We start from the raw sequence: 55,265 nt of genomic DNA on the forward strand, positions 1-55,265 counted from the left end.
CGCTGTTCGCGCGATAACGACCACGATCGCCAGCGCGCGGCACGCGCGGACGCCGTCCCGCTTGCTGCACATGCATGCAGCCCATCGCGCGCATGCCACGACGTCCGCCCACCGTCATGCCGCCTCGCGCGCCAGCGCACGCCGCGCGGCCGGCCGCTCGGCCTCGCGCTGCGCGTGCGCGGTCCACGCGGGATGCCGCGCCATGTCGAGCCCGATCGCGACGCCCCAGCGATACAGCACCAGCAGGAACGGATCGACGATCGAATGGCCGCCCGGCTCGGCCCACGTGCGTCCGTCGGCGAGCGCGGCTTCGATCGTGGCGTTCGCCGCATCGATCACGTCACGCCCGTGCGCGCTGATCGCACCGTGCAGCGCCGGATCGCCGATGAAGCGCCCCGCCCGCCACAGCGTGCCGTAGCCGACGCCATGCACCCAGCCGACCAGCCAGGCGAGCCATTCGTGACAGCGCGCCTCGCGCAGCGGATCGTCGAGCGGCAGCAACCGCGCGTCCGGATGACGGCGCGCGAGATACGTGAGGATCGCGGGCGTTTCGGTCAGCACGCGCGGCTCGCCCGGAATCGCGAGCACGGGCACGCGCGCCTTCGGGTTGATCGCGAGATAACGCGCATCGAGGTTCTGCTGCTCGCGCACGGACACGATCTCGATGTCGAACGGCGCGCCGGTTTCCTCGAGCGCGATGTGAGCGGCGAGCGAACATGCGCCCGGAGAAAGATAGAGACGATAGGCGTTCATGATGGCGTTGCCCGGTGGGCACCTGTTGAAGGACGGCACCGAGTGTAGGAACGCATGGACCGCCGCCGCAAACGATGAATTGTCGTGCGCGGGCATTAGTGATACTAATGCGCGATGCGACGCATTCACCTTCCCCCGCTGCAGACGTTGCGTGCGTTCGAAGCCGCCGTGCGGCTGCAGAGCTTCACGCGCGCGGCCGACGAACTCGCGCTCACGCAGGGCGCGGTCAGCCAGCACATCCGCGCGCTCGAAGCGCAGCTCGGCCATCCGCTGTTCACGCGCGAGCGCAGCGGCGCGACGCCGACTCATGCCGCGCATGCGCTCGTGCTGCAGGTGCGCCAGGGCCTGAGTGTGCTCGAACGCGCGTTCGAGCCGGCGCTCGCCGCGCGCAACCGCCCGCGTACCTGCGACGTCACGCTGAACGTGAGCGTGCTGCCGAGCGTCGCCGAGCGCTGGCTCGTGCCGCGCCTGCCGCGCTTCGCGGCCGCGCATCCGCACATCGCGATCGTGCTGCATCCGGACGCGGCGCTCGCGCCGCTGCGCAAGCGCGACCGCATCGACGTCGCGCTGCGCTACGGGCCCGGCAGCTGGCCGGGCGTCGTCGCCGAGAAGCTGATGAACGAGACGGTGTTCCCGGTCGCGAGCCCCGCGTATCGCAATCGCGACGGCATCGCGCCGCGCGCGCCGGCCGATCTCGTGCGCGCGACGCTGCTGCGCCATCCCGCGCAGCCTTGGGAACCGTGGTTCCAGGCCGCGCGGCTCGACCTGACCGAATCCGCACGTGCGCCGCGCTTCACCGACGCGAACGCATTGATCGACGCGACGCTGAAAGGACGCGGCGTCGCGCTTGCGCGCCGCTCGCTGATCGAACCCGAACTCGCGGCCGGCACGCTCGTGCGCGTGTCGACGGTGCGCGTGACCGACGTGTATGCGCACTACGTGGTGTGGCGCCCCAATCATCCGCGCGAAGCGGCGATCCGTACGTGGCTCGACTGGCTGCGCAGCGAAGTGCGGCGCCGGACGCCGCGCCGCTGACACACGGCGCCCGCCTGCGCGGCGAAGCGCGCGAAAGCATTTAGTCGGCTCGACGAAAGCCGTTCGCGATCATGCTCCGGTCGCAAACGATTCACCGAATCGTCGCATCGCACCGGCATACTCGAAAACGTTTCCCGATCCGCCTGCCAGGAGAGAAGTCATGCGTCGCGTTGCCCTCGTCGTCGTTCTATGTGCCGCCACCGTCATCGCCGCCTGCAGCGACGACGCGCCGCACGACGCGCACGCGGCCGACGCCTCCCAACAGGCCGGCGCATCGCCCGGCTCCGCGAGCGCGTTCAACAGCGACGCGGGCGCGCACGCCGCCGCGTCCGATGCCGCGCCGCTCGCGCCGCCCGTCGTCCACTACCCGCCCGACGATGACGACGACACGAAGCCCGCGGCGAACGCGGGCGCGTCCGGCGTCGCCGCATCGTCGGCGCACTGATCCCGCCGTTCCCGTCCCTGCCCCCCGATCGCAGAACCGAGGTGAAATAACATGACGTCATCCAGCCGCCGCCGTTTCCTGCACACCGTCGCACAATCCGCGGGCGCGGCCGTCGCGCTCAACGCGTTCCCCGAGTCGATCCGCCGCGCGCTCGCGATTCCGGCCGCGCGCGGCACCGGCACGATCCGCGATGTCGAGCACATCGTCGTGTTCATGCAGGAAAACCGTTCGTTCGACCATTACTTCGGACACCTGCGCGGCGTGCGCGGCTACAACGACCGCTTCCCGATCCCGCTGCCGAACGGCAAGCCGGTGTGGTACCAGCCGTCGAAGGAAGATCCGGCGAAGCCCGTGCTGCCGTTCCGGCTCGACACGAAGACGACCAGCGCGCAGTGCCTTGGCGCGCTCGACCACTCGTGGGCGAAGACCCACGCGGCGATCGACGGCGGCCGCTACGACCAGTGGCCCGCGAACAAGACCGACATGACGATGGGCTATCACGTGCGCGAGGACATCCCGTTCCACTACGCGCTCGCCGATGCGTTCACCGTGTGCGACAACTACTTCTGCTCGCTGCCGGGGCCGACGCACCCGAACCGCTCGTACCTGATGACGGGCACGGTCGACCCGACCGGCAAGTTCGGCGGCCCGCTGCTCGACAACGCCGACTACGTCGACGGCGACCTGCCGCCCGCGTACCAGCTGCTGTCGTGGACGACCTTCCCCGAACGGCTCGAGGCGCGCGGCGTGTCGTGGCAGATCTACCAGCAGGGGCTCACGTGGGCCGATCCGTACAACGGCAACTACGGCACGAACATCCTGCAGAACTTCACGAACTTCATCAACGCGAAGCCGGGCTCGTCGCTGTACCAGCGCGCGCAGACGGTGCGCACGCTCGACAACCTGAAGGACGACGTGATCAACGACCGCCTGCCGCAGGTGTCGTGGCTGCTGCCGCCCGCCGTGTTCTCCGAGCACCCGAAATACACGCCGGCATACGGCGCGAACTACACGTCGCAGATCCTCGACGCGCTCACGGCGAATCCGGACGTGTGGGCGAAGACGGTGCTGTTCATCATGTACGACGAGAACGACGGCTTCTTCGATCACGTCGTGCCGCCGCAGCCGCCGACGTCGGCCGCGCAGGGCGCATCGACCGTGACCACCGACGGCGAGCTGCACACGGTCGTGAATCCCGGCCGCGGCGGCAGCTACACGGCCGACGGCCTGCCGTACGGCCTCGGGCCGCGCGTGCCGATGACGGTCGTGTCGCCGTGGTCGAAGGGCGGCTTCGTATGCTCGCAGGTGTTCGACCACACGTCGGTGATCCGCTTCATCGGCGAGCGCTTCGGCGTCGACGAACCGAACATCACGCCGTGGCGCCGGACCGTCTGCGGCGACCTCACCGCCGCGTTCGACTTCCGTTCGTCCGACGCATCGTTCCCGACGCTGCCCGACACGAGCCAGTACCGCTCGATCGCCGACCAGCAATGCACGTCGCAACCCGCGCCGACCGTGCCCGCGACGCCGTCGCCGATCGATCCGCAGGAACCCGGCGTGCGGCCCGCGCGCGCGCTGCCGTACGAACTGCACGTGAACGCGAGCCTCTACGGCGGCAACACGCTGCGCATCGAGTTCGCGAACCGCGGCAACCAGGGCGCGCACTTCCAGGTGTACGCGACGAACCGCACCGACGGCCCGTGGCGCTACACGGTCGGCGCGCGCCGCGTGCTGCACGCGGACTTCGACCTGACGGAGACGAACGGCGCGTATGCGTTCTCGGTGTACGGGCCGAACGGCTTCGTGCGGATGTTCGCGGGCAACGTGTCGGCCGCGACGGCGCGCCGCCGCAACCATGCGCAGCCGGAAGTGAAGGCCGGCTACGACATCGCGAACGGCAACCTGTACCTGAAGCTGCGCAACCATGGCGCGGGCCACGTGACGCTGACGCTGGCCGACAACGCATACGGCACGCCCGCGCGCCAGGTGACGCTGCACGGCGGCGACGAACACGTCGAGCAATGGGCGCTCGCGTCGAGCCATCACTGGTATGACGTGACGGTGAGCGACGGCGCGAACGGCACGTTCTCGCGCCGCTTCGCGGGCCACGTCGAAAACGGCCGGCCGAGCTACTCGGATCCGGCCGCGGTGCGGCCCGTTTCCGCGTCGTAAGCGCGGCGCGCACGCGCAAAGCGGCCCTCGCCGCGCAGCGCGTGCGCGTGAGTGTCAGATCGCGTGCGCGAGCGCGCGGTCGACGAGCGCGGCGTCGAAGCCGTCGTCCGCGTCGCGAAAGCGCAGCGGCGCCGCGCAGTGCACCAGCGTGTCGATGAAGTACTTCGCGCGCGGCCATGGCCCGAAGCCGGCCGCGGTGTTGATGTGTCCCGCGTCGCCGAGATTGACGAATGCGCTGCCGAGCCGCCGCGCGAGCGTGCGTGCATCGGCGAGCGGCATCCACGGATCGGTCTCGCTGCCGATCACGATCGACGGCACCGCGAGCCGGCGCGCGTCGAACGGCCCGGCAAAGGTGAATTTCTTCGGGCTGGCCGGTGCGACGAGCAGCACGCCCGCGACGTCGGCCGCCTGCGGCCATTGCGCGAGCGCATGCGCGGCCGCGAGGCAGCCGAAGCTGTGCGCGGCCAGCACGAACGGGCCGCGCTCGCGGTCGAGCAGCGCGCGCACGGATTGCGCCCAGCGCGCGAGATCGGGGGCATCCCAGTCGGCCTGTTCGACCCGCAGCGAGCGCGGGAACTGCCGCTCCAGCCAGGTCTGCCAGTGGGCGCCTTCGCTGCCGTGCAGGCCCGGAACGGTCACGAGCCGCGGCGGCCACGCCGATTTGCTGCATGCGCGCATGATTGCCCTCGCTTGCTTTGCTTGAAGACGGGATTCGATTGTGGCGTGCCGCGCGCGGCGGCCGAACCAATATTTTGTGCTTTGCTTTTGCGCGGGACGGCCGCGCGGCGCGGGCCGGCCGCCTCGCGGCGGCGCAACGCGCCATGAAACCGTAGAATGTGGGCTTCCCGCTTGCCTTGCATCGGATCGAACCGGGCGCCGCCGCGCCGGTTCCGATCGACAGGAGACGCCCGATGTCCGCTACGCCCGCCGGCGCGCTGCGCCCGTTCCATCTCGCCTTTCCCGTGTCGAGCCTCGCCGGCGCGCGCGCGTTCTACGGCGGCCTGCTCGGCTGCCCCGAAGGCCGCAGCTCGGAACACTGGGTCGACTTCGATTTCTTCGGGCACCAGCTCGTCGCGCACCTCGCGCCGGACGAAACCGGCAAGAGCGCGGTGAACCCGGTCGACGGCGACGACGTGCCCGTGCGCCATTTCGGCGTCGTGCTGTCGATGGATGAATGGCATGCGCTCGCCGACAAGCTCAAGGCCGCGCACACGCGCTTCGTGATCGAGCCGCACATCCGCTTCAAGGGCGAGGTCGGCGAGCAGGCGACGATGTTCTTCCTCGATCCGTGCGGCAACGCGCTGGAGTTCAAGGCGTTCGCCGACATCGGCCAGCTGTTCGCGAAGTAGGCGCATGAAGATCCTGTTCTACTCGCCGCATCAGGAAGCCGACGCATGGCGCGACGCGATCGCGCGGGCGCTGCCCGAGGCCGAGCTGCGCGCGTGGCAGCCGGGCGACGCGGGCGCCGCCGACTACGCGCTCGTCTGGCGCGCGCCGCGCGAGCTGTTCGCGCCCCGCGACGGCCTGCGCGCGATCTTCAATCTCGGCGCGGGCGTCGACGCGCTGCTCGCGCTCGACCGCGCGCATCCCGGCACGCTGCCGCGCGACGTGCCGCTGGTGCGCCTCGAGGATTCGGGCATGGCGCGGCAGATGATCGAATACGTGACGCATGCGGTGCTGCGCTACCTGCGCCGCTTCGACGAATACGACGCGCTGCAGCGCGAACGCCGCTGGCAGGTGCTCGAGCCGCATCCGCGCGCGGGTTTCACCGTCGCAGTGCTCGGTCTCGGCGTGCTCGGCGCGCAAGTCGCGCAGGCGCTCGCGGCGCTCGGCCTGCCGGTGCGCGGCTACAGCCGCAGCCCGAAACGGCTCGACGGTGTTGAGACCTTCGCGGGCGACGGCGCGTTCGACGCGTGCATCGACGGCGCGAAGGTGCTCGTGAACCTGCTGCCGAGCACGCGCGATACCGACGGAATCCTGTCGGCACGGACCTTCGCGAGGCTGGCGCCGGGCGCGTACCTGGTGAACGTCGCACGCGGCGCACATCTCGTCGAGGCCGACCTGCTCGACGCGCTCGCGAGCGGCCGGATCGCCGCCGCGACGCTCGACGTGTTCCAGCACGAGCCGCTGCCCGTCGATCATCCGTTCTGGCATGCGCCGCGCATCACGATCACGCCGCACAGCTCGGCCGAGACGCTGCGCGACGAAGCCGTCGAGCAGATCGCCGGCAAGATCCGCGCGCTCGAGCGCGGCGAGCGCGTCGGCGGCATCGTCGACTACGCGCGCGGCTACTGAATTCCGCCTATACGAAACTGGAGACAACCATGACGTTCCCCACCGCCGTCAAGATCGTCGAAGTCGGCCCGCGCGACGGGCTGCAGAACGAAAAGACCTTCGTGCCGACCGACGTGAAGATCGCGCTCGTCGACCGGCTGTCGCGCGCCGGCTTCCGCAATATCGAAGCGGCGTCGTTCGTGTCGCCGAAATGGGTGCCGCAGATGGCCGACGGCGCCGACGTGATGGCCGGCATCGAGCGGCGCGCGGGCACCGTGTATTCGGTGCTCACGCCGAACCTGAAGGGCTTCGAGAACGCGCTCGCCGCGCGTGCCGACGAAGTGGTGATCTTCGGCGCGGCGAGCGAGGCGTTCTCGCAGCGGAACATCAACTGCAGCATCGCCGAGAGCATCGCGCGCTTCGAGCCGGTCGCGAAGGCCGCGAAGGATGCCGGCCTGCGGCTGCGCGGCAGCGTGTCGTGCACGCTCGGCTGCCCGTACCAGGGCGAGGTGCCGGTCGCCTCGGTCGTCGACGTCGTCGAACGCTTCGCCGCGCTCGGCTGCGACGAGATCGACATCGCCGACACGATCGGCGTCGGCACGCCGAAGCGCACGCGCGAAGTGCTGTCGGCCGTCACGCGGGTGTTTCCGCGCGAGCGGCTGTCGGGCCACTTCCACGACACCTACGGCCAGGCGCTCGCGAACATCTACGCGGCGCTGTTCGAAGGAATCGAGATCTTTCACGCGTCGGTCGCCGGCCTCGGCGGCTGCCCGTATGCGAAGGGCGCGACCGGCAACGTCGCGACCGAGGACGTGCTGTACCTGATGCAGGGCCTCGGCATCGACACCGGCATCGACCTCGCGCAGGTGGTCGCCGCCGGCGACTTCATCTCCCATGCGATCGGCCGCGCGAACGTGTCGCGCGCCGGTCGCGCGCTGCTCGCCAAGGCGCAGAGCGCGGCCGACACGCCGAGCTGCGTCTGACCCCGACATTGACGGATTCTCCATGACGACACCCGCTTCATTCGACTCTCTCCCCGATTCCGCGCGACGCGTCGCGCTGCTGCTGCGCGAACGCGGGCACGCGAAAGGGATCGTGATGCTCGCCGAAACCGGCAAGACTTCCGCCGAGGCCGCGGCCGGGCTCGGCTGCGAGGTCGCGCAGATCGCGAAGTCGATCCTGTTTCGCCGCGAATCGGACGGCCTGCCGGTGCTCGTCGTCGCGAGCGGCGCGAACCGTGTCGACGAGAAGAAGGTCGCCGCGCAAGTTGGCGCGGTCGGCCGCGCCGACGCGAAGTTCGTGCGCGACAACACCGGCTACGCGATCGGCGGCGTCTGCCCGATCGGCCATCTCGTCGAACCGGTCACGCTGATCGACGCCGACCTGCTCGAACTGGACAGCCTGTGGGCGGCCGCCGGCCATCCGCACGCGGTGTTCAACCTGTCGCCGCAGGAACTCATCTCGCTGACCGGCGCGCCGGTCGCCGACGTCGCGCTGCGCAACGACGCATGAGCGACGTGCCGGTACCGGTCGGGACGGTCGCGTCGCCGTGCACCGACGTATGCAGGATCGACCCGCGCACCGACTGGTGCGCGGGCTGCCTGCGCACGCGCGACGAGATCAAGGGATGGCGCGCGTCGGACGACGACGCGAGGCGCGCGTTGCTCGCACGGCTTGACGCGCGGCGGCGCCTGCTCGCGCGGAGCGGCGCATAAAAAAATGCCGTTCGGCCTGCTTGGCGAACGGCATGAGATCGGAATCCTGTGAACGTGATCAACGTCACAGCCCGCATCATACGAGCGACGCTGCAGCGTCGCATCGGGTGTTTCCCTACAACTTCTTACAGCGGTTTGCGCACGCAACCTTCGTTCCCGGACGCGGCGCCGGCGGGTGTCGGCAACCTGCCGTAGCCACAAGCCGAAACGCACGACCGTTTCAGTTGCCGACCGCCGCGCGACGCGCGGGCACGATGCGCCAGCCGAGGTTCACGCCGGCCGCCGCGAGCAGGATCAGCAGCGCGCCGAGCACCTGCGTCCACGCGAGCGTCTGCCCGAACGCGATGCGATCCACGATGATCGCGACGACCGGATAGACGAACGACAGCGCGCCCGTCATCGCGACCGGCAGCTTCTGGATCGCACCGTACAGCAGCACATACATCACGCCGGTGTTCACGACGCCGAGCACGACGAGATCGACCCACTGCGCGGCCGTCGCGGGCAACGTGTCGAAGTGCGCGAACGGCGCGAGCAGCACGATGCCGAGGCCGGCCTGCAGCAGCGCGAGCAGGTGCGGCGGCGTGCCCTTCAGATGCTTCGTGACGATCGACGACACCGCGTACAGGAACGCCGCGCCGAGCGACAGCGCGACGCCTTCGAGATATTCGCCGGGCACCGCGAGCACGGCCGGCTCGACGCGCACCACGCATACGAGCCCGATGAAGGCGAGCGCGAGCCACGCGATCGTCGACGCGCTGATCCGTTCGCGGAACACGATCGCGCCGAGCGCGACGAGCATGAACGGCTGCGTGTTGTAGACGGCGGTCGCCATCGAGATCGACGCGCGCGAATACGCGGCGAACAGCAGCAGCCAGTTCGCGACGATCGCGACGCTGCCGAGCGCCGCGAGCACGAGCATGCGCGGCGAGAACAGCGCGCGGCGCAGGAAGCCGAGAGCCGCGCAGACGATCGCGAGCGTCGCGGCGCCGAACAGGCAGCGGAAGAACACGACGTTGGTGAGCGGTTGCTGCGACGACATCACGAGCCAGCCGATCGTGCCGGACATCATCATCGCGACGACCATCTCGGCGGCACCGCGGCGGATTTCGTTCGAGGCCATCATGGACTCCGTTTGACGAGAGGGGATGACTTCGATTCTAGGAACTTGCTTTCCGCGCATCCACGACTAAACTGAAGCGAAAACACCGATTCACCTTCGAAAGCAAAGCGATCATGTCGAAACGCCTTTCCCCGCCCGCCGTCGCGTCGCTGGACGCGACCGACCGCGCGATCCTCGCGGCGCTCGCCGAGGATGCGCGCATCGCCACCAGCGAACTTGCGCGCCAGATCGGGCTGTCGGCGCCCGCGACCGCCGACCGCGTGCGACGGCTCGAAGCGCAGGGCGTGATCGCGGGTTTCACCGTCGAGCTCGACCCGCGCGCGCTCGGCTACACGCTGCAGGCGATCGTGCGCGTGAAGCCGCTGCCGGGGCAGCTGCATCTCGTCGAGGAAGTGTTGCGGCGGATTCCGGAATTCGTCGAATGCGACAAGGTGACCGGCGAGGACTGCTTCATCTGCCGGCTCTATCTGCGCACGATCGAGCACCTCGACGACATCCTGTCGAAGGTGACGGAGCGCGCCGAAACGAGCACGGCGATCGTGAAATCGACGCCGGTGCCGCGCCGCCTGCCGCCGCTCGTCGACGACGATGCCGCCACGCGCCGCTGATCGTCGCCACGCGGCAAGCACCGCGCTGGCCGCGGCGGGTGGCGTCGCTCACGCGGCCGCGTCGCGCGCCTCGAAGAACGCCAGCAGCTCGTCGATCAGTGCGACGGGCGCCTCCTCCGGAATGTAGTGCCCGCAATCGAGCGCGCGGCCGCTGACGTCGCGCGCGACGCGCCGCCATTCGTCGAGCGGATCGAAGCAGCGCCCGACGATCCCGTTTTCGCCCCACAGCACGCGCAGCGGGCACGCGACCTTGTTGCCGCGCTCAAGATCCGCGCGGTCGTGCTCGAGATCGATCGTCGCCGACGCGCGGTAGTCCTCGCACATCGCATGCACCGCGCCCGGCTGCGCGAGCGCGGCGCGATACGCGGCGAGCGCCTCCGGCGCGAACGGCGCGAGCCCGGCGGACCGGTTGCCCATCACGCGCTCGATGTACGCGTCGGTGCGGCCTTCGATCAGCGTTTCGGGCAGCGGCGCCGGCTGGATCAGGAAGAACCAGTGGAAATACGCAGTCGCGAACGCGCGGTCGGTCTGTTCGTACATCGCGAGCGTCGGCGCGATGTCGAGCAGCATCATCCGTTCGACGGCCGCCGGATGATCGAGCGCGAGCCGGTGCGCGACGCGCGCGCCGCGATCGTGCGCGCAGACGTGGAATTGCTCGAAGCCGAAATGCCGCATCACGGAGACCTGGTCGGCCGCCATCGCGCGTTTCGAATACGGCGCATGCCGCGCGTCGCTCGGCGGCTTGCCCGACGCGCCGTAGCCGCGCAGGTCGGTCGCGATCACCGTGAAGTGATTCGCCAGCGTCGCGGCGACGCGATGCCAGATCATGTGGGTTTGCGGATGGCCGTGCAGCAACAGAAGCGGCGGCCCCGCGCCTCCTTTGACACCGAAGATGTCGGTGTCCTGCACCGTCACGCGAAACGGTGCAAACGCCTCAAACGACATGGTTTGTTTCTCATTGGTTTGTTATGGCGGGTATTGTAGGAGCGCCCGGCCGACTGCTGCGCGCGGCAGATGCCCGAATGCGTAGAAAGAGAACACTCACTCGATTGTCGCCATGCCGCGTCGTTTGCTAAGCTCGCGTAGAATCGCACGACCGTTCGTATTAATATGAGCGCATCGCCGCACCGCTACACTCGAAGCACCGTTCGACCGCCAAGCATTGATGCCGGCATCGGCGCGACAGCACCGCATCCGGCCGCCCCTCGAGACTGGAGACATCACATGGCATTGCCCGCCGTCCTGCAGAACCTGACGCTGCCCGTCATCGCGTCGCCGATGTTCATCGTCAGCTACCCCGAACTCGTGCTCGCACAGTGCAAGGCGGGTATCGTCGGATCATTTCCCGCGCTCAACGCCCGTCCGGCCGAACTGCTCGACGAGTGGCTCACGCAGATCCAGTCCGAGCTCGCAGACCACAAGGCGAAGCACCCGGATGCGGTGATCGGCCCGATCGCGGTCAACCAGATCGTCCACCAGTCGAACGTACGGCTCGAGCACGACGTGCGCGTGTGCGTCGACCACAAGGTGCCGATCTTCATCACGAGCCTGCGCGCGCCGGCGCGCGAAATCGTCGACGCCGTGCACAGTTATGGCGGCATCGTGCTGCACGACGTGATCAACCTGCGCCACGCGCAGAAGGCGCTCGAAGCCGGCGTCGACGGGCTGATCCTCGTCGCGGCCGGTGCCGGCGGCCACGCGGGCACGACGTCGCCGTTCGCGCTCGTCGGCGAAGTGCGCAAGATGTTCGACGGGCCGATCGTGCTGTCGGGCTCGATCGCGAACGGCGGCTCGATCCTCGCCGCGCAGGCGATGGGCGCCGACCTCGCGTACATGGGCACGCGCTTCATCGCGACGCAGGAAGCGCACGCGGTCGAGGACTACAAGCGCGCGATCGTCAACGCGAAATCGTCCGACATCATCTACACGAACCTCTTCACCGGCGTGCACGGCAACTACATTCGCGAGAGCATCGAGAAGGCCGGCCTCGATCCGGACGCGCTGCCGGAATCGGACAAGTCGAAGATGAATTTCGGCGGCGACAAGGCGAAGGCGTGGAAGGACATCTGGGGTGCCGGCCAGGGCGTCGGCCTGATGGACGACCTGCCGAGCGTCGGCGCGCTCGTCGAGCGGCTGAAGCGCGAGTACGACGACGCGAAGGCACGGCTCGGCATCGCACGCTGACGCGGGCGGCGGATTGCGCCGCCGCCGCCGCGCATGACGTCGGGCAAAAACAAAAAAGCGCGAACCGCAACGGCTCGCGCTTTTTTTTTCATGTCCGCCGCGCAGGCGGTAGACGGCGGTCAGCCTGCGCGCTTGATCCGCGTGATCGGCAGCACGCGCAGGCGCGCCTCGATCGACGGGCACAGCGACTGCCCTTCGAAGCGTGCGGCGAGGAAGTCGACGAACGAGCGCACCTTCGCGGACACGTGGCGGCGGCTCGCATACACCGCGTAGATCGGCGCCTCGTGCGGCGGCACCGAGTCGAGCAGCACCGGCACGAGACGGCCGGATTCGATGTCGTCGCCGATCACCTCGGTGCCGAGCAGCGCGATGCCCGCGCCGGCGAGCACCGCCGCGCGCAGCCCCTCGAGATGGTTCACGATCAGGTTGCCGTTCAGGTTCACGCGCGACGCGGCGGCCGCGTCGATCACCAGCGAATCGAGCATCGTCGAATTCGAATCGCGGCGCAGGTAATTGTGATGCGCGAGATCGGCAATCGTCTGAGGCGTGCCGTGCTTCTCCAGATATTCGGGCGACGCGACCAGCAGGATATGTGCGGTGGCGATCTGCCGCGCGACCAGCGACGACGATTTCAGCCCGTTCGGCGCCGCGCGCACCGCGACGTCGTAGCCTTCCTCGATCAGGTCGACCACGCGATCGGACAGCGTCATGTCGACGGTCACGTCCGGGAACCGGCCCGCATAATCGGTGACGGCCTGCATCACGTGCCGCAATCCGAACGCGGACAGCGACGTCACGCGCAGGCGGCCCTGCGGCACGACGCTCGCGGCGCCGACCGCCTGTCCGGCTTCGTCGAGTTCCGACAGCGCCTGCACGAGGCGCTCATAGTATTCGCGTCCCGCCTCGGTCGGCGCGACACGTCGTGTCGTGCGATGCAGCAGCCGCGCGCCGAGCTGCTGCTCGAGATGCATCACGTGCTTGCTCGCCATCGCGGCCGACATCTGCATGCGCTCGGCCGCGCCGACGAAGCTGCCCACTTCGACGACGTAGCGAAACACATTCATGCTGACGAGGGTATCCATCGAACTAGCTCGCAATTCCTGGTAATCATGCAATTACGAGATAGGGTAACAAAGGCAAGGAAACAAGAAGGTCAACAAAGGCAAAACGGCGCCGCGGGAAGCGGCGCCGTTTCGGGGGCGGAAGACCGGCAGGCGGGACGCGCGCTGCGTGTGCGCGTCCGGCAAACGAATCGTCAGAACTTCGCGCGGATGCCCGCGCCGAACGTGTTGCCGCTCGACAGGCCGCTGATGTGGTCGTTCATGTAGGCAGCGTAGACGTCCGTGCGCTTGGACAGCGGATAGTCGTAGCCGACGGCCCAGGTCTGGCGCGTCTGGTCGAGGCCGCCGCCGTCGCGCGAGTACGCATACGACGCCATCGCATTGCCGACGCCGAGCGGCACCGACACGCCGCCCTGCGCGGTGTTCACGTGCCAGCTGCCGGCAACCTGGTCGTTCTTCGTATACATGTACTGGCCGAACAGCTTCACGTACTTCAGGTCGTAGGTCGCGCCGACCAGCCCGATGCCCTGGCTCTTCATGCCGGTCACGAGCGAGCTCAGGTCCTGCGGGCCGTTGTTGAAGTTCACGTACTGGTACACGGCGGTCGCCGCGAACGGGCCGTTCGCGTAGTTGAACTGCGCGCTCCATTTCTTCGAGCGGTTGTCGCCGGCCGTGTTGCCGAGCGCGTACATCGCCCCGAAATTCAGGCCACCGAACGAAGGCGACGTGTAGGACAGCGCGTTGTTCCAGCCCGAATCGCCGACCGCGCCCTGGTCGCTCGGATAGGTCGGGAACGTGCCGAGGCCGAGGAACACGTGGTACACCATCGGCGAGAAGGTGTACGAATCGTAGAACGGGTTGAACAGGATCGTCGACAGGAACAGGTGCGTCGTCAGGCGGCCTGCCGTCACCGTGCCGTACGGCGAGCTGACGCCGACGTATGCGTTGCGCGCGAAGAACGTGTCGCCCTGGAAGCGGCCGAACTGGCCGTTCTGCGCACGGAAGAAGCTCTCCAGCGTGAAGATCGCCTTGTAGCCGTTGCCGAGATCCTCTGCGCCGTGCAGGCCCCAGTACGACGTCGACATCCCGCCCCCCGACACGTTCCATGCGCGATCGCCGCCCGGGAACTTGGTTGCGCCGACCCATTCGTCGACCTGACCGTAGAGCGAGACGCTCGACTGCGCGTGGACGGGTGCGGTTGCGGCCACGCAGGCGGCCGCGGCGATCAGCTTGACGGACGTGCGCGACGCACGGCGAGCGAATGCTTTCATGGGATCTCCAGGTTTTGTCGAATGTCGATAAGTGGCGCGAGCGTTGTTTTTTGGAGCCGATTGCTTGCGTCGTTCGGGGCGCAGCCATCTTTACGGATCGTGCGTCCGGTCAAAATTGCGCACACTTATTGCGGGTATAGCAGCGGCATTAACTTCGCGGAATCGGCACATGGCCAGGCGCGCCGCAGCGGCCGCGCGCGGAGCGGGCACGCGACGGGACGGCCGCGGGGCGCGCGCGTGCCGGGCGCGAAAGATAGCGCAATGCGGCGGGAAAATCAGCGGAAATATGCGCGCGACTGTGGCGAATTCGCATCACCGCCGGCGGGGGGACGAACGCGCGGGGCGCTCAGTTTCGGTAGAACGGGGAGAAAAACGGCGAGTGCGAAGGTTCTTCCTGCGCGCGGGGGGGCGGCATCGGACGGCCGCCGCGCTCTTCGTTGTAGCGCGCGACGTCGGCGCGGATCGAGCCGGCGCGCAGCGGCACGTTGCCGCCGCCCTGCGGGCGCGGCATCTGGCGGGAGTCGGCGCTGATCGGACGATACGGGCTTTGCGCGGCGTAATGGCCGTAGGACGGCGTCGGCCGCAGCCCCCAGCGGGAACCGTAACCGCTCACGCCGCCGGCACGCGCGCCGCCCGGCGGCAGCGCCCGGCGCCATACCGGCGCGTTGCCGGCCGGCTGGCCGAAAGCGCGCATGTCGCCGCCACCGAAACCGTGACCGAAGCCGTGACCGCCGCCGAACGCCTGACCGCCGTGCGGCGGTTGCGCGAGCGCGAGCGGCATCAGCAGTGCGCCGAGCACGCCTGCCACCCATCGTCCGACCTTCCGTTTCACCCGTTCCGTCATCATTCAGTGCCTGTTACCGCTCGCCGCCGGTCGTTTCCGGCCGACGCAAGCCTTTCAGCAGTAATTTATGAGCGGCCCGAAACGGTGTCGAGCCAAAAAGTGTTAGGTCGCGGGCATCGGTGTAACACCATGTTACTGCTAGGTTTTTTCACTTCAGGGCGCAATCGCGGCAGAACATTCTTCTGCCGTTTTGCGCATCGGCCGCCCCTCTCTGGCGCGCGCCGCCCTATGCCGTCGATTCATCAATCGATTCACACAATGAATTTGTGTATTGAATAACCAACCGGGACAATATCGGCTTCGCGCGCGCGACATGCGCGCCTGCCGTTTCCGAATCGAGTTCCCGATGGCCCGTCCCCGTTTTCTTCCCGACAACTTCACGCTCGCGCTGGTCGGCACCGTCGTGCTCGCGAGCCTGCTGCCGTGCCGCGGCCCGGCCGCCCACGCGTTCAACTGGGCGACCAATATCGCGGTCGGCCTGCTGTTCTTCCTGCACGGCGCGAAGCTGTCGCGCGAAGCCGTCGTCGCGGGCGCGACCCACTGGCGGCTGCACGCGGTCGTGCTGCTCAGCACGTTCGCGCTGTTCCCGCTGCTCGGCCTCGCGCTGAAACCCGTGCTACAGCCGCTCGTCACGCCGGCGCTCTACGCCGGCGTGCTGTTTCTGTGCACGCTGCCGTCGACGGTCCAGTCGTCGATCGCGTTCACCTCGATCGCGAAGGGCAACGTGCCGGCCGCCGTGTGCGCGGCATCCGCGTCGAGCCTGCTCGGAATCTTCGTGACGCCGGCGCTCGTCGGGCTAATGATCACGTCGCAGTCGGCCGCGGCCGCGTCGCCGTGGAGCACCGTCGGGAGCATCGTGATGCAGCTGCTCGTGCCGTTCGTCGCCGGCCAGCTGCTGCGGCCCGTGATCGGCGGCTGGATCGAACGCAATCGCGGCGTGCTGCGTTTCGTCGACCAGGGCTCGATCCTGCTCGTCGTCTACGTCGCGTTCAGCGAGGCCGTGAATCAGGGGCTCTGGCACCAGATGCCGGCGCGTGCGCTCGGCGGCCTGCTGGTCGTCAACGTCGTGCTGCTCGCGATCGCGCTGGTGCTGACCACGTTCGTCAGCAAGCGGCTCGGCTTCAACCGCGCCGACCAGATCACGATCATCTTCTGCGGCTCGAAGAAGAGCCTCGCGGCCGGCGTGCCGATGGCGAAGGTGATCTTCTCCGCGCAGGCGGTCGGCGCGATCGTGCTGCCGCTGATGCTGTTCCACCAGATCCAGCTGATGGCGTGCGCGGCACTCGCGCAGCGCTGGGGCGCGCGCGACATGCGCGGCGAGCGTGACGGCGACGAGGGCGCGGCCGGTGCCGCACGCGAACGCGGCGCGCTGAGCGCGGGCAAACGCTGACGCGGGAGGCTGCGTGGCCGGCATGGCTGGCCGCGCGGGTGGATTCGCCTCTTTCTCGTTACGCCTTTCGCTTTCCGCTTTCCGCTTTCCGCTTTCCGCTTTCCGCCTTCCGCCTTCCGCCTTCCGCCTTCCGCTTTTCGCTTCCCGCTTCGTCCGCTTTCTTCGCCGCACCACCGCCCGCCCAAAGCGACGCATGCACCATCGACGCGCATCGCGTCACGAAATCTTCATTCAATTCTCCGCGCGCGCTGCCGTTAAAGTCGGGCGTCCCGTCGCCTCGGCCGCCCTCGCCCATGTCCGCGCCTCATCCCGCCCCGTCCACCGTCTCAACCACGCGCCTGATCGCGGAGCGTGCGCTCGCGGCCGTGTTCCAGCCGATCGTCGACCTCGGGTCGGGCACGGTCGTCGGCTACGAAGGCCTGATCCGCGGCCCGCGCGGCACCGACCTCGAGACGCCGGCCGCGCTGTTCGCGCAGGCCGCCCGCGACGGCGCGACCGTCGCGCTCGAACAGGCGGCCGCCCTCACCTGCCTCGACGCGTTCGCGGCGCTCGGCTGCGACGGCAAGCTGTTCCTCAACTTCAGCGCGAACACGATCCTGCAACTCGCGCGCGAACGCGCGCGCGCGCGGCAACTGCTCGGCCGCGCGCGGGTCGGCGCGGAGCGCATCGTGATCGAGCTGACCGAGCAGACCGCGATGCCGGACGTCGCGCACATCGGGCCGGCGGTCGCATCGCTGCGCGACGCCGGCATCCAGTTCGCGCTCGACGACTACGGCACCGCGAACGCGAGCATGAACCTGTGGCTGCGCCTGCACCCGGACGTCGTGAAGATCGATCGCTTCTTCATCCACGACATCGCGCGCGATCCGCTCAAGTTCGAGGCGGTCCGGGCGATGCAGCACTTCGCGCACGCGAGCGGCGCGAAGCTGATCGCGGAAGGGATCGAGAACGAGTGCGACCTGATCGTCGTGCGGGACATGGGCATCTGCTGCGTGCAGGGCTTCCTGCTCGGCCGGCCGGATGCGCGACCGTCGCGGGTCGTCGCGCCGGCCGCGCGCGACGCGATCCGCGCACCGCACATCGCGGTGTTCCCCGGTGCGACCCGCGCCGTGCGGCCCGCAAGCACGATCGCGGCGAAGATGCTCGTCCCCGCGCCGGCGTTGCCGCGCGACGCGACCAGCAACGACGTGCTCGACCTGTTCAACCGGATGCCCGGCCTGCACGCGGTCGCGCTCGTCGAACGCGGGCAGCCGGTCGCGCTCGTGAACCGGCGCGGCTTCATCGACCGCTTCACGCTGCCTTACCACCGCGAGGTGTTCGGAAAGAAGCCGTGCCTGCAGTTCGCGAACGACGCGCCGCTGATGATCGACAACGCGACGACGGTCGAGCAGCTCGCGATGCTGCTCGCGAGCCACGACCAGCGCTATCTCGCGGACGGCTTCGTGATCACCGAGCACGGCCGCTACGTCGGGCTCGGCACCGGCGAGAGCCTCGTGCGCGCGGTGACCGAGATGCGCATCGAGGCCGCGCGCTATGCGAATCCGCTGACCTTCCTGCCCGGCAACATCCCGATCAGCGCGCACATCGAGCGCCTGCTGGCGCGCGACGCCGGCTTCCACGCGTGCTACGTCGACCTGAACCAGTTCAAGCCGTTCAACGACCAGTACGGCTACTGGCAGGGCGACGAAGTGCTGAAGTTCGCGGCGACGGTGCTGGCCGGCGTGTGCGATCCGCAGCGCGACTTTCTCGGGCACGTCGGCGGCGACGATTTCCTCGTGCTGTTCCAGCGCGACGACTGGCACGCGCGGGCGGCCGACGCGATCGCGCGCTTCAACGACGGCGCGCAGCGTTTCTACACGCAGGCCGACCGGCTGGCGGGCGGGCTGCGCGGCGAGGACCGCCACGGCAACCCCGCATTCTTCGGTTTCGTCACGATGGCGATCGGCGCGGTCGGCGTGCCGGCCGGCGCGAACGGCGCGATGCGCTACGGCAGCGACGAGATCGCGTCGGTCGCGGCGCTCGCGAAGCGGCGCGCGAAACAGCAGCCGGGCGGGCTCGCGGTCGTCGATCTCGATGCCGGCCGCGCGGCGCTGCGCGATCGCGGCGGGCCGCCGCAGGCGGCGGCGGGCTGAACCGGCGGGCGGTTGCCGGATGCAAGCGGGCTGCCGGCCGGCAAGGACGGCGACGACGGTGCCTCGCGCGCGCCCGATTGCCGGCAACGGCTTGCCGTCCGCCTCGCCCGCCCCTCGCGGACCGGGCCTCCGAACGCGTGCGCCCCTCCAGCACCGCCCCTTTCCGTGCGATCGCCTTGCCTTTTCCGCGTTTTGTTTAGTATTTTTAGTAACGTCGTTTTCGCAGATTAGCGCGTAAAAACCCGTTATTTCCGGGTATTCCCCGGTTATCCGGCCCGAATTTGGCTCGGCGTTTTACTATACAATCGCCGTCACCCTAAACAAACCGGACCCGAACGATGGGCACCACCATTCGCGACGTAGCGCGGGCGGCAGAGGTCTCGATCGGCACCGTCTCCCGCGCGCTGAAAAACCAGCCGGGCCTGTCGGAAGCCACGCGGGCGCGCATCGTCGAGATCGCGCAGCAGCTCGGCTACGACCCGGCCCAGTTGCGCCCGCGCATCCGCCGGCTCACCTTCCTGCTGCACCGCCAGCACAACCGCTTTCCCGCCAGCCCGTTCTTCTCGCACGTGCTGCACGGCGTCGAGGACGCGTGCCGCGAGCGCGGCATCGTGCCGACGCTGCTCACGGTCGGCCCCAACGACGACGTGCTGCGCCAGATGCGCCCGCATGCGCCCGACGCGATCGCGGTGGCCGGCTTCATCGAGCCCGAGACGATCGAGGCGCTCGCCGCGACCGGCCGGCCGCTCGTGCTGATCGACCTGTGGGCGCCCGGCCTGCGCTCGGTGAACATCGACAACGCGACGGGCGCGGCGCTCGCGATGCGCCACCTGCTCGCCACCGGCCGCTCGCGGATCGCGTTCATCGGCGGCTCGGCCGCGCACTTCAGCATCGCGCAGCGCGCGATCGGCTATCGCCGCGCGTTCTTCGAGGCCGGGCGGCTGTTCGATCCCGCGTACGAAGTGACGATCGACGCCGGGCTCGACCCCGACACCGGCGCCGCGCGCGCGATGCAGCAACTGCTCGACGCGCCCGGCCCGCGCCCGGACGCCGTGTTCGCGTACAACGACGCCGCCGCGCTGGCCGCGCAGCGCGTGTGCATCGCGCGCGGCGTGCGGATTCCGGAAGACATCGCGATCGTCGGCTTCGACGACATCCCGGCCGCCGCGCACGCGAATCCGCCGCTCACGACGCTCGCCGTCGACAAGGAAGCGCTCGGCCGCCGCGGCGTCGAACTGCTGCTCGCCGAATCGCCCGAGCGCACCGAGATCTCCCTGCCCGTCGAACTGATCGTACGGGCCAGCAGCCAGCCCGCCGGCTCACCGGCACTCGATACCGCCACGGTCACCGAATCATGAACATGCCCCCGGTCCAATCCAGCACGGCCGCGCCGGCCGCCCACGCGCAAACGGCACCGTTCGTCGCGAGCTTCCGCGATCCGTCGTTCCTGCTGTCGCACATCGAGGACACGCTGCGCTTCTACGCGCAGAACGCGTTCGACCCGACGGGCGGCTTCTACCATTACTTCCGCGACGACGGCAGCATCTACAACCGCACGTCGCGGCACCTGGTCAGCAGTTGCCGGTTCGTCTTCAACTACGCGATGGCGTACCGGCATTTCGGCGATCCGCGCCACCTCGACTACGCCCGCCACGGGCTGCGCTTCCTGCGCGACGCGCACTGGGACGAAGCGCTGCAGGGCTACGACTGGGAACTCGACTGGCGCGACGGCGCGAAACGCGCGACGCTCGACGGCACGCGCCACTGCTACGGGCTCGCGTTCGTGCTGCTGGCCGCCGCGCACGCGACGATGGCCGGCATCGACGAAGCGCGCGCGCTGATCGCGTCGACCTACGAGCTCGCCGAGCACCGCTTCTGGGACGCGGCCGCCGGCCTCTACGCGGACGACGCGACGCCGAACTGGAACGTGTCGTCGTACCGCGGCCAGAACGCGAACATGCACATGACGGAAGCGCTGCTCGCGGCGTACGAGGCGACCGGCCATCTCACCTATCTCGATCGCGCGGAAAAACTCGCGACCCACATCACGCAGCGCCAGGCTTCGCTGTCGGGCGGCCTCGTGTGGGAGCACTACCATGCGGACTGGTCGGTCGACTGGGACTACAACAAGGAAGACAGCTCGAACATCTTCCGTCCGTGGGGCTTCCAGCCCGGGCACCAGACCGAATGGGCGAAGCTGCTGCTGATCCTGGAGCGGCACCGCCCGCTCGACTGGCTCGTGCCGCGCGCGGCCGAGCTGTTCGACGCGGCGCTCACGCATGCGTGGGACGCCGATCACGGCGGCCTCTGCTACGGCTTCGGCCCCGACTTCACGATCTGCGACCACAACAAGTATTTCTGGGTGCAGGCGGAAACCTTCGCGGCGGCCGCGATGCTCGGCGCGCGCACCGGCAGCGAGCGCTTCTGGGACTGGTACGACGAGATCTGGCGCTACAGCTGGGCGCATTTCGTCGATCACCGCTACGGCGCGTGGTACCGGATCCTCACCTGCGACAACCGCAAGTACAGCGACGAGAAAAGCCCGGCCGGCAAGACCGACTATCACACGATGGGCGCATGCTACGACGTGCTCGCGACCCTCGCGCGCGCGGCGCGCAGCGAGCCGACGCAATGAGCGGCGGCACCTTTCCGGCCTTCGTGTCGGCGGGCGACATCCTGACCGACATGGTGCGCGCGGGCGACGCGCAGTGGACCTCGGTGCCGGGCGGCGCCGGCTGGAACGTCGCGCGCGCGGTCGCGCGGCTCGGCGTGCCGAGCGCGCTCGCGGGCGCGATCGGCGAAGACTGCTTCTCCGACGTGCTGTGGCGCACCAGCGAGGCGGCCGGGCTCGACCTGCGCTTCCTGCAGCGCGTGCCGCGTGCGCCGCTGCTCGCGATCGTCCATGAGACGCGGCCGCCCGCGTACTTCTTCATCGGCGAAGCGAGCGCGGATCTCGCGTTCGACCCGGCGCGGCTGCCGGCCGGCTGGGCCGCACACGTGAAGTGGGCGCACTTCGGTTGCATCAGCCTCGTGCGCGAACCGCTCGCGGGCACGCTCGTCGCGCTCGCGGCGGAGCTGCACGCGCGCGGCGTGAAGATCAGCTTCGATCCGAACTACCGGAACCTGATGACGGCCGCGTACCGGCCGACGCTCGAGAAGATGGCCGCGCTCGCCGACCTGATCAAGGTGTCCGACGAGGATCTGCGCCACCTGTTCGGCGGCGACGGCCCGGATGAGGTCGCCGCGGTGCGCGCGCTGAATCCGCGCGCGGCGGTGCTCGTCACGCGCGGGGCGCAGCCGGCGACGCTTTACGCGGACGGCGACGTGCTCGAAGCCAGTCCGCCGCGCGTCGAGGTGGTCGACACCGTCGGCGCAGGCGACGCGTCGATCGGCGGCATGCTGTTCAGCCTGATGGCCGCGCCGCAGCGGACGTGGCGCGAGCATCTCGCGTTCGCGCTCGCGGCGGGCGCCGCCGCGTGCCGGCATACGGGCGCGCATGCGCCGACGCTCGACGAGGTCGTCGCGCTGCTCGAACGGTGACGGGACGATGACGGCGCGCTGATCGGTCGCCGATTAGCGGCGCTGTACATGCTGCGCCGCAGTGCTACGATGAAGTGTCCTATTGCGGGAGAGGCACGATGGACACGAACACGTTCACGAAAGGCATCTACACGGCCAAGGCGCACACGCAGCACGCCGCCAACGGACAGTTCCAGGGTTACGTGATCCTCGCCCGGGACGACGGCGACGAAACGGAAAACATGCGCTACGACGTCCACACGACGAGTCCGAGCGAGGAAGAGGCGTTCAACGAAGCGAAGGCGCTCGCGCACCGGATCCTCGGCGAAATCGAGCTGTGACGCGCGTACCGTGATGCGCCGAACCCTCACACGTGCGCCGCGGCGCGGTCACGGCGCGCCGCCGCGTTCGGCGCGGCTCAGAGCAGCCGCGCCACCATCGACACCAGCATCGTCAGCACCAGCGTCGACATGAACGGGAACGGGTAGCGCCGCCCGCCGAGCGTCAGCGTGACGTCGCCCGGCATCCGCCCGATGCCGACCTTGCCGAGCCACGGCCAGCAGCGCGTCAGGATCATCACCGCGACGAACGACGCCATCAGCCAGTGCAGCATCCCGAACTCCCCGTCAGAGCGCGTGCGAGCGGTCGCCGCGCGCGAATGCGTCGAGCGTGCCGTCGATCCCGCGCGAGAACGCGATCACCTTGAACAGCTCGCCCATCTCGGCTTCCGAGATCAGCTTCTGCACCGCGTTCGCGGCCGGCAGGAACTGGTGGATGTCGGACGGATCGATCGCGGCCAGCGCGTCGGTGATGCCCGCGTTCAACAGGAAACGCGCCTGCGACGTGTAGCCGAGGAGGTCCGCGCCGGTCGCGACGCCCGCGTCGTAGATGCCGGTGAATTCGACGTGCGCGGTGATGTCCTGCAGCCCCGGGTACAGGAACGCGTCGTCATGCGCGTGGTGGCGGTAGTGGCACATCAGCGTGCCGCGGTCGCGCTGCGGATGGTAGTACTCGTGCGCGGGGAACCCGTAGTCGACCAGCAGCACCGCGCCGCGCCCGAGCATCGTGCATACGGTACGCGTGAACGCCAGCGCGGCTTCGTGCGTCTCGGTCACGTAGCCGTCGTCGACGTCGAGCGTCGCGAGCACCGGCGGCAGGCCGGCCGCACCGGCGGGCCGGTCGTCGAACACGAACGCGTGCCGCGCGTCGAGCGCGACGCCGCGCTCGAGCCACGCGCCGCCCGCCTTCGCGAAGAGGCGCACCGGCATCGCATCGAGCACCTCGTTGCCGACCACGACACCGTCGAAGCGCTCGGGCAGCGCGTCGAGCCAGCGCACCTTCCCGGCGAGCGCCGGCGCGACCGCCGCGATCGTGTCGCGCTGCCGTTCGCGCAGTTCGCCGGACAAGTCGACGATCAGGTATTCGTCGAGTTCGACGCCGAGCGCATCGAGCGCCGCGAGCAGCCCGGCCGCGAGCTTGCCCGTGCCAGCACCGAACTCCATCACGCGGCGCGTGCCGCTTGCCGTCAGCGCTTGCCCGACGGGATTCGCGAGCGTCTGCGCGAACAGCGGCGACAGCTCGGGGGCCGTCACGAAGTCGCTGCCGTCGTCGGCGCGGCGGCCGAACTTGCGCGCGCCGCCGCTGTAATAGCCGAGGCCGGGCGCATACAGCGCGCGCTCCATGAAGCGGTCGAACGGCAGCCAGCCGCCGGCCGCCGCGATCTCGTCGCGCAGTTGCGCGGCAAGGGTTTCGGACTGCGCGAGCGCGTCAGGGCCGGGAGCAGGTAAACTAGCGGGTTCGTGAGCTTTCGGGTTCATCCCGGCATTGTAAATGACCGTTTCAGCCGATACGTCGACCCCGCGCATCGCGCTCGTCGCCGGCGCGCTGGGCAGCGCGGCCGACGCCGCGTCGCTCGGTCGTGCGCTCGCGACCGGATTCGCGCAGCGCGGCTGGGACGTCGCGCTGCAGCGCAGCCCCGGCGCGCCGCGCGCGGCCGCCGACGCGCTCGTCGCCGAAGTCGCCGCCCACGGCCGCCGTGCAGCCGTGCTCGACGCCGATCTGGCCCTGGAAACCGACGCGGCCGCGCTCGTCGCCGCGTGCGGCGCGGCGCTCGGCCGGCCCGCCTGCGCGGTGTTCGTGAGTGCCTGCGCCGGCACCGACGACGCGCACACCGTGGACGGCGCATCGCTCGCCGCTGCGCTCGCGCGCAACGTGACGGCGCCGCTCGCGCTGGCCCGGGCGCTTGCCGACGCGACGCCCGACGCCGCGCGCGACGACGAATCGCTGCGCGCGTGCGCGATCCACGTGCTGGATCAGGCCCTGTTTCACTCGGCGCCGGCGCAACTGTCGCATGCGCTGATGCAGGCCGCGCTGAACCGCGCGACCGCCGCGCTGGCGCTGGCCCTCGCGCCGAAGGTGCGCGTCGCGGCGCTCGTGCGCGGCCATGCGCCGCACGCGAACGACATCGCGGCGGCGGCCTGCTATCTCGCGAGCGCGCCCGGCGTCACGGGCGCGACGCTGACCGTCGACGGCGGCGAGCACCTGGTGCCGCACGCCGCCGGCCCGAATGAATGAACTGCGCGGATCGCGCGGCCTGATCGCCGCCGCCCGCGCCGCTTTGCGTGCGCGCACGCCAATTTGACTGGGACGACCATGTTTTCCGCTCTCCTGCACCCCCGCCTCGCGGACTGCCGCAGGCTCTACCTGCGCGACTACGAGGTGCACATCAACATCGGGGCCTTCGAACACGAGAAGCGCGGCGAGCAGCGCGTCGTCATCAACGTCGACCTGTTCGTGCCGCTCGCGCTGTCCACCCCCGTCGACGACCGGCTGCATGAAGTCGTCGACTACGACCTGATGAAGCAGAGCGTCGCGCAGTGCGTGGCGCGCGGCCACATCCACCTGCAGGAAACGCTGTGCGACGCGATCGCCGCGAACCTGCTGGCGCACGACGCCGTGCGCGCGGTACGCGTCTGTACCGAGAAACCGGACGCCTATCCGGACTGCGACGCCGTCGGCGTCGAAGTCTTTCGCATCAAGGACGAGGAGCGCGCATGAACGCCCCCCACATGAACGACACGGCGGCCGATGGCGCCGCCATCGAAGCCACCGCCGCCGACACCGGCCGCCGCGCGCTGACGCGCCGCGAGCAGAAGGAAGCGTACGAGAACAACAAGCTGTTCAAGCGGATCGTGCGCCAGGTCGGCCAGGCGATCGGCGACTACAACATGATCGAGCAGGGCGACAAGGTGATGGCGTGCCTGTCGGGCGGCAAGGACAGCTACGCGATGCTCGACGTGCTGCTGCGCCTGCGCGAGCGCGCGCCGATCGACTTCGACATCGTCGCGGTCAACCTCGACCAGAAGCAGCCGGGCTTCCCCGAGCACGTGCTGCCCGAGTACCTGACGCAGGTCGGCGTGCCGTTCCACATCGAGAACCAGGACACCTACAGCATCGTCAAGCGGCTCGTGCCCGAAGGCAAGACGACCTGTTCGCTGTGCTCGCGGCTGCGCCGCGGGATCCTGTACCGCGTGGCCGGCGAGCTTGGCGCGACCAAGATCGCGCTCGGCCACCACCGCGACGACATCCTGCAGACGCTGCTGCTCAACATGTTCTACGGCGGCAAGCTGAAGGGCATGCCGCCGAAGCTGCAGTCGGACGACGGCAGGAACGTCGTGATCCGCCCGCTCGCGTACGTGAAGGAAACCGATCTCGAGAAATTCGCCGAGTTGCGCGAATTCCCGATCATCCCGTGCAACCTGTGCGGCAGCCAGCCGAACCTGAAGCGCGCGGAAATGAAGGCGCTGATCCGCGAATGGGACAAGCGCTTCCCGGGCCGCGTCGACAACATGTTCAGCGCGCTCGCGAACGTCGTGCCGTCGCACCTGATGGATACGACCCAGTTCCCGTTCGCGTCGCTGCGCGCGACCGGCGAGGCCGATCCGCAGGGCGACATCGCGTTCGACGAGGAGCCGTGCGCGTCCGGCGACGAGACCGCCGCGCCGGGCTCGGCGAAACCGATCTCGATCGTCCAGTTCGACGACCTGTAAGCAGGGCCTGAACACCCGCCGGAACCGGGGCCGCGGCCGCGTTCCGGCGCTGTCGCCCCGCCGCGACAGGCCCGGAACGACGGGGGCCGCATGCTAAAATGGACGGCTTCGAACTCCTCTGACAAGCTGGCGCCATGAATATCGTGATTTTGGCGGCAGGCACCGGCAAGCGCATGCGTTCCGCGCTGCCGAAAGTGCTCCATCCCCTGGCCGGCAGGCCGCTTCTCTCCCACGTCATCGCCACCGCGCGCACGCTGCAGCCGTCGCGGCTCGTCGTCGTCGTCGGTCACGGCGCCGAGCATGTCCAGGCCGCTGTCGCCGCGCCCGACGTCCAGTTCGCGGTGCAGGCCGAGCAGCTCGGCACCGGCCACGCGGTACGCCAGGCGCTGCCGCTGCTCGATCCCGCGCAGCCGACGCTGGTGCTGTACGGCGACGTGCCGCTCACCCGCGCGTCGACGCTGCGGCGTCTCGTCGACGCCGCGCGCGACGGCCGCTACGGAATTCTGACCGTCACGCTCGACGACCCGACCGGCTACGGCCGCATCGTGCGCGACGCGTCCGGCTTCGTCACGCGCATCGTCGAGCAGAAGGACGCGTCGCCCGAGCAGTTGAGGATCGCCGAGATCAACACCGGCATCATCGTCACGCCCACGGCGCAGCTGTCGATGTGGCTCGGCGCGCTGAAGAACGAGAACGCACAGGGCGAGTACTACCTGACCGACGTCGTCGAGCTCGCGATCGAGGCCGGCTTCGAGATCGTCACGGCGCAGCCCGACGAGGAATGGGAAACGCTCGGCGTGAACAGCAAGGCGCAGCTCGCGGAGCTCGAGCGCATCCATCAGCGCAACGTCGCCGATGCGCTGCTCGTCGACGGCGTCACGCTCGCCGATCCGGCGCGGCTCGATGTGCGCGGCACGCTGCGCTGCGGCCGCGACGTGTCGATCGACGTGAACTGCGTGTTCGAAGGCAACGTGACGCTCGCCGACAACGTGACGATCGGCGCGAACTGCGTGATCCGCAACGCGTCGATCGGCGCGGGTACGCGCATCGACGCGTTCACGCACATCGACGGCGCCGAGCTCGGCGCGAACACCGTGATCGGCCCGTACGCGCGGCTGCGTCCGGGCGCGCAGCTCGCCGACGAAGCGCACGTCGGCAACTTCGTCGAGGTGAAGAACGCGGTGATCGGCCACGGCTCGAAGGCGAACCACCTCACCTACATCGGCGACGCCGACATCGGCGCGCGCGTGAACATCGGCGCGGGCACGATCACCTGCAACTACGACGGCGCGAACAAGTTCCGCACCGTGATCGAGGACGACGTGTTCGTCGGCTCCGACACGCAGCTCGTCGCGCCGGTGCGCGTCGGCCGCGGCGTGACGATCGCGGCCGGCACGACGATCTGGAAGGACGTCGCCGAAGGCGTCCTCGCATTGAACGAGAAGACGCAGACCGCGAAGAGCGGCTACGTCCGCCCGGTCAAGAAGAAGAGCTGAACCTTTAGCGGGCGCCCGGACGGCGCCCGCGTCGACTTACAGGATTGACCATTCATGTGCGGCATTGTCGGCGCAGTTGCGCAGCGTAATATCGTTCCGGTGCTGATCGAAGGATTGCGGCGCCTCGAATACCGTGGCTACGATTCGTGCGGCGTCGCCGTGCTCGAGCCGGGCGCGCCGAAGCGCGCGCGCAGCGTCGCGCGCGTCGCCGATCTCGACGCGCAGGTGCAGGAATCGCATCTCGAAGGCACGACCGGCGTCGCGCACACGCGCTGGGCGACGCACGGCGCGCCCGTCACGCACAACGCACACCCGATCTTCTCGTCGAACGCGCTCGCGCTGGTGCACAACGGCATCATCGAGAACTTCGAGACGCTGCGCGAAGCGCTGCGCGCGAAGGGCTACGAGTTCGTGTCGCAGACCGACACCGAAGTCATCGCGCACCTCGTGCACAGCCTGTATCGCGGCGACCTGTTCGCGGCCGTGCGCGAAGCCGTGCAGCAGCTGCACGGCGCGTATGCGATCGCGGTGACGCACAAGGACCAGCCGCACACCGTCGTCGGTGCGCGCCAGGGTTCGCCGCTCGTCGTCGGCCACGGCGACGGCGAGAACTTCCTCGCATCCGACGCACTGGCGCTGGCCGGCAGCACCGACCGCTTCACGTTCCTCGAGGAAGGCGACGTGTGCGAACTGTCGCTCGACGGCGTGAAGATCGTCGACCGCCACGGCGCGCTCGCGCAGCGCGAGATCCGCGTCGTCAGCGCATACGGCGGCGCGGTCGAGCTGGGCCCGTACCGCCACTTCATGCAGAAGGAAATCTTCGAGCAGCCGCGCGCGATCGGCGACACGGTGCCGCAAACCGAAGCGTTCGACGCGACGCTGTTCGGCGAGGCGGCCCCCGCCGCGTTCGCGAACATCGACAGCCTGCTGATCCTCGCGTGCGGCACGAGCTACTACTCGGGCCTCACCGCGAAGTACTGGCTCGAATCGATCGCGAAGATCCCGACCCAGGTCGAGATCGCGAGCGAATACCGCTACCGCGAGTCGGTGCCGAACCCGCGCCAGCTCGTGCTGGTGATTTCGCAGTCGGGCGAGACGGCCGACACGCTCGCCGCGCTCAAGCACGCGCAGTCGCTCGGCCACACGCATACGCTCGCGGTGTGCAACGTCGCGACGAGCGCGATGGTGCGCCTCACCGAGATGCAGTTCCTGACGCACGCGGGCACCGAGATCGGCGTCGCGTCGACCAAGGCGTTCACGACGCAGCTCGTCGCGCTGTTCGTGCTGGCCGCGACGCTCGGCAAGCTGCGCGGGCACGTCGACGCCGCGCAGGAAGCGCAATTCCTGAAGGAGCTGCGCCACCTGCCGGCCGCGCTGAACAGCGTGCTCGCGCTCGAGCCGCAGATCATCGCGTGGTCGGACGAATTCGCACGCAAGGAAAACGCGCTGTTCCTCGGCCGCGGGCTGCACTACCCGATCGCGCTCGAAGGCGCGCTGAAGCTGAAGGAAATCTCGTACATCCACGCCGAGGCCTATCCGGCCGGCGAACTGAAGCACGGGCCGCTCGCGCTCGTCACCGAAGCGATGCCGGTCGTGACGGTCGCGCCGAACGACACGCTGCTCGAGAAGCTGAAGTCGAACATGCAGGAAGTGCGCGCACGCGGCGGCGAGCTGTACGTGTTCGCGGATGCCGACACGCAGATCGTCAACGACGACGGCCTGCACGTGATCCGGATGCCGGAACACTACGGGCAGCTGTCGCCGATCCTGCACGTCGTGCCGCTGCAGCTGCTCGCGTATCACACCGCATGCGCGCGCGGCACCGACGTCGACAAGCCGCGCAACCTCGCGAAGTCGGTGACGGTGGAATGACGCGTGCCTCCCGCGAGGGAGGCCAGTGGCCCGTCAGGGCTGAGTATCCGCGTGAAGCAGGCCATTCGGCCAGGTCGAGATATATACCACTTGGTGGTATATAATCCTGTGCTAATTTGACTGGCTCGACATGTCTGCTTCCGTACGACGCGTGTTCAAGACGAAGTGGTTTCACAAGGCAGCAGGAAAAGCGGGAATCGCCGATGGCGAACTGTGCCGCGCAGTGCGACAGCTGGCGCGGGGCCAGGGCGTCGATCTTGGAGGCAACGTCTGGAAGAAGCGTCTGGACGGGAATCGTCAGCGCGGCATCGTGCTGGGCAAGGTCGGGCATACGTGGGTGTTCGTGTTCCTGTTCGCCAAGTGCGACCGTGACAACATCGACGCTCACGAACTGCGCGCCTTCAAAAAGCTCGCAGCGGATGTCGGTCGACGCACCGACGTCGACATCGCGACACTGGTCGCACTGAACGAGTGGGTGGAGATTTGCAATGGCTAAGAGCCGATTCAAGAGCGACGCGACGGAGGCGGTCCACAGCGCTGCGTCGGGTCTCTATCGCGCACGGCAGATCGACAAGAAGACAATGCGCGAATACGACGTCCTTTGCATCGAAGCGGCGCCGAAGTTCGATCCGGAAGCGATCGCACGCATCCGTAAGTCGGTCAATGTCAGCCAGAGCGTGTTCGCGCTCTACCTGAACACGACGACGTCGACGATTCGCCAATGGGAACAGGGCGACAAGCGGCCGAGCGGTATCGCCGCGCGCATGTTGCAGATCGTCGAGAAACACGGGCTCGAGGTATTTTCGTGAAACGTGCTCCCCGAGCACGGATGAGCGGCCGCCTTCTCACCGGGCACCGCAACGCGACGCGAGCCGCACGCAAGATGACGGAGAGACCATGGTAAGACTGTTTGGATGCGGATTGCTGGCGCTGAGCTTCGCGTCGACGGGCTGGGCGGCCGAGCACTACGTCGAAGTCTGGAACCCGCCCGAGGCGCGGTTGCAGGCGGCGCGTACGCCGGATGCCCGTACGCCGGCAGCGCGCCCGGGTGCCGACGCGCACGCGGGCGGCAAGACCGTGGAAAAGCACGCGAGCGTGCAGCCGAAGGCTGCGGTCAAGCTGCACAAGCGCCGCGTCGCACAAGCCGTGAAAACCGTGCCGCATCGACCGACCGCCGCGACGGTCGAAACACCGGCCGCACCGCGCCCGGTCGCGCAGCCCGCGCCGGGCCGGCTCACGGTGATGCAGCCGGCCATGCCCGATACGCCGCACGCACTCAAGTTCTCGGACATCCCGCGGCAATACACGCCGGACGGCAATGTGCTGCGTGTCGGCACGGGCAGCCGTTCCGCGGAGGTGACGCGATAATGGAAGCGCAGACCTATCACGGCTACCAGATCTGGGGCCATTCGATCCTGCAACAGGATGAAATCCTGCAGCCCGAACGCTTCGCGGCGAGCGGCACGATCACGCAGAACAATCGGCTCGTCGAAGCGTCGGGCGTGCTCGGCGTGTTCGACACCGAGGACGAAGCGCGCGAAGCGGGGCTCGAATGGGCCCGCGCATGGATCGACAACCATCGCTGAACGGGCCGCGCGGCCGCGCGCGCGCCGTCATCAACGCAAGAAAAAAGGGGCGTCCATGACGCCCCTTTCTGCATTCGGCCCCGGCCCGCTCACGCAACGGGCCGCGGCGGCGGCACCACCGTCCGCGGCCGGCCGACCAGCCGCGCCAGCACGACGATCGCGACCAGCGTGACGACGTACGCCGCGATCTGGATCCCCGCCGGACGCGCGGTGTAGCCGATCAGCGTATGCAGCGCCTTGCCGACGATGCTCGATTCCTTGAGCAGCCACGAGGTATCCCAGACCGCATCGCCCCACGACGGCACGAGGCCGGCGGCGAGCAGGAAGCCGACGCACTGGCTCGCCATCCCCGCCGCGAGCAGCACGATCAGCGCGTTGGTGACGGAGAACAGGCGCTTGAGCGGAATCTGCAGCAGGCCCGCATACATCGCGTAACCGAGCCCGGCGCCGCCCAGCACGCCGAGCAGCCCGCCGACGATCATCTGCGGCGTCTGTCCCGGATCGCCCGCCGCGATGCCGTACAGGAACAGCACTGCCTCGGAGCCCTCGCGCAGCACCGCGACACCGACGACGATCGCGAGCCCCGTCAGCGGCCGGCTGCCGGCCGCGACGGCCCGGCCGACCTCGCCCATGTGCAGCGCCATCTCGCGGCCGTGGCGGCTCATCCAGATGCAGTGCCACGCCAGCATCAGCGTCGCGACGAACATCACGCCGGCGTTGAAGACTTCCTGCCCCATGCCGGAGGCCAACTGCGAAATCACGTCGGCGAACGCGGCGATCAGGCCGGCGCCGATCACGCCGCCGACGAGCCCGCCGCCGACCCACCAGCCGCGCCTCGGCACGCCCTTCGTCGCGGCCATCACGATCGAAACCACCAGCGCGGCCTCGAGCACTTCACGAAAGACGATCAGGGCGGTAGACAGCATGGCGATATCCGCTTATTTGACGGTCAGGTGCGTTTTCGACTGCGCTTCGTGATACTCGTCGTGGAACTCGTAGGTGCCGGCCTTCAGCGGCCCGATCAGGATCTCGATCGACTTGCCGGCCGGCACGACCTTCTCTGCCTTGAAATCGTCGCTTTCGAATTCCGCGGGCGTCGCGTCGAGGTTCTTCACGACGAACTTCACCTTCTTGCCGGCCGGAATCGTCACGCCGTCGGGCGAAAACTTGTGGTCCTTCAGGGTCAGGTTGACGACGTCGTCGGCAGCGAATGCGGACGTTGCCGATGCGCCCAGCAGGGCCAGTGCGAAACCGAAAGCGAAGCGATTCATACGGGTAACGAAATGAAATATCGAGGGGAACCGATAGTAAGATCGATTCGCATTTCCCTCTTCAAGTACCCTTACTGACGGCATGGACATCGTGCATCACCGACATGACATGCACCTTGTCGCGCAAGGCTCCGCCAGATTTCGCCGACAATACCCGAGCGTCAATCGGGAAAAATTCGGACTGACGCACGCGGGCGAATTGCGATTCGTCTGACTTCAGTTTTACAAATTGCTTATGCGGCGCCGAACGCATCGAAGGGGCTTGACCTTCCCACCATGGCAAGCTTCATGCTGCTCATGTTTCTCAATCGCCCATCCACCCAGGAGAACACGATGGAATTCGAAGTCCAGGACATGACCTGCGGCGGCTGCGCCAACGCCATCACGCGCGCCGTGACGGCAGCGGACCCCGCCGCGAAGCTCGACATCGACGTGGCCGCGAAGACGGTCAAGGTCGAGTCGGCACAAGGCGCCGAACGCGTGCAGTCGATCATCGAAGCCGCGGGCTTCCACCCGGCACTGCGCTCGGCCTGACGCGCGCGGGCGCGGCGCCCGTCGGCACCGCGCCCCGCACACCGGCCGCGTCAGCGCAGCCGGATCAGCGTCGACTTCAGCTCGGTGTATTTCTCGAGCGCGTGCAGCGACTTGTCGCGGCCATTGCCCGACTGCTTGTAGCCGCCGAACGGGAAATTCATGTCGCCGCCTTCGTCGTAGCAGTTCACCCACACCGTGCCCGCCCGCAGCCGGCGCGACACGTCGTGCGCGGTCGTGAGATTGGACGTCCACACCGCCGCCGCCAGGCCGTACTCGGTATCGTTCGCGATCCGCACGGCCTCGTCGACATCGTCGAACACGATCACCGACAGCACCGGGCCGAAGATCTCCTCGCGCGCGATCTTCGCGTCGGGCTTCACCTCGAACACCGTCGGCTCCACGTAGAAGCCGCCCGTCTCCTCCTTCACGCGCGCACCGCCCGTGACGAGCGTGCCCTCCTTGCGCCCGGCATCGATGTAGCCGAGCACGCGTTCGAGCTGGATCCCGTCGACGATCGCGCCCATCGATACCGACGGATCGAGCGGGTTGCCCGGCACGTACGCGCGCGCGGCCGCGACCAGCTTCTCGATGAACGCGTCCTTGATGTCGCGATGCACGAGCAGGCGCGAGCCGGCCGTGCACATCTCACCCATGTTGTAGAAGATCGCGCCGGCCGCGGCCTGCGCGGCGCGGTCGAGGTCCGGACAATCCGGCAGCACGATGTTGGGCGACTTGCCGCCGAGTTCGAGCCACGCGCGCTTCAGGTTCGACTGCGCGGCGTACTGCATGATCAGCTTGCCGACCGCGGTGGAGCCGGTGAACGCGATGCAGTCGACATCGCGATGCAGCGCGAGCAGCTTGCCCGGTTCACCCGCGCCCGGCACGACGTTGAACACGCCGGCCGGGATGCCGGCTTCGTATGCGAGCTGCGCGACGCGGATCGCGGTCAGCGGCGATTTCTCCGACGGCTTCAGCACGACGCTGTTACCGGCCGCGAGCGCCGGGCCGAACTTCCATGCGGCCATCAGGATCGGGAAGTTCCACGGCACGACGGCCGCCACCACGCCGACCGGCTCGCGCGTGACGAGACCGACGAGATGATGGTCGGCCGGCGCGACTTCGCCGCCGACCTTGTCGATCGCTTCGGCGAACCACTCGACGCAATACGCGGCGCCCGGCACGTCGACCGTCGTGGTGTCGCCGATCGGCTTGCCCGCATCGAGCGTCTCGAGCAGCGACAGTTCGTCGAGATGCTCGCGCATCAGCGCGGCCCACCGCAGCAGCACGGCCTTGCGCGCGCGCGGGTTCAGTCCGGCCCATACGCCGGCGTCGAACGCGCGGCGCGCGGCCGCGACGGCGGCGTTCACGTCGGCCTCGCCGCAATCGGCCACCTTCGCGAGCACGCGGCCGTCGATCGGGCTCACGCAGTCGAACGTCCTGCCGCCGTGCGCGTCGCGCGACGCGCCGTCGATGAATGCGCGCCCGTCGATCGTGAGCGACGCCGCCTTGTCCTGCCAGTCAGCCAAAGTCAACTTGTTCATCAGGATGCCTCAATTGTCGTGGCATTCGCGCTGCGGCACGCCGCGCAACGGCAACACTGCCGGCGGCGAATGCGGTGATGCGCGGTCAGAAGGTGGCCGGCGAATTCGCCGACACGACCTCGCAGAGCTGTTCCGCGCTGGGATTGCGAAAACGGTGCGGCAAACGGCTTTCGAAGTAGTAGCCGTCTCCGGGGTCGAGCAGCCACGTCGCGCCGTCGACGGTGAGCTCGAGCCGGCCCGACACGACCACGCCGCCCTCGTGCCCCGCGTGCACGAGCATCTCGGGCCCCGTGTCGGCGAGCGGCTGGTAGATCTCGCGCATGATGCACATGTTGCGGTCCTTCACGCCCGCGCCGACGAGATGAAACGCGAGCGCGTCGTTGCCGAGGTTCGGCATCTCGTCTCGGCGCGATACGACCGAGCGCGATTCGACGAGTTCGAACGTGAAGAACTCCGCGAGACTCATCGGAATGCATTCGAGCAGTTTCTTCAGCGAGCCGACCGACGGGCTCACACGCCCCTGTTCGATCAGCGAGATCGTGCCGTTGGTCACGCCGGCCCGCTTCGCGAGTTCGCGCTGCGACAGGCCATGCTTGTTGCGCACGAAACGCAGGCGCTCGGCGACTTCGGTGGACATCGATTCGGTTTCGGACACGATAGGAGTGCGGTGAAAAAGTGAAACGATGCGTTGAACGGCATTACGCAGCCGTTGAATATTCTAATCACTTTATGCCGCGCATCAGCGGGGAAAACCCTGAAAGGCGTTCGAAATAATGAACACCCCGCGAATCATTCCGTTTGCGAATCTTTTGTTCGGAGTGCCTCGGGAAAGCCCTGACATGAGACCGTCAAAAAACATTTGACGCCGTTTTTGGCTCGTATATGCTGGCTCTCAGGTCAGCGTCATTGGCCATTCATCGGCACCGAAAAACGTTACTGCAACGTAAAAATTGATGCCCTTCGATGTAAATGACGCAGGCCCGACACCTCGATTATTTTAAACGCCTCGTGCGCTGAAACGATCAGGTGTTCAATACTTTCAACAAACCAGTCGAGTGTAATCGTGAGAGTCCGTGGCCCTCTGGTGAGGTGGGATCGAGGCGATGTGCGAAGTTTGCGCAGCGCTGCTCCCGCTTCCGATGGCAGTTGCGGCTGGCATAGTCCTCGCCTGCTGCATCTGTCGATCTACACCATCCTGTCCCGTCGTTCCGTTCGCCGTCACAACGCCGTTTCCGCACGCGCGTTCGTGGCCGTCGATACCGACGAAGTCGCGTCGCTGCTGCCATAGCGCCTCTCCTCCTTTTCTCGTCGTTCGTTTCAAATGCCTGCTCGTTAGCCGCGTCGTCTGCGCGGTGACGGAACGCGTTCGCGCATCCATTGCCGCGTCGCGCAGCACAACGAAACGAACGACGGCCTGACCGTCGCGCGCAGCGCGGATCGCCATGCGAACCCGTTGCGCCCATTCACCAGCGGCCTTGCGCATTTCGCCAGGCTGCGGGGTCGTGTCGCGCCTGCATTTCACGATTTTCCCGCGCAACGCACGTCATGGCCCTACGGACAACTGATTGACGTCATGGAAAGGAAACCCCTCGTCGGCATCACCGCCGACCTCACGCAAATCGGCGCACATGCGTCGCACACGGTCGGCGACAAGTACGTCGCGGCGATCGTCGACGGCGCGCACGCGCTCGCGATGGTGCTGCCCGCGCTCGGCGATCGCCAGTCGACCGACGACGTGCTCTCCACGGTCGACGGCCTGTTGTTTACCGGCAGCTATTCGAACGTCGAGCCGCACCTGTACGGCGGCGAGCCGAGCGCACCTGGCACGAAGCACGATCCCGCACGCGACGCGACGACGCTGCCGCTGCTGCGCGCGGCGATCGTCGCGGGCGTGCCCGTGCTGGCCGTATGCCGCGGCTTCCAGGAGCTGAACGTCGTCTGCGGCGGCACGCTGCATCAGCGCGTGCACGAAGTGCCCGGCCTCGCCGATCACCGCGAGGACGACGACGCGCCGATGGACACGCAATACGGCCCCGCGCACGTCGTGCGCCTGACGCCCGGCGGCGTGCTGCACACGCTCGCCGGCGGCCGCGACGACGTGCACGTGAACTCGCTGCACAAGCAGGGCATCGCGCAGCTCGGTTCCGGCCTCGCCGTCGAAGCCGTCGCGCCGGACGGCCTGATCGAGGCCGTCAGCGTCGTCGATGCACCGGCCTTCGCCCTCGCCGTGCAATGGCACCCGGAATGGCGGCATGCGCACGACCCGCTGTCGAGCGCGATCTTCCGCGCCTTCGGCGACGCCTGCCGCGCGCACCGCAACGCCCGCACGCGCGCCGCGGCCGCCGCCGCGCTCGCTTGAGCGCGCCGACCCACATAACGAGAACAGACATGCAAGACATCGAAGACTTTCTGAAGCAACACCGGATCACCGAGATCGAAGCGATCATTCCCGACATGGCCGGCATCGCGCGCGGCAAGATCACGCCGCGCAACAAGTTCACTTCCGGCGAATCGATGCGGCTGCCGCAGGCCGTGATGGTGCAGACCGTCACCGGCGAGTATCCGGAAGACGGCTCGCTGACCGGCGTGACCGATCCCGACATGGTGTGCGTGCCCGACACGTCGACCATTCGCCTGATCCCGTGGGCCGTCGATCCGACCGCGCAGGTGATCCACGACTGCGTGCACTTCGACGGCTCGCCGGTCGAGATTTCGCCGCGCTACGTGCTGCGCCGCGTGCTCGACCTGTACAAGGCGAAGGGCTGGAAGCCGGTCGTCGCGCCGGAGCTCGAGTTCTACCTGGTCGACATGAACAAGGACCCGGACCTGCCGCTGCGTCCGCCGGTCGGCCGCACGGGCCGCCCCGAAACGGGCCGCCAGTCGTATTCGATCGAGGCGGTCAACGAGTTCGATCCGCTGTTCGAGGACATCTACGAATACTGCGAAGCGCAGAACCTCGACATCGACACGCTGATCCACGAAGTCGGCGCCGCGCAGATGGAAATCAACTTCATGCACGGCGACGCGCTGTCGCTCGCCGACCAGGTGTTCCTGTTCAAGCGCACGGTGCGCGAGGCCGCGCTGCGTCACAACATGTACGCGACGTTCATGGCGAAGCCGATGGAAAACGAGCCGGGTTCGGCGATGCACGTGCATCAGAGCATCGTCGACGAGGAAACGGGCCGGAACCTGTTCACGTCGCCGGAAACCGGCGGCGCGACGTCGATGTTCTACAACTACCTCGCGGGGCTGCAGAAATACACGCCCGCGCTGATGCCGATCTTCGCGCCGTACATCAACTCGTACCGCCGGCTGTCGCGCTTCATGGCCGCGCCGATCAACGTGCAATGGGGCTACGACAACCGCACGGTCGGCTTCCGCATCCCGCACTCGGGCCCGGCCGCGCGCCGCATCGAGAACCGGATTCCGGGCGTCGACTGCAACCCGTACCTCGCGCTCGCGGCGACGCTCGCGGCCGGCTATCTCGGCATGACGCAGCGGCTGGAGCCGACCGAACCGCTCGTCAGCGACGGCTACGAACTGCCGTACCAACTGCCACGCAACCTCGAGGAAGGGCTCACGCTGATGGCCGCGTGCGAGCCGCTCGGCGAGATTCTCGGCCACAAGTTCCTGAAGGCGTATTTCGCGCTGAAGGAAACCGAATACGAAGCGTTCTTCCGCGTGATCAGCTCGTGGGAACGCCGCCATCTGCTGCTGCACGTCTGAGCGTGCACACGACCGAATACGGAATCACGGAGGAAACATGACTTACCGCAACGAATCTGCCTGGATCCAGCCGGCCGCGCCGGCCACCGCACCGCGCACGACGCAGGCGCGCTCGACCGCCGAATACCGCGCGCTCGACGCCGCGCACCACATCCACCCGTTCTCCGACATGGGCGCGCTCAACCGCGCAGGCAGCCGCGTGATCGTGAAGGCCGACGGCGTCTACCTGTGGGACTCGGACGGCAACAAGGTCATCGACGGCATGGCCGGCCTCTGGTGCGTGAACGTCGGCTACGGCCGCAAGGAACTCGCCGACGCCGCGTATCGCCAGCTTCAGGAACTGCCGTTCTACAACACGTTCTTCAAGACGACGCACCCGCCGGTGATCGAACTGTCGGCGATGCTCGCCGAAGTCACGCCCGACGGCTTCAACCACTTCTTCTATTGCAACAGCGGCTCGGAAGGCAACGACACCGTACTGCGCCTCGTGCACCAGTACTGGCGTGTGCAGGGCAAGCCGCAGAAGAAGGTCGTGATCTCGCGCAAGAACGGCTATCACGGCTCGACGATCGCGGGTGGCACGCTCGGCGGGATGGGCTACATGCACGAGCAGATGCCGTCGAAGGTCGAGAACATCGTGCACATCGACCAGCCGTATTTCTTCGGCGAAGCCGCGACTGGCGAAACGCCCGAAGCATTCGGTCTGGCCCGCGCGCAGCAGCTCGAGGCGAAGATCCTCGAACTCGGCGCGGAGAACGTCGCCGCGTTCATCGGCGAGCCGTTCCAGGGCGCCGGCGGCGTGATCTTCCCGCCGTCGACCTACTGGCCGGAAATCCAGCGGATCTGCCGCAAGTACGACATCCTGCTCGTTGCCGACGAAGTGATCGGCGGCTTCGGCCGCACCGGCGAATGGTTCGCGCATCAGCACTTCGGCTTCGAGCCGGACCTGATCACGATGGCCAAGGGCCTGACGTCGGGTTACGTGCCGATGGGCGCGGTGGGCATCCACGAACGCATCGCGCGGCCGATCATCGACAACGGCGAATTCAATCACGGCCTCACGTACTCGGGCCATCCGGTCGCGGCGGCGGTGGCGGTCGCGAACCTGAAGCTGCTGCGCGACGAAGGGATCGTCGAGCGCGTGAAGCACGACACCGGCCCGTACTTCCAGGCGCTGATGCGCGAAACCTTCGCGCGTCATCCGATCGTCGGCGAAGTGCACGGCCACGGGATGGTCGCGAGCCTGCAGCTCGCCGAGTCGCCGGCCGAACGCCGCCGCTTCGCGAACGGCGGTGACGTCGGCACGATCTGCCGCGACTTCTGCTTCAACGGAAACCTGATCATGCGAGCGACCGGCGACCGGATGCTGCTGTCGCCGCCGCTCGTGATCTCGCGTCAGGAAATCGATGAACTCGTATCGAAGGCGAAGAAGGCCGTCGATGCGACCGCCCAGCAACTGGGCCTTTCGTAACGACTTTGCCTACAGGCGTGCGGCGGGCGCCGCACGCCGCCATAACCCAGGGGAATTCCACCATGCGTGCCTGCTTTCTTCGCCAAGCCTGTTCCGTCGCGGCTCTTGCCGCCGCGGCCGCGTTCACGTCGGTCGCCAGCCCGTCGGCGCGTGCCGACGAGCTGAACGTCTACAACTGGTCCGACTACATCGCACCCGACACGATCCCGAATTTCCAGAAGCAGACGGGCATCCACGTCAAGTACGACAACTACGACAGCGACGACACGCTGCAGGCGAAGCTGCTGGCGGGCAGTTCGGGCTACGACATCGTCGTGCCGACCTCGAACTACATGGCCAAGCAGATCCAGGCCGGTGTGTACCAGAAGCTCGACAAATCGAAGATCCCGAACCTCGCCAACCTCGACCCGCTGCTGATGAAGATGATCTCGGATGCCGACCCGGGCAACCAGTACGGCGTCCCCTGGGCCTACGGCACGGACGGCATCGGCTACAACGCGCAGGCGGTGAAGAAAGCGCTCGGCGACAAGGCGCCCGTCGACAGCTGGGCGCTGGTGTTCGACCCGGCCAACATGGAAAAGCTGAAAAGCTGCGGCGTGTCGTTCCTCGACCAGGCCGTCGACGTGTTCGCCGCGACGCTGCAATACATGGGCAAGGATCCGAACAGCAAGAACCCCGGCGACTATCAGGCTGCCTTCGAAGTCCTGAAGAAAGTCCGCCCGTACATCACCCAGTTCAACTCGTCCGGCTACATCAACGATCTCGCGAACAACGACGTGTGCGTCGCGCTCGGCTGGTCGGGCGACATCGGCATCGCGCACCGCCGCTCGTCGGAGGCGAAGCGCTCGTACGACATCAAGTTCGCGAATCCGAAGGAAGGCGGCCTGCTGTGGTTCGACGTGATGGTGATCCCGAAGGATGCGCCGCACCCCGAGGCCGCGCTCAAGTGGATCAACTACGTGTCCGACGCGAAGGTCAACGCCGCGATCACCAACACGGTGTTCTACCCGACCGCTAACAAGGCCGCGCACCAGTTCGTGACGCCGGCCGTCGCGCAGGATCCGACCGTCTATCCGCCCGAAGACGTGCTGAAGAAGATGGTGCTGATGAAGCCGATGCCGGCCGACATCCTGCGCCTCGAGAACCGTCTGTGGGCGCAGCTGAAAACCGGCCACTGATCGCCAAGCATCACGGCGGCGCAGGCATCGCTCCACGCCTGCACGCCTGAGATACGCGGACAGCCGTCCGCCAGCGCGCACCGCGCGCACTGTTCCATCCGGCATGAGCCGTTGTCCGCGAGTCGCGTTGCGCGCCTCGCGCGGGGACGCTCACGCCCGCAATCCGTGAAGAACGAATGGTGACTCCCATGCAATCGATACCCTCTTCCGCTGCTGCACGACAGACTCAACCGGCCGCCACGGCCCGTACCAAGAACGACGCCTTCGTGCGCATCGAAAACGTCGTGAAGAAGTTCGGCGACAGCACGGCCGTCGACAACGTCAACCTGACGATCGCGAAGAACGAATTGTTCGCACTGCTCGGCAGCTCGGGCTGCGGCAAGTCGACGCTCTTGCGCATGCTCGCCGGGCTGGAAACGGCCACCTCCGGCAAGATCTTCGTCGACGGCGAGGACCTCGCGTCGCTGCCGCCGTACCGCCGGCCGGTGAACATGATGTTCCAGTCGTACGCGCTGTTTCCGCACATGTCGGTCGAGTCGAACGTCGCGTTCGGCCTGAAGCAGGAAGGCACGCCGAAGAACGAAATCAAGGAACGCGTGGCCGACGCGCTCGCGCTCGTGCAGATGAGCAAGTACGCGAAGCGCAAGCCGCATCAACTGTCGGGCGGCCAACAGCAGCGCGTCGCGCTCGCCCGCTCGCTGGTGAAGCGCCCGAAGCTGCTGCTGCTCGACGAGCCGATGTCCGCGCTCGACAAGAAGATCCGCCAGAAGACCCAGCTCGAACTCGTGAATATCATCGAGAAGGTCGACGTGACCTGCGTGATGGTCACGCACGACCAGGAAGAAGCGATGACGATGGCGAGCCGCCTCGCGGTGATGAGCGAAGGCAAGATCGTGCAGATCGGCACGCCCGGCGAAGTGTACGAATACCCGAACAGCCGCTTCTCGGCCGAGTTCATCGGCTCGACGAACCTGTTCGAAGGACGCGTGGTCGAGGACGAACCCGATCACATCTTCGTCGAGAGCGACGATCTCGAAGCACGCATGTACGTGAGCCACGGCGTGACCGGCCCGCTCGGCATGCCGGTCGGCATCTCGGTGCGCCCGGAACGCGTGCACGTGTCCCGCGAAAAACCAGGCTCGCATCACAACTGGGCGCGCGGTGTGGTGACCGACATCGCGTACATGGGTGCGTACTCGCTGTATCACGTGCGTCTGCCGAGCGGCAAGACGGTCGTGTCGAACCTGTCGAGCTCGCACCTGATGCACGACAGCGCGCCGGCGTGGAACGACGACGTGTTCGTGTCGTGGTCGCCGGCCAGCGGCGTCGTGCTGACGCAGTGAGGGCGACATGATGAGAACTTCCGCTTCCACGCCGTCCGCGCCGGTCCAGACCGGCGCCACCGCTGCCACACATGCCGCCAAACGCCGCAGCCGCTTCGCCGCGCTGTCGCGCTTCCTGCCGTCGGGCCGCGGCATCGCGATCGGCGTGCCGTTCCTGTGGCTCACGATCTTCTTCGCGCTGCCGTTCGTGCTGGTGTTCAAGATCAGCTTCGCCGACCAGGTGATGGGCATCCCGCCGTACACGTCGCTCGTCGAGATCAAGGACGGCGTCGTGCACTTCGCGCTGCAGCTGTCGCACTACGCGTTCCTGCTGCAGGACGACCTGTACATCGCGACCTACCTCAGCTCGCTGAAGATGGCCGCCGTGTCGACGGTGCTGTGTCTGCTGATCGGTTACCCGATGGCGTACTACATCGCGCGCTCGGAACCGGGCCGGCGCAACGTGCTGATGATGGCCGTGATGCTGCCGTTCTGGACGTCGTTCCTGATTCGCGTGTACGCATGGATCGGCATCCTGAAGGATGACGGTCTCCTGAACCACACGCTGATCGCACTGGGCATCATCCACACGCCGCTGCGCCTCTACCACAGCGACGCGGGCGTCTACATCGGGATGGTCTATTCGTACCTGCCGTTCATGGTGATGCCGCTGTATGCGCACCTCGTGAAGATGGATCTCACGCTGCTCGAGGCCGCGTACGACCTGGGCGCCAAGCCGTGGGTCGCGTTCACGCGCATCACGCTGCCGCTGTCGAAGAACGGGATCATCGCCGGCAGCCTGCTGGTGTTCATTCCGGCGGTCGGCGAATACGTGATTCCGGAACTGCTCGGCGGCGCCGACACGCTGATGATCGGCCGCGTGATGTGGGACGAGTTCTTCAACAACATGGATTGGCCGATGGCGTCCGCGGTGACGGTCGCGATGGTGCTGCTGTTGCTGGTGCCGATGGCGCTGTTCCAGTACTACCAGGTCAAGGAACTGGAGGAAGCGAAATGATCAAGCCGAGCAAACCGCTGTCGACGGGCGTTCTCGCCTTCGGCTTCCTGTTCCTGTACATCCCGATCATCAGCCTGGTCGTGTACTCGTTCAACGAGTCGAAGCTGGTGACGGTGTGGTCGGGCTTCTCGCTGAAGTGGTACGCGGCGCTGTGGCAGGACGACGAGCTGCTCACGGCCGCGTGGCTGTCGCTGAAGATCGGCCTGTTGACGGCCACCGCGTCGGTCGCGATCGGCACGTGGGCGGGCTTCGTGCTCGCGCGCTTCGGCCGCTTCAAGGGCTTCACGCTGTACACGGGGATGATCAACGCGCCGCTGGTGATTCCGGAGGTGATCCAGGGGATCTCGCTGCTGCTGCTGTTCGTGGCGCTGGAGCAGATGTTCGGCTGGCCGAAGGGTCGCGGGATGGTGACGATCTGGATCGGCCACGTGATGCTGTGCGTGTCGTACGTGGCGATCATCGTGCAGTCGCGCGTCAAGGAGATGAACAAGTCGCTGGAGGAAGCCGCGCTCGATCTGGGCGCGACGCCGCTGAAGGTGTTCTTCGTGGTGACGCTGCCGCTGATCTCGCAGGCGCTGCTGTCGGGCTGGCTGCTGTCGTTCACGCTGTCGATCGACGATCTGGTGCTGTCGGCGTTCCTGTCGGGGCCGGGCTCGACGACGCTGCCGCTGGTGGTGTTCTCGCGCGTGCGACTCGGGCTGAACCCGGAGATGAACGCGCTGGCGACGCTGTTCATCACGGCGGTGACGATCGGCGTGATCGTCGTGAACCAGATGATGATCGCGCGCGAACGGCGCCGGGTGGCCGACTTGAAGGCGGCGTTCGCGGCGGCCTGACTTCCCTCTTCCTTTCCATCGATAACAAGACCCGCGCGCCGCACGATGCGGCGCGCGAACCGATCACACATTGACAGGCCCACGACAAGGAGAATCCGCAATGAAGAAGAAACTGATCTGCCTGCTGGTGGCCGGCGCGTTGCCGGGCATCGCGCTGGCCGACTCGACCTCCGCCGAAATCAAGGCACTGCAGGCGCAGGTCGCCGCGCTGCAGAAACAGATGAAGGCCATGCAGGCGCAGCTCGCCGCGAAGCCGGGCGGCGCATCTGTCGCGCAGGCCGGCGCGACGGCCTCGGCCAAGCCGGCAATGGTGGCCGCCGATCCGTCCTCGCCGGACTACGGCCGTGCCCAGGCCACGCTGACCAACGACGAAGTCAGCGAGATGAAGCAGCAGATCGCGAACCAGCAGCTGAAGGTCGACTCGCTGACGGACGCGGCCAACACCGGGCCGCTCGCGGGCCTGTCGGTCACCGGCTACATCGACCCGACCTACATCTACAACCGCGCGGCCGGCACGTCGTCGTTCCTGTTCGCGAACCACGAGAACGCGTACAACTACTTCAACAGCACGTTCGGCGATCTCTACCTCGACATCAAGAAGACCTTCGGCGTCGGCCCGATGGCGCCGTCGGCGGAGATCACGCTGATGCCGAACCGCGGCAACGGCATCACGCTGCTGCAGAACTCGCGCGGCTCGATCACCGACAACCTGCTGAACACGGCGGTCGTCAACGTGCCGATCACCGCGTCGACGACGCTCGTCGCCGGTTTGATCCCGAGCTTCGGCGGCTACGAGGTGCAGCAGTCGAACCAGATGCTCACGCTCACGCACAACCTGCTGTACGATTTCTCGGATCCGGGCAGCTACGTCGGCGTCGGCGCGAACTACACGAAGGGCAACTGGGCGTGGAAGTTCTTCCTCGGCAACGAGCAGTACCGCACGTACGGCTCGGTCACGCAGACGGGCACCAATGCGCTCGGCGACCCGATCAGCACGAGCAACAAGGTGCCGACCTTCACCGCGCGCGCGGACTACACGTGGTCGAGCGCGCTCGATATCGGCGGATCGTTCAACATCGGACGGCAGACGCTGGCGAGCGCGATCGACGATCAGGGCGTCGTGCACTACGGCCCGGGCGGCGCGGCACCGAGCGCCTATGGTTCGTTCTTCTTCGGCGAACTCGACGCGACCTACACGCTCGCCGATGTTCAGTACAACGCCGAAATCGACTACGGCCGGCAGCAGCATGCGGCGTTCAACGGCGGGCTCGCGCAGTGGTACGGTCTGTCGCTGCTCGCGCACCGCAAGTTCAACGCGCCGGTGGTCGGCCGCATGGGCGTGACGCTGCGCTACGACCTGCTCGCCAACACGAAGAACGGCGGCGGCGGTGGCGGCATCGCGCTGAACGGCAACGGGATGGATCCGAACAACGGCTTCGGCGTCGACGCGGACTGCCTCGCAATGTCGAAGGCCGGCGGCGGCCTCGGCTTCGAGTGCAAGGGCGCAATCCGTCAGGACGTCGCGCTCGACCTGCTGTTCTATCCGACCCAGCAGATCACCGTGAAGGTCGAATACCGGCACGACTGGGCGAACAACAAGGTGTTCCTGCGCAACGACGGTTCGTACGGCAAGTCCAACGACCTGCTCGCGACGCAGTTCATCTATTCGTTCTGATGCGGGCCACGCGGGACGCCGTGCCGCGTGCATGGCGTCCCGCGTCGTTTCAACCGGCCGGATCGCGGTGCATCGCGCACCGGCGCCGGCCGTCCTCGAGGGAGTCGGTTTGATGACGCAGTCTTTCACCCGCCGCGCCGACGCGCTCGCGCGCGACTCGTACTACGAAGCGACCGCCACGCGCCCCGTGGTCGACGATCCCGTTCTGGAGGACGCGATCGACGTCGACGTGTGCGTGATCGGCGCGGGCTTCGCGGGCTTGTCGACGGCGCTCGATTGCCGCGCGCGCGGGCTGTCGGTCGCCGTGATCGATGCGCACCGGCCGGGCTGGGGCGCGTCCGGCCGCAACGGCGGCCAGGCAATCACGGGCTTCGCGAAAGACGAGGTGATCGAGCGGCAGCTCGGCGCCGCCGGTGCGCGTGCCGCGTGGTCGCTGTCGCTCGACGGCGTCGCGCTGATCGCCGAGCGCATCGCGCGCCACGGCATCGACTGCGACTTCACGCGCGGCTACCTGACGGTCGCGACGAAGCCGCGCCGCATCGACGACCTGCGCGCGTGGATGGATGCCGCGACGTCGCGCTGGGGCCATCCGTCGCTGTCGTGGCTCGACACCGGTGCGATCCGTGCGCGCATCGCATCGTCCCGCTATCTGGCGGGCGTCTACGATCCGCTGTCGGGTCACCTGCATCCGCTCAAGTATTGCCTCGGCCTCGCCGACGCCGCGCGCCGCGAAGGCGTCGCGCTCCATGCGCACACGCCCGCGCTCGACGTCGTGCGCGGCGCGCGGCCGGTCGTACGCACGCCGTCGGGCGAAGTGCGCTGCCGCTTCGTCGTGTCGTGCTGCAACGCAGGCCCCGGCGGCATCCTGCCGGCCGCCACCGCCGCGCGCATCGCGCCGATCGCGTCGTACATCATCGCGACCGAACCGCTCGGCCGCGCGCGCGCCGACGCGCTGATCGCGCAGCGCGAAGCCGTGTGCGACAACAACTTCTTCCTCGACTATTTCCGGCTGTCCGCCGACCATCGCATGCTGTTCGGCGGCCGCGCGAACTCCGCGGGCGCGTCGCCCGACACGCTCGCCGAAACGATCCGTCAGCGCATGGTCGGCGTGTTTCCGCAACTCGCCGACGTGCGCGTCGACCACGCGTGGGGCGGCTTCGTCGACGTCACGCGCAACCGCGCGCCGGACTTCGGCGCGCTCGATCCGAACTTCTTCTACGTCCAGGGCTTCAGCGGGCACGGCGTCGCGCTGACCGGCATCGCCGGACGCGCGATCGCCGGCGCGATCGCGGGCGACACGCGCGCGTTCGACCTGTTCGCGCAGCTGCGCCACCGGCGCTTTCCCGGCGGCGACGCGTGGCGGCAGCCCGCGCTCGAACTCGGGATGCTGTACCACCGCGTGCGCGAGCTGTTCTGAGCCCCCTTCATTCGCTTTCCTGATCATGCAGACATTCGCCAACCAGCCGCACGTCGCGTCGTACTACGCGGCGACCGCCAACGATACGACCCGCCATGCGCCGCTCGCCGGCACGACCGACGCCGACGTGTGCGTGATCGGTGCGGGCCTCACCGGTTTGTCCGCCGCGCTCAACCTCGCCGAGCGCGGTCATTCGGTGACCGTGCTCGAAGCGTCGCGGGTCGGATGGGCCGCGAGCGGGCGCAACGGCGGCCAGCTGATCGGCGGCTTCGCATGCGACATCGACACGTTCGGCAACTTCATGCCGGAAGGCGACGTGAAGCGGATCTGGGACATGGGGCTCGAAACGCTGTCGCTCGTGAAGTCGCGCATCGCGCGGCACGACATCGACTGCTCGCTCGTGCCCGGCTATCTGACCGCCGCGAACACCGAACGCGACGCCGATGCGCTGAAGCGCTGGCGCGACGAGGCCGCGAAACGCTTCGGCTACGACCGCTTCCATTTCGTCGAAGCGGACGAGCTTGGCGACTACGTGCAGTCGGCGCGCTATCGCGGCGGCCTGTACGACCCCGACAGCGGCCACCTGCATCCGCTGAACTACACGCTCGGGCTCGCGCGTGCGGCGACGGACGCCGGCGTGCGGATCCACGAGGACAGTTGCGTCACGCGCGTGCGCGACGTGTCGGGCGGCCACCTCGTCGAAACCGGCCAGGGGCAGGTGCGCGCGCGCTTCGTCGTGCTCGCGTGCAATACGTACGTCGGCACGCTCGCGCCCGCGCTGTCGAAGAAGATCATGCCGGTCGGCACCTACGTGATCGCCACCGAGCCGCTCGGCGAAGCGCGCGCCGCCGCGCTGATGCCCGCGCGCGCGGCGATCTGCGACAGCCGCTTCGTGCTCGACTATTTCCGGCCGGCGCCCGACACGCGGCTCGTGTGGGGCGGCAAGGTCAGCTATTCGACCCGGGAGCCGCGCGATCTCGCGGCGGCGATGCGCGCGGACATGCTGAAGACGTTCCCGCAGCTCGCGGACGTCAAGGTCGACTACGCATGGGGCGGCTTCGTCGACATCACGATGAACCGCGCGCCGCACTTCGGGCGCGTCGCGCCGACGATGTATTTCGCGCAGGGCTTCTCGGGGCACGGCGTGAACACGACCGCGCTCGCGGGCAAGCTGATCGCCGAGGCGATCGACGGCCAGGCGAGCCGCTTCGACCTGTTCGGCAAGATCCGGCATCGCGACTTCCCCGGTGGCGCGACGCTGCGCACGCCGGCGCTGGTGCTCGCGATGAGCTGGTACCGGCTGCTCGACGCATTCGGCATGCATTGAGCGTGCCGCATCGGTGCGAAACGAAAAACGGCCGCGCAACACGCGCGGCCGTGCAATCGAATCGCATGACATCGGTGCGTCGGGCACGTAACGTCCCCACGCACCGCGTATGACATTCGCCGATCAGTCCGTCCCGTACTTCGGCGAATGCGGACCGTACAGCAGCCCGTTGGGCGGACCGGCCGACAGCAGCCGCGTGCTGGTGAACGCGGCGACGTCATGGCTCTGGTCCATCAGCGTGTTCGCGATCTGCTTGACCGCTGCCACCACCAGCATGCCGATCAGGCCGCCGCCGCCGTTGTTGCCGCCTTCGTCGCTGCTCGCGCTCGCCCGGCCCTGCCACAGCACGTCGCCGGTACGCAGGTCGACGAGCTTCGCCGAGGCCGACACGACCGTTGCGCTCGCAAGGATCCGGTAGACGGTGCCGTACTGCGACACCTTCGAATACAGCGCGGCATCCGCACCGAAGATCTCGCGCAGCTTCGCGGGCGGCGTCTGCTGGATCTCGGCCGCGTTGGTCAGGCCGTTCTGCTTGAACGTCTCGTCCATCACGGCGACCGGCACCACGTAATAGCCGGATTCGGCGAGCGGCAGCGTCATCTGCGACAGCATCCCGTAGGTCGCCGCCACGTCGGACGTTTCGTTGATGGGCGGCAGGACGAGGATCGAGCGCGGCTGGCTCTTCTTGAACGCCGTGTAGTCGGGTCGTTTCACCGGCTGCGCGCACGCGCTCAGCAGCGCGACGATCGACAGCACGGACATCAGCTTGAATGAGAGTGTCTTGAACATGGCGGGCGCGTTACGGTTTGGCGGTGGTCGAGGCGGTATCCTTCTGGCCGGCGATCGCCTGGGCGGCCGGCTTCTGAACCGCTGCCTTCGACGCGTCGGTCTTTTTCTTCATCAGAAAATCCATGAAGGTCGACGATTCCGGGAACGACTGCTTCTCGGCCTGTAGTTCCTGCTCGGCCTGCTGCTCGTTGCCGACGCTCGCGTACAGCATCCCCAGATGCGCATGGAAGCCCGGCGGCGGCATCTTGCCCTTCGCGCGAATCTCCTGCAGCGCCTTTTCGAGCGCGTCGATCTGCTCCTGCGGCGACTTCTGCCCCTTGAAATATTCGTACACCTGCGGCTGATAGCCGTTCCACTGATAAAGCGGCGGCGTGGAGCTCGCGCAGCCGGCGAGCAGCAAGGCGGCGGCCGTTGCCGGCAGCCAGTTACCCCGTTTCATGGTCTGTTCTCTTTTGATGTCGTTGTCGATCGGTCCAGCGCGGCGCCGGCCCCGGCGCGCGCTGCTGCAATGGCTGGGACGCTTATTGCGGCGCCTTCAGCGTGCCGGCGTCGACCTGGTCGACGAGATGATTCACGGCTTCCTGGATCGCAAGGTCCAGCACCTTGCCGTTGAGCGTCGAGTCGTAACCGGCCGTGCCGCCGAAGCCGATCACTTCCCGGTTCGACAGGCTGAACTCGCCCGCGCCCTGGCTCGACGCGACGACTTCCGACGTCGTCGTGTCGACGATGTTCAGGTTGACCTTCGCATACGCGACCTGCGTCTTGCCGCGGCCGAGGATGCCGAACAACTGGTGATCGCCGACGTCCTTGCGGCCGAACTCGGTCACGTCGCCGGTCACGACGTAGTTCGCGCCCTTCACGGCCTGCGCCTTCTTCATGAAGCCGGCTTCCTGCTTGATCTCGTCGAGGTTCTCGCGATCGAGCACGTTGAAGCGGCGGCTCTGCTGCAGGCGCGTGACGAGGATCGTCTTCGCCTGTCCGCCGAGGCGGTCGATGCCGTCCGAGAAGATGCCGCGCATGTAGCTCGAGCGGTTGTCGAACTTGCCGACCGCGATCGCGACGGGCTTGCCCGCATACGGCTTCTGCGCGCTGCTCACGGCCGGCACGTCGAGCGTGCGCGACGATTCGGTCGCGCAGCCGGACAGCGCCGCGACGAGCGCCGCCGCCACGAGAACGGTGCGTCGTGTCTGAATGTTCACTGCTGGTCTCCTTGCGTGAAAAGATTGCCCGGAACGGGCGTGCCGGCTCGTTGACGAGCCAGCGGTCGATGCGGTGATCGAAACGGTTGGGGCACGCATCGGCGTGCGCGACTTCATCGCCCGGATGGCGATGGAGATGGAGATGGCGGCATGCGAAGGGAAGGTGCGCGCAACGGACGTGCTGCGGCAAGATGCGAACGCGCGGCGCATGGATCGACCACCCCGCTTGCGCCGGCTACCCCGTGATTCTGTCTACTGCGCTGTTGATCGCGCATGATCGGCCCCGAATATGATTTTGGCCGATGATACCAAGCCTGATTATCGAGACGGCATTTCCCTGGAAGAATTGACGTTCTTTACGAATCGTCGCGGATCCGTGGCGCGTCACACGCCGGCCGAGCGCGCGGGACGCCCGCGCCGGCCCGCAAGCCGGCGCGCCGATTGCGGTCAGTCGGCCACTTTCTGTCGCATCGTCACGAATTCCTCGGCCGCGGTCGGGTGAATGCCGATCGTGTCGTCGAACTGCGCCTTCGTCGCGCCCGCGCGGATCGCGATCGCGATGCCCTGGATGATCTCGCCCGCATCGCGGCCGACCATGTGCGCGCCGATCACGCGCTGGCTGTCGCGCGCGACCACGAGCTTCATCAGCGTGCGCTCGTCGCGGCCGGACAGCGTATGGCGCAACGCCTTGAACGACGTGCGGTAGATGTCGATCTCGTCGTGCAGGCGACGCGCATCGGCCTCGGTCAGGCCGACCGTCGCGATCTCGGGCTGGCTGAACACGGCCGACGGCACGTAATCGTGATCGACCGCGACGCGCGTGCCGCCGAACAGCGTCCGCGCGAGCAGGCCGCCGTCGCGGGTCGCCACCGGGGTGAGTTGCGGCCGCGACGTGACGTCGCCGATCGCATGGATCGACGGCACCGACGTCGCCGAATACGCATCGACGGCGATCGCGCCGCGCGCGTCGAGCATGACGCCTGCCTGTTCGAGCCCGAGCCCGTCGACGTTCGGCACGCGGCCGGTCGCATAGAGCACCGCGTCGTACGGGCCGTGCTGCGCGTCGCCGACACGCACGGAGAGTGTGCCGTCGTCCGCGCGCGCGATCGATTCGACCACGGCGCGCGCATGGATCGCGACGCCTTGCTTGGTCATTTCGTCGGTCAGGAATTGACGCACGTCGTCGTCGAAGCCGCGCAGGATCTTCTCGCCGCGATAGAAGAGATCGACCTGGCTACCGACGCCGTTGAAGATGCCCGCGAACTCGACCGCGATATAGCCGCCGCCGACCACCGCGATGCGTGCGGGCAGCGTCGCAAGCGACAGCGCCTCGCGCGACGTGATCGCATGCTCGATGCCGGGCCGCGGCGGCAGCGACGGGCGCGAGCCGGTCGCGATCGCGATGTGGCGCGCGCGGATCGTGCGATCGCCGATCGCGACCGTATGCGCGTCGACGAGGGTCGCGCGCCCTGCGTGCATCGCGACGCCGGATTGCCGCAGCAGGTTGATGTAGATGTCGCTGAGCCGGTTGATTTCGCGATCCTTCGCGGCGATCAGCGCGGGCCAGTCGAGCGTGCCGGCGCCGAAGGTCCAGCCGAAGCCCTTCGCGTCCTCGAGCTCGTGCGGATAGTGCGATGCGTAGACGAGCAGCTTCTTCGGAATGCAACCGCGCAGCACGCAGGTGCCGCCGATCTGCTCTTCTTCCGCTATGCCGACGCGCGCGCCGTATGACGCCGACATCCGGGCGAGCCTCACGCCGCCGGAGCCGGCCCCGATGACGAACAGGTCGTAGTCGAAATCCATCGCAAGCCCTCATCGCAGTTCGGATGACGGCACGATAACAAGATTCGGGAATTCGTGCGGAACGTGGCGGCGCAGGACGACGCGCGCCATATAAAAAACGGCGAGAGACGTCGCCTCTCGCCGGTCAAACCAGCTGCCGGGTGTGCCATGCGTCACCGATCGACCACATGCCCGGCCTGCCGGCCGCGCGGCACCGGTCCGTCCGGGCGCGCGAACGGCGCGCCCGCGGCGGGACCGGCCGCCATGCTCAGGCCTGCGACGTGTCGCTGCCGTCCGTCGCCTGCGTATCGTCCGCCTGCTGGGGCTGCTCTTCCTTCTTCTCGAGCATGCCTTCGATCGCCTCGGCGCCCTTGAAGCCGGCGACGGCCGCCGCCGCCTTGGTCAGCAGGCCCGCATCCGGATCGACCTTCTCGGCCGCCTCGACGGCTGCCACGGCGCCAGCGATTTCACCCACGGTGTTCAGGATACCCATCGTCATCCCCTTTCAAGAAAATCGTGAGCGCATCGTCCCACGAAAAAAACCGGCAGACCGTGTTTGTCATCACCGGATACACAAGTTACGCACCAGGCCGGCCGCACGCGAAACGCGCGCCGGAACGACGCCCGCGCGTGCGTCGCGGCACGCGGCGGGCCCTGCACGCAGCGTAGCGGAATCGCTTCGCGCGCACTGTCAAAGTATGTTCTGGAATGCCGACGGAATCCTTACGGGCAGGCGGTACCCGATGGAGCAATCGCTGAATGGTCGTCCGCGCGCATGAAGGGCGCGTGACGAAAAAAAAGAGGCTCCCGCAGGAGCCTCTTCGATGTGCGCCGAGCGTGAGCCGGCGCGTGCGTTCCGATTTTCGTCAGAAGATATTGCGCAGGCCGATCGCGATGCCGGTCTGGTTGCTGCGACCCGGCAGCTCGACGTTCGCCGCGCCGTTCGTCTTGTTGAAGTCGATGGTGCCGTAGACTTCCGTGCGCTTGCTGAGCGCGTATTCGGCGATGCCGACGATCGCGTAGCGGTTGCCGCTCGCGAGCGTGCCGTTCGTGGTCATCGCGTTGCGCATGTGGTCGTAGTAGAACGCGCCGGTCAGCGTCAGCGGCGTGCTGACCTGCCAGCTCACGCCCGCGAACGGACCATCGTCGATCCGGCCCGTGCCCTTCGCGACCGGAATCGACTGCTGCGCGAGCAGGCTGTCGACGAATCCGGTGTCGTCCTTCGAGCGCAGGTAGCCCGCATAGACCTTCGCCTTGCTGAACGCGTACACGACGTTCGCGTGGTAGATCGTCTGCTTGCGTGCGGAGTTGTCGCTGTTCTGCTGCGCGCCGGCGGCGATGCTGAGCGGGCCCATCACGTACGACAGCGACACGCCCCATGCATTGCCCTTGCCGAGCGAGCCCGGGATCTGGCCCGAGAAGCCGCCCGCGCCGGTCGATTCGTAGTTCGTGCCCGTCGAGTACATCGCCTTCGCGGTCAGGCCTGCGAACGTGCCCGTGTACTTGATCTGGTTGTCCGCATACAGGCCGCCGCCAAGTGCGACCGGCAGCCATGCATTTTCGAAGTAGTTGCCGACCGTCAGCGGATCGTAGGTGTCCGACAGCAGGTCGAACAGCGGCGTCTTCTGGCGGCCGAGGGTCACCGTGCCGTACGGGCTGTCCAGACCGACGTATGCCGCGCGGTTGAACAGGCGGCCGCTGTCGGCGAATGCGCCGTTCTGCAGGTTCACGCCGCTTTCGAGCTTGAACAGGGCCTTCAGGCCGCCGCCGAGGTCTTCCGTGCCGTAGATGCCGAAGCGGCTGTTGGTGATCGCGCCGTTGGTCATCGACAGCAGGCCGTCGTTCTTGGCGTTTGCGTTGGTCAGATAGCGGACGCTGACGTCGGCGACGCCCCAGAGCGTGACCGAGCTTTGTGCTGCTGCGTACTGGCTGGCGAAGGCCAGCGCCGCTCCCCCTGCGATGGCTGCGAGTCGGGTGGTCTGCTTCATGAGCTTTCCTATTTGTAGGTGTCTCCATTCATGGCCGGCCGCGTGCGCAGCCGGGTGGCGATCGCGCACGTTCATGGCGCGCGCGATGTGGGCTGAATCATAAGACCAGTGCGCGCCCTGAAAGAAATTGAAATGCGCGGTAACGCGCGATTGTCGCCCTGGAACAACAACGGTCCCGCACCAGGCTTGCCTCGCGCGTAACGGACGCGGGGTGCGGCGATGGCGAAACGAGGGCTGATGCCGTAAGGATCGGGCGGGGCAGCCGGCTGGCGTTCGGGTCGTGGCGCAGGTCGGTGACGCAATGCACCGGTGATTCGGTCACGCGGCGCACCGACAGGCCGCAAGGTGGCGGCCCTGCACACGTCAGGCAGGCTGCGACGTCCCGCCGTCGGGGTTGGCGCCGCTGCTGCCGTTGCCGGCCGCCCCATCGCCACGATCGCTCCCACCGCCCGCCCACCGCGCCCGCCGCACGATCTCCGCGAACGCGCCCGCCAGCAGCAGCACCGCCCCCCACAGCGCGACGTCCGGAACGAGCCGCGTCGCGAAGCCGCCGACCACCGCGCCGGCCAGGAAGCAGAAGCTGATCGTCGCCAGCAGCGCCGAGTCGTGCAGCGCGCCCGCGTCGTAGCGCGGAATCAGCCCGACGAACAGCTTCTGCGCGG

58 protein-coding genes (2 of these 58 cut by a window edge) are annotated in these 55,265 nt (G+C 67.8%); 38 read left to right on the plus strand and 20 right to left on the minus strand.

Features of this window, described 5'->3' with window-relative positions; translation table 11 throughout:
• Positions 1 to 17, plus strand: partial view of an MFS transporter gene (locus WS87_RS16365; RefSeq protein WP_059819871.1) — the 3' portion only. It extends 1,240 nt beyond the left edge of the window; 17 of the gene's 1,257 nt are visible here — the last part of the coding sequence; the start codon falls outside the window, past its left edge; the stop codon is at positions 15 to 17.
• Between the two features lie 97 nt (positions 18 to 114).
• On the opposite strand, the gene WS87_RS16370 is transcribed toward WS87_RS16365, so the two are convergent.
• Positions 115 to 753 carry a glutathione S-transferase family protein gene (locus WS87_RS16370; protein ID WP_059819872.1) on the minus strand — a complete coding sequence of 213 codons (639 nt, stop codon included), beginning with the start codon at positions 751 to 753 and terminating at the stop codon, positions 115 to 117.
• 114 nt (positions 754 to 867) lie between these two features.
• On the opposite strand from WS87_RS16370, the gene WS87_RS16375 reads away from it, so the two are divergent.
• From WS87_RS16375 to WS87_RS16385, 3 genes are all read left to right on the plus strand, one after another.
• Positions 868 to 1,788, plus strand: coding sequence for a LysR substrate-binding domain-containing protein (locus tag WS87_RS16375; RefSeq protein ID WP_059819873.1), 921 nt, complete (start codon positions 868 to 870; stop codon positions 1,786 to 1,788).
• 160 nt (positions 1,789 to 1,948) lie between these two features.
• Positions 1,949 to 2,233 (plus strand): hypothetical protein, encoded by a 285-nt coding sequence (locus WS87_RS16380; protein WP_059691388.1) that lies wholly within the window; start codon positions 1,949 to 1,951, stop codon positions 2,231 to 2,233.
• A gap of 51 nt (positions 2,234 to 2,284) precedes the next feature.
• Positions 2,285 to 4,405, plus strand: coding sequence for a phosphocholine-specific phospholipase C (locus WS87_RS16385; RefSeq protein ID WP_059523911.1), 2,121 nt, complete (start codon positions 2,285 to 2,287; stop codon positions 4,403 to 4,405).
• 54 nt (positions 4,406 to 4,459) lie between these two features.
• Here WS87_RS16385 and WS87_RS16390 read toward each other — a convergent pair whose 3' ends face one another.
• Entirely contained in the window at positions 4,460 to 5,083 is a 624-nt protein-coding gene (locus WS87_RS16390) for an RBBP9/YdeN family alpha/beta hydrolase (RefSeq protein ID WP_059819874.1), read from the minus strand.
• A 233-nt stretch (positions 5,084 to 5,316) separates the two neighbouring features.
• Here WS87_RS16390 and WS87_RS16395 point away from each other — a divergent pair, with 233 nt between their 5' ends.
• The 5 genes from WS87_RS16395 to WS87_RS16415 are packed head-to-tail and all read left to right on the plus strand — an operon-like array spanning position 5,317 to position 8,394.
• Positions 5,317 to 5,754 (plus strand): VOC family protein, encoded by a 438-nt coding sequence (locus WS87_RS16395; RefSeq protein ID WP_044846155.1) that lies wholly within the window; start codon positions 5,317 to 5,319, stop codon positions 5,752 to 5,754.
• 4 nt (positions 5,755 to 5,758) lie between these two features.
• Complete coding sequence (locus tag WS87_RS16400) at positions 5,759 to 6,700, plus strand: 2-hydroxyacid dehydrogenase (RefSeq protein WP_059819875.1); 942 nt, start codon at positions 5,759 to 5,761, stop codon at positions 6,698 to 6,700.
• Between the two features lie 29 nt (positions 6,701 to 6,729).
• Complete coding sequence (locus WS87_RS16405; RefSeq protein WP_059691385.1) at positions 6,730 to 7,662, plus strand: hydroxymethylglutaryl-CoA lyase; 933 nt, start codon at positions 6,730 to 6,732, stop codon at positions 7,660 to 7,662.
• A 22-nt stretch (positions 7,663 to 7,684) separates the two neighbouring features.
• Positions 7,685 to 8,191, plus strand: a complete 507-nt coding sequence (locus WS87_RS16410; protein ID WP_059819876.1) for a YbaK/EbsC family protein — start codon at positions 7,685 to 7,687, stop codon at positions 8,189 to 8,191.
• Positions 8,188 to 8,394, plus strand: coding sequence for a DUF1289 domain-containing protein (locus WS87_RS16415; protein ID WP_006762224.1), 207 nt, complete (start codon positions 8,188 to 8,190; stop codon positions 8,392 to 8,394). The genes WS87_RS16410 and WS87_RS16415 overlap by 4 nt, the downstream gene beginning before the upstream one ends.
• Before the next feature lie 220 nt (positions 8,395 to 8,614).
• Here the strand turns inward: WS87_RS16415 and WS87_RS16420 are convergent, their stop codons facing one another.
• Complete coding sequence (locus WS87_RS16420; protein ID WP_059819877.1) at positions 8,615 to 9,517, minus strand: DMT family transporter; 903 nt, start codon at positions 9,515 to 9,517, stop codon at positions 8,615 to 8,617.
• Between the two features lie 113 nt (positions 9,518 to 9,630).
• Here WS87_RS16420 and WS87_RS16425 point away from each other — a divergent pair, with 113 nt between their 5' ends.
• The gene (locus WS87_RS16425) at positions 9,631 to 10,125 is read left to right on the plus strand and encodes an Lrp/AsnC family transcriptional regulator (protein ID WP_059523896.1); all 495 of its coding nucleotides are present in this window, start codon (positions 9,631 to 9,633) and stop codon (positions 10,123 to 10,125) included.
• Positions 10,126 to 10,173: 48 nt separating this feature from the next.
• On the opposite strand, the gene WS87_RS16430 is transcribed toward WS87_RS16425, so the two are convergent.
• Positions 10,174 to 11,070, minus strand: coding sequence for an alpha/beta fold hydrolase (locus tag WS87_RS16430; protein WP_059819878.1), 897 nt, complete (start codon positions 11,068 to 11,070; stop codon positions 10,174 to 10,176).
• Positions 11,071 to 11,349: 279 nt separating this feature from the next.
• Here WS87_RS16430 and WS87_RS16435 point away from each other — a divergent pair, with 279 nt between their 5' ends.
• Positions 11,350 to 12,309 carry an NAD(P)H-dependent flavin oxidoreductase gene (locus tag WS87_RS16435; RefSeq protein ID WP_059819879.1) on the plus strand — a complete coding sequence of 320 codons (960 nt, stop codon included), beginning with the start codon at positions 11,350 to 11,352 and terminating at the stop codon, positions 12,307 to 12,309.
• A 119-nt stretch (positions 12,310 to 12,428) separates the two neighbouring features.
• Here the strand turns inward: WS87_RS16435 and WS87_RS16440 are convergent, their stop codons facing one another.
• The 3 genes from WS87_RS16440 to WS87_RS16450 all read right to left on the minus strand — a co-directional run bounded on the left by WS87_RS16440 (position 12,429) and on the right by WS87_RS16450 (position 15,485).
• Positions 12,429 to 13,391 carry a LysR family transcriptional regulator gene (locus WS87_RS16440; protein WP_059523890.1) on the minus strand — a complete coding sequence of 321 codons (963 nt, stop codon included), beginning with the start codon at positions 13,389 to 13,391 and terminating at the stop codon, positions 12,429 to 12,431.
• A gap of 173 nt (positions 13,392 to 13,564) precedes the next feature.
• A complete protein-coding gene (locus WS87_RS16445) occupies positions 13,565 to 14,641 on the minus strand; it encodes a porin (RefSeq protein WP_059819880.1) in 1,077 nt (358 codons plus the stop codon).
• Between the two features lie 346 nt (positions 14,642 to 14,987).
• The gene (locus tag WS87_RS16450) at positions 14,988 to 15,485 is read right to left on the minus strand and encodes a hypothetical protein (protein WP_059820001.1); all 498 of its coding nucleotides are present in this window, start codon (positions 15,483 to 15,485) and stop codon (positions 14,988 to 14,990) included.
• Positions 15,486 to 15,831: 346 nt separating this feature from the next.
• Here WS87_RS16450 and WS87_RS16455 point away from each other — a divergent pair, with 346 nt between their 5' ends.
• From WS87_RS16455 to WS87_RS16480, 6 genes are all read left to right on the plus strand, one after another.
• A complete protein-coding gene (locus WS87_RS16455; protein WP_059819881.1) occupies positions 15,832 to 16,875 on the plus strand; it encodes a bile acid:sodium symporter family protein in 1,044 nt (347 codons plus the stop codon).
• 293 nt (positions 16,876 to 17,168) lie between these two features.
• Entirely contained in the window at positions 17,169 to 19,007 is a 1,839-nt protein-coding gene (locus tag WS87_RS16460) for an EAL domain-containing protein (protein ID WP_059819882.1), read from the plus strand.
• A gap of 338 nt (positions 19,008 to 19,345) precedes the next feature.
• Positions 19,346 to 20,365 (plus strand): LacI family DNA-binding transcriptional regulator, encoded by a 1,020-nt coding sequence (locus tag WS87_RS16465; RefSeq protein WP_059819883.1) that lies wholly within the window; start codon positions 19,346 to 19,348, stop codon positions 20,363 to 20,365.
• Positions 20,362 to 21,642: an AGE family epimerase/isomerase gene (locus tag WS87_RS16470; RefSeq protein WP_059819884.1), complete on the plus strand. Its 1,281-nt coding sequence runs from the start codon at positions 20,362 to 20,364 to the stop codon at positions 21,640 to 21,642. The genes WS87_RS16465 and WS87_RS16470 overlap by 4 nt, the downstream gene beginning before the upstream one ends.
• Positions 21,639 to 22,547 carry a carbohydrate kinase family protein gene (locus WS87_RS16475; protein WP_059819885.1) on the plus strand — a complete coding sequence of 303 codons (909 nt, stop codon included), beginning with the start codon at positions 21,639 to 21,641 and terminating at the stop codon, positions 22,545 to 22,547. Before WS87_RS16470 ends, WS87_RS16475 begins: the two co-directional genes overlap by 4 nt.
• Positions 22,548 to 22,645: 98 nt before the next feature.
• Positions 22,646 to 22,867 carry a hypothetical protein gene (locus tag WS87_RS16480; protein WP_059523876.1) on the plus strand — a complete coding sequence of 74 codons (222 nt, stop codon included), beginning with the start codon at positions 22,646 to 22,648 and terminating at the stop codon, positions 22,865 to 22,867.
• Between the two features lie 77 nt (positions 22,868 to 22,944).
• Here WS87_RS16480 and WS87_RS16485 read toward each other — a convergent pair whose 3' ends face one another.
• Both WS87_RS16485 and WS87_RS16490 read right to left on the minus strand, forming a co-directional pair.
• Positions 22,945 to 23,139 (minus strand): DUF2905 domain-containing protein, encoded by a 195-nt coding sequence (locus WS87_RS16485; RefSeq protein WP_059819886.1) that lies wholly within the window; start codon positions 23,137 to 23,139, stop codon positions 22,945 to 22,947.
• Positions 23,140 to 23,152: 13 nt separating this feature from the next.
• Positions 23,153 to 24,343, minus strand: coding sequence for a class I SAM-dependent methyltransferase (locus WS87_RS16490; RefSeq protein ID WP_059819887.1), 1,191 nt, complete (start codon positions 24,341 to 24,343; stop codon positions 23,153 to 23,155).
• A 13-nt stretch (positions 24,344 to 24,356) separates the two neighbouring features.
• Here WS87_RS16490 and WS87_RS16495 point away from each other — a divergent pair, with 13 nt between their 5' ends.
• From WS87_RS16495 to WS87_RS16535, 9 genes are all read left to right on the plus strand, one after another.
• On the plus strand, positions 24,357 to 25,100 hold the full coding sequence (locus WS87_RS16495; protein WP_059819888.1) for an SDR family oxidoreductase: 744 nt from the start codon (positions 24,357 to 24,359) through the stop codon (positions 25,098 to 25,100).
• A gap of 78 nt (positions 25,101 to 25,178) precedes the next feature.
• On the plus strand, positions 25,179 to 25,583 hold the full coding sequence (locus WS87_RS16500; protein ID WP_059450683.1) for a dihydroneopterin aldolase: 405 nt from the start codon (positions 25,179 to 25,181) through the stop codon (positions 25,581 to 25,583).
• Entirely contained in the window at positions 25,580 to 26,575 is a 996-nt protein-coding gene (gene ttcA / locus WS87_RS16505) for a tRNA 2-thiocytidine(32) synthetase TtcA (RefSeq protein WP_059819889.1), read from the plus strand. Before WS87_RS16500 ends, ttcA begins: the two co-directional genes overlap by 4 nt.
• A 134-nt stretch (positions 26,576 to 26,709) precedes the next feature.
• A complete protein-coding gene (gene glmU / locus WS87_RS16510; RefSeq protein ID WP_059819890.1) occupies positions 26,710 to 28,071 on the plus strand; it encodes a bifunctional UDP-N-acetylglucosamine diphosphorylase/glucosamine-1-phosphate N-acetyltransferase GlmU in 1,362 nt (453 codons plus the stop codon).
• Positions 28,072 to 28,125: 54 nt separating this feature from the next.
• Positions 28,126 to 29,943, plus strand: coding sequence for a glutamine--fructose-6-phosphate transaminase (isomerizing) (gene glmS / locus WS87_RS16515; protein ID WP_059819891.1), 1,818 nt, complete (start codon positions 28,126 to 28,128; stop codon positions 29,941 to 29,943).
• A 130-nt stretch (positions 29,944 to 30,073) separates the two neighbouring features.
• The gene (locus WS87_RS16520; RefSeq protein ID WP_059523861.1) at positions 30,074 to 30,439 is read left to right on the plus strand and encodes a type II toxin-antitoxin system RelE/ParE family toxin; all 366 of its coding nucleotides are present in this window, start codon (positions 30,074 to 30,076) and stop codon (positions 30,437 to 30,439) included.
• Positions 30,432 to 30,752 (plus strand): helix-turn-helix domain-containing protein, encoded by a 321-nt coding sequence (locus tag WS87_RS16525; RefSeq protein ID WP_059523859.1) that lies wholly within the window; start codon positions 30,432 to 30,434, stop codon positions 30,750 to 30,752. The genes WS87_RS16520 and WS87_RS16525 overlap by 8 nt, the downstream gene beginning before the upstream one ends.
• Before the next feature lie 88 nt (positions 30,753 to 30,840).
• Positions 30,841 to 31,311: a hypothetical protein gene (locus WS87_RS16530; RefSeq protein ID WP_059819892.1), complete on the plus strand. Its 471-nt coding sequence runs from the start codon at positions 30,841 to 30,843 to the stop codon at positions 31,309 to 31,311.
• On the plus strand, positions 31,311 to 31,529 hold the full coding sequence (locus WS87_RS16535) for a hypothetical protein (RefSeq protein WP_059450688.1): 219 nt from the start codon (positions 31,311 to 31,313) through the stop codon (positions 31,527 to 31,529). Before WS87_RS16530 ends, WS87_RS16535 begins: the two co-directional genes overlap by 1 nt.
• An 89-nt stretch (positions 31,530 to 31,618) precedes the next feature.
• On the opposite strand, the gene WS87_RS16540 is transcribed toward WS87_RS16535, so the two are convergent.
• Entirely contained in the window at positions 31,619 to 32,455 is an 837-nt protein-coding gene (locus WS87_RS16540) for an FTR1 family iron permease (protein WP_059819893.1), read from the minus strand.
• A gap of 12 nt (positions 32,456 to 32,467) precedes the next feature.
• Entirely contained in the window at positions 32,468 to 32,800 is a 333-nt protein-coding gene (locus WS87_RS16545) for a cupredoxin domain-containing protein (protein ID WP_059819894.1), read from the minus strand.
• A 333-nt stretch (positions 32,801 to 33,133) separates the two neighbouring features.
• Here WS87_RS16545 and WS87_RS16555 point away from each other — a divergent pair, with 333 nt between their 5' ends.
• Positions 33,134 to 33,334, plus strand: coding sequence for a heavy-metal-associated domain-containing protein (locus tag WS87_RS16555; protein ID WP_006754615.1), 201 nt, complete (start codon positions 33,134 to 33,136; stop codon positions 33,332 to 33,334).
• Between the two features lie 50 nt (positions 33,335 to 33,384).
• Here WS87_RS16555 and WS87_RS16560 read toward each other — a convergent pair whose 3' ends face one another.
• Together WS87_RS16560 and WS87_RS16565 are read right to left on the minus strand one after the other, a co-directional pair.
• Positions 33,385 to 34,875: an aldehyde dehydrogenase gene (locus tag WS87_RS16560; RefSeq protein WP_059819895.1), complete on the minus strand. Its 1,491-nt coding sequence runs from the start codon at positions 34,873 to 34,875 to the stop codon at positions 33,385 to 33,387.
• 85 nt (positions 34,876 to 34,960) lie between these two features.
• The gene (locus WS87_RS16565; protein WP_014895828.1) at positions 34,961 to 35,512 is read right to left on the minus strand and encodes a cupin domain-containing protein; all 552 of its coding nucleotides are present in this window, start codon (positions 35,510 to 35,512) and stop codon (positions 34,961 to 34,963) included.
• 468 nt (positions 35,513 to 35,980) lie between these two features.
• On the opposite strand from WS87_RS16565, the gene WS87_RS34255 reads away from it, so the two are divergent.
• The 11 genes from WS87_RS34255 (at position 35,981) to WS87_RS16620 (ending at position 48,845) form a co-directional block, all read left to right on the plus strand.
• Positions 35,981 to 36,163 carry a hypothetical protein gene (locus WS87_RS34255; protein WP_006402789.1) on the plus strand — a complete coding sequence of 61 codons (183 nt, stop codon included), beginning with the start codon at positions 35,981 to 35,983 and terminating at the stop codon, positions 36,161 to 36,163.
• Between the two features lie 285 nt (positions 36,164 to 36,448).
• Positions 36,449 to 37,234 carry a gamma-glutamyl-gamma-aminobutyrate hydrolase family protein gene (locus WS87_RS16575; RefSeq protein ID WP_059819896.1) on the plus strand — a complete coding sequence of 262 codons (786 nt, stop codon included), beginning with the start codon at positions 36,449 to 36,451 and terminating at the stop codon, positions 37,232 to 37,234.
• A gap of 29 nt (positions 37,235 to 37,263) precedes the next feature.
• Positions 37,264 to 38,601, plus strand: a complete 1,338-nt coding sequence (locus WS87_RS16580; RefSeq protein ID WP_059819897.1) for a glutamine synthetase family protein — start codon at positions 37,264 to 37,266, stop codon at positions 38,599 to 38,601.
• 37 nt (positions 38,602 to 38,638) lie between these two features.
• A complete protein-coding gene (locus WS87_RS16585) occupies positions 38,639 to 40,072 on the plus strand; it encodes an aspartate aminotransferase family protein (RefSeq protein ID WP_059819898.1) in 1,434 nt (477 codons plus the stop codon).
• Positions 40,073 to 40,134: 62 nt separating this feature from the next.
• Positions 40,135 to 41,250 carry a polyamine ABC transporter substrate-binding protein gene (locus WS87_RS16590; RefSeq protein WP_059819899.1) on the plus strand — a complete coding sequence of 372 codons (1,116 nt, stop codon included), beginning with the start codon at positions 40,135 to 40,137 and terminating at the stop codon, positions 41,248 to 41,250.
• Positions 41,251 to 41,438: 188 nt separating this feature from the next.
• The gene (locus tag WS87_RS16595) at positions 41,439 to 42,593 is read left to right on the plus strand and encodes an ABC transporter ATP-binding protein (RefSeq protein WP_059504576.1); all 1,155 of its coding nucleotides are present in this window, start codon (positions 41,439 to 41,441) and stop codon (positions 42,591 to 42,593) included.
• A 10-nt stretch (positions 42,594 to 42,603) separates the two neighbouring features.
• A complete protein-coding gene (locus WS87_RS16600) occupies positions 42,604 to 43,590 on the plus strand; it encodes an ABC transporter permease subunit (protein WP_059820002.1) in 987 nt (328 codons plus the stop codon).
• Positions 43,587 to 44,426: an ABC transporter permease subunit gene (locus WS87_RS16605; RefSeq protein ID WP_059819900.1), complete on the plus strand. Its 840-nt coding sequence runs from the start codon at positions 43,587 to 43,589 to the stop codon at positions 44,424 to 44,426. The genes WS87_RS16600 and WS87_RS16605 overlap by 4 nt, the downstream gene beginning before the upstream one ends.
• 100 nt (positions 44,427 to 44,526) lie before the next feature.
• On the plus strand, positions 44,527 to 46,101 hold the full coding sequence (locus tag WS87_RS16610; RefSeq protein ID WP_059819901.1) for a DUF3138 family protein: 1,575 nt from the start codon (positions 44,527 to 44,529) through the stop codon (positions 46,099 to 46,101).
• A 112-nt stretch (positions 46,102 to 46,213) separates the two neighbouring features.
• Positions 46,214 to 47,518, plus strand: a complete 1,305-nt coding sequence (locus WS87_RS16615; RefSeq protein ID WP_059820003.1) for an NAD(P)/FAD-dependent oxidoreductase — start codon at positions 46,214 to 46,216, stop codon at positions 47,516 to 47,518.
• 25 nt (positions 47,519 to 47,543) lie between these two features.
• Entirely contained in the window at positions 47,544 to 48,845 is a 1,302-nt protein-coding gene (locus WS87_RS16620) for an NAD(P)/FAD-dependent oxidoreductase (RefSeq protein ID WP_059819902.1), read from the plus strand.
• A 123-nt stretch (positions 48,846 to 48,968) separates the two neighbouring features.
• Here WS87_RS16620 and WS87_RS16625 read toward each other — a convergent pair whose 3' ends face one another.
• The 7 genes from WS87_RS16625 to WS87_RS16655 form a co-directional block, all read right to left on the minus strand.
• Positions 48,969 to 49,634 (minus strand): DUF799 domain-containing protein, encoded by a 666-nt coding sequence (locus tag WS87_RS16625; protein ID WP_059819903.1) that lies wholly within the window; start codon positions 49,632 to 49,634, stop codon positions 48,969 to 48,971.
• A gap of 10 nt (positions 49,635 to 49,644) precedes the next feature.
• Entirely contained in the window at positions 49,645 to 50,073 is a 429-nt protein-coding gene (locus WS87_RS16630) for a DUF4810 domain-containing protein (RefSeq protein WP_059535114.1), read from the minus strand.
• Positions 50,074 to 50,155: 82 nt separating this feature from the next.
• Positions 50,156 to 50,827, minus strand: coding sequence for a CsgG/HfaB family protein (locus WS87_RS16635; protein WP_185500359.1), 672 nt, complete (start codon positions 50,825 to 50,827; stop codon positions 50,156 to 50,158).
• Positions 50,828 to 51,280: 453 nt separating this feature from the next.
• A complete protein-coding gene (gene gor / locus WS87_RS16640; protein WP_059819904.1) occupies positions 51,281 to 52,636 on the minus strand; it encodes a glutathione-disulfide reductase in 1,356 nt (451 codons plus the stop codon).
• Positions 52,637 to 52,883: 247 nt separating this feature from the next.
• Positions 52,884 to 53,108, minus strand: a complete 225-nt coding sequence (locus WS87_RS16645; RefSeq protein WP_014895816.1) for a hypothetical protein — start codon at positions 53,106 to 53,108, stop codon at positions 52,884 to 52,886.
• A gap of 373 nt (positions 53,109 to 53,481) precedes the next feature.
• On the minus strand, positions 53,482 to 54,603 hold the full coding sequence (locus tag WS87_RS16650; RefSeq protein WP_059535109.1) for a porin: 1,122 nt from the start codon (positions 54,601 to 54,603) through the stop codon (positions 53,482 to 53,484).
• A 363-nt stretch (positions 54,604 to 54,966) separates the two neighbouring features.
• Positions 54,967 to 55,265, minus strand: partial view of a YoaK family protein gene (locus tag WS87_RS16655; protein WP_059819905.1) — the 3' portion only. The gene runs 454 nt beyond the window's last position; 299 of the gene's 753 nt are visible here — the last part of the coding sequence; its start codon lies beyond the right edge, outside the window; its stop codon occupies positions 54,967 to 54,969.

It is taken from the genome of Burkholderia sp. MSMB0856 (assembly GCF_001524645.2).
In the GTDB taxonomy this organism is placed as follows: domain Bacteria; phylum Pseudomonadota; class Gammaproteobacteria; order Burkholderiales; family Burkholderiaceae; genus Burkholderia; species Burkholderia diffusa.

Bases quoted from the DNA above. Each gene is read 5' to 3' on its own strand.
- WS87_RS16370 (WP_059819872.1), bottom strand. From the start codon at position 753: ATGAACGCCTATCGTCTCTATCTTTCTCCGGGCGCATGTTCGCTCGCC.
- WS87_RS16375 (WP_059819873.1), top strand. From the start codon at position 868: ATGCGACGCATTCACCTTCCCCCGCTGCAGACGTTGCGTGCGTTCGAA.
- WS87_RS16380 (WP_059691388.1), top strand. From the start codon at position 1,949: ATGCGTCGCGTTGCCCTCGTCGTCGTTCTATGTGCCGCCACCGTCATC.
- WS87_RS16385 (WP_059523911.1), top strand. From the start codon at position 2,285: ATGACGTCATCCAGCCGCCGCCGTTTCCTGCACACCGTCGCACAATCC.
- WS87_RS16390 (WP_059819874.1), bottom strand. From the start codon at position 5,083: ATGCGCGCATGCAGCAAATCGGCGTGGCCGCCGCGGCTCGTGACCGTT.
- WS87_RS16395 (WP_044846155.1), top strand. From the start codon at position 5,317: ATGTCCGCTACGCCCGCCGGCGCGCTGCGCCCGTTCCATCTCGCCTTT.
- WS87_RS16400 (WP_059819875.1), top strand. From the start codon at position 5,759: ATGAAGATCCTGTTCTACTCGCCGCATCAGGAAGCCGACGCATGGCGC.
- WS87_RS16405 (WP_059691385.1), top strand. From the start codon at position 6,730: ATGACGTTCCCCACCGCCGTCAAGATCGTCGAAGTCGGCCCGCGCGAC.
- WS87_RS16410 (WP_059819876.1), top strand. From the start codon at position 7,685: ATGACGACACCCGCTTCATTCGACTCTCTCCCCGATTCCGCGCGACGC.
- WS87_RS16415 (WP_006762224.1), top strand. From the start codon at position 8,188: ATGAGCGACGTGCCGGTACCGGTCGGGACGGTCGCGTCGCCGTGCACC.
- WS87_RS16420 (WP_059819877.1), bottom strand. From the start codon at position 9,517: ATGGCCTCGAACGAAATCCGCCGCGGTGCCGCCGAGATGGTCGTCGCG.
- WS87_RS16425 (WP_059523896.1), top strand. From the start codon at position 9,631: ATGTCGAAACGCCTTTCCCCGCCCGCCGTCGCGTCGCTGGACGCGACC.
- WS87_RS16430 (WP_059819878.1), bottom strand. From the start codon at position 11,070: ATGTCGTTTGAGGCGTTTGCACCGTTTCGCGTGACGGTGCAGGACACC.
- WS87_RS16435 (WP_059819879.1), top strand. From the start codon at position 11,350: ATGGCATTGCCCGCCGTCCTGCAGAACCTGACGCTGCCCGTCATCGCG.
- WS87_RS16440 (WP_059523890.1), bottom strand. From the start codon at position 13,391: ATGGATACCCTCGTCAGCATGAATGTGTTTCGCTACGTCGTCGAAGTG.
- WS87_RS16445 (WP_059819880.1), bottom strand. From the start codon at position 14,641: ATGAAAGCATTCGCTCGCCGTGCGTCGCGCACGTCCGTCAAGCTGATC.
- WS87_RS16450 (WP_059820001.1), bottom strand. From the start codon at position 15,485: ATGACGGAACGGGTGAAACGGAAGGTCGGACGATGGGTGGCAGGCGTG.
- WS87_RS16455 (WP_059819881.1), top strand. From the start codon at position 15,832: ATGGCCCGTCCCCGTTTTCTTCCCGACAACTTCACGCTCGCGCTGGTC.
- WS87_RS16460 (WP_059819882.1), top strand. From the start codon at position 17,169: ATGTCCGCGCCTCATCCCGCCCCGTCCACCGTCTCAACCACGCGCCTG.
- WS87_RS16465 (WP_059819883.1), top strand. From the start codon at position 19,346: ATGGGCACCACCATTCGCGACGTAGCGCGGGCGGCAGAGGTCTCGATC.
- WS87_RS16470 (WP_059819884.1), top strand. From the start codon at position 20,362: ATGAACATGCCCCCGGTCCAATCCAGCACGGCCGCGCCGGCCGCCCAC.
- WS87_RS16475 (WP_059819885.1), top strand. From the start codon at position 21,639: ATGAGCGGCGGCACCTTTCCGGCCTTCGTGTCGGCGGGCGACATCCTG.
- WS87_RS16480 (WP_059523876.1), top strand. From the start codon at position 22,646: ATGGACACGAACACGTTCACGAAAGGCATCTACACGGCCAAGGCGCAC.
- WS87_RS16485 (WP_059819886.1), bottom strand. From the start codon at position 23,139: ATGCTGCACTGGCTGATGGCGTCGTTCGTCGCGGTGATGATCCTGACG.
- WS87_RS16490 (WP_059819887.1), bottom strand. From the start codon at position 24,343: ATGAACCCGAAAGCTCACGAACCCGCTAGTTTACCTGCTCCCGGCCCT.
- WS87_RS16495 (WP_059819888.1), top strand. From the start codon at position 24,357: ATGACCGTTTCAGCCGATACGTCGACCCCGCGCATCGCGCTCGTCGCC.
- WS87_RS16500 (WP_059450683.1), top strand. From the start codon at position 25,179: ATGTTTTCCGCTCTCCTGCACCCCCGCCTCGCGGACTGCCGCAGGCTC.
- ttcA (WP_059819889.1), top strand. From the start codon at position 25,580: ATGAACGCCCCCCACATGAACGACACGGCGGCCGATGGCGCCGCCATC.
- glmU (WP_059819890.1), top strand. From the start codon at position 26,710: ATGAATATCGTGATTTTGGCGGCAGGCACCGGCAAGCGCATGCGTTCC.
- glmS (WP_059819891.1), top strand. From the start codon at position 28,126: ATGTGCGGCATTGTCGGCGCAGTTGCGCAGCGTAATATCGTTCCGGTG.
- WS87_RS16520 (WP_059523861.1), top strand. From the start codon at position 30,074: ATGTCTGCTTCCGTACGACGCGTGTTCAAGACGAAGTGGTTTCACAAG.
- WS87_RS16525 (WP_059523859.1), top strand. From the start codon at position 30,432: ATGGCTAAGAGCCGATTCAAGAGCGACGCGACGGAGGCGGTCCACAGC.
- WS87_RS16530 (WP_059819892.1), top strand. From the start codon at position 30,841: ATGGTAAGACTGTTTGGATGCGGATTGCTGGCGCTGAGCTTCGCGTCG.
- WS87_RS16535 (WP_059450688.1), top strand. From the start codon at position 31,311: ATGGAAGCGCAGACCTATCACGGCTACCAGATCTGGGGCCATTCGATC.
- WS87_RS16540 (WP_059819893.1), bottom strand. From the start codon at position 32,455: ATGCTGTCTACCGCCCTGATCGTCTTTCGTGAAGTGCTCGAGGCCGCG.
- WS87_RS16545 (WP_059819894.1), bottom strand. From the start codon at position 32,800: ATGAATCGCTTCGCTTTCGGTTTCGCACTGGCCCTGCTGGGCGCATCG.
- WS87_RS16555 (WP_006754615.1), top strand. From the start codon at position 33,134: ATGGAATTCGAAGTCCAGGACATGACCTGCGGCGGCTGCGCCAACGCC.
- WS87_RS16560 (WP_059819895.1), bottom strand. From the start codon at position 34,875: ATGAACAAGTTGACTTTGGCTGACTGGCAGGACAAGGCGGCGTCGCTC.
- WS87_RS16565 (WP_014895828.1), bottom strand. From the start codon at position 35,512: ATGTCCACCGAAGTCGCCGAGCGCCTGCGTTTCGTGCGCAACAAGCAT.
- WS87_RS16575 (WP_059819896.1), top strand. From the start codon at position 36,449: ATGGAAAGGAAACCCCTCGTCGGCATCACCGCCGACCTCACGCAAATC.
- WS87_RS16580 (WP_059819897.1), top strand. From the start codon at position 37,264: ATGCAAGACATCGAAGACTTTCTGAAGCAACACCGGATCACCGAGATC.
- WS87_RS16585 (WP_059819898.1), top strand. From the start codon at position 38,639: ATGACTTACCGCAACGAATCTGCCTGGATCCAGCCGGCCGCGCCGGCC.
- WS87_RS16590 (WP_059819899.1), top strand. From the start codon at position 40,135: ATGCGTGCCTGCTTTCTTCGCCAAGCCTGTTCCGTCGCGGCTCTTGCC.
- WS87_RS16595 (WP_059504576.1), top strand. From the start codon at position 41,439: ATGCAATCGATACCCTCTTCCGCTGCTGCACGACAGACTCAACCGGCC.
- WS87_RS16600 (WP_059820002.1), top strand. From the start codon at position 42,604: ATGAGAACTTCCGCTTCCACGCCGTCCGCGCCGGTCCAGACCGGCGCC.
- WS87_RS16605 (WP_059819900.1), top strand. From the start codon at position 43,587: ATGATCAAGCCGAGCAAACCGCTGTCGACGGGCGTTCTCGCCTTCGGC.
- WS87_RS16610 (WP_059819901.1), top strand. From the start codon at position 44,527: ATGAAGAAGAAACTGATCTGCCTGCTGGTGGCCGGCGCGTTGCCGGGC.
- WS87_RS16615 (WP_059820003.1), top strand. From the start codon at position 46,214: ATGACGCAGTCTTTCACCCGCCGCGCCGACGCGCTCGCGCGCGACTCG.
- WS87_RS16620 (WP_059819902.1), top strand. From the start codon at position 47,544: ATGCAGACATTCGCCAACCAGCCGCACGTCGCGTCGTACTACGCGGCG.
- WS87_RS16625 (WP_059819903.1), bottom strand. From the start codon at position 49,634: ATGTTCAAGACACTCTCATTCAAGCTGATGTCCGTGCTGTCGATCGTC.
- WS87_RS16630 (WP_059535114.1), bottom strand. From the start codon at position 50,073: ATGAAACGGGGTAACTGGCTGCCGGCAACGGCCGCCGCCTTGCTGCTC.
- gor (WP_059819904.1), bottom strand. From the start codon at position 52,636: ATGGATTTCGACTACGACCTGTTCGTCATCGGGGCCGGCTCCGGCGGC.
- WS87_RS16645 (WP_014895816.1), bottom strand. From the start codon at position 53,108: ATGGGTATCCTGAACACCGTGGGTGAAATCGCTGGCGCCGTGGCAGCC.
- WS87_RS16650 (WP_059535109.1), bottom strand. From the start codon at position 54,603: ATGAAGCAGACCACCCGACTCGCAGCCATCGCAGGGGGAGCGGCGCTG.